Here is a 56,403-nt window from a genome sequence, read left to right on the forward strand (position 1 = left end):
ACAGAGACTAAAACAGCACTAGCCACCCCGCAACTGGAAGAGCAAATAACCTGCTCACAGACGGGATGAAACACCGACCAAGGGCGGAGAGAGGGTTGGCTAGGGCTGGTTGAACGGTGACTGGGGGGACGGGAGATAGGCCTCAGAAAGGGGAGAGCCTTTCGGGCCGACAGGCTTGGGCGGTGGGGTCGTCGCTAGTACAGCGCCGGTTTAATCGCGTCCCACGCCGGCTGCAATTGCTTGCCAAACATCACCCAGTCGTGCACCCCGGAGTCGAGGTAGTCGGTGGTGTGGGGGAGGGAGGCGTCGTCAAGCGCGGCGGAAAACTCCTCCGTACAACGTTTCGACCCGGCCTCCAGCAGGGTGCCGCCGATGCGATCATCGAGGGATTTGTTAGGGTAGGCCGCCATCTCTTCATCCGTCCATGCGCCAGTGGCAGCGGAAAGATAGAGCGTCGTCCCGCGCAGCCCCTCCGGGTGAGCCATCACGTCATTGCGCAGCCAGTCCGGCGAGCCGTGCGGGCCCCACATGTTCCGCGGGTTGCCACCGAGGCTGCCCACCGTCAGGTCAACCGTTCCTTGACCCACCGTGCTCGTCGTGGAATAGCAACCGGAAATTCCCGCCACCGCATCGAAGAACCCCGGGTGGTTGTTGGCCATCATGACCGCGCCGGACGCGCCCATCGACAAGCCGATGATCCCGCGCTTGCCGTTGTGGTTCAGCTCCGCCTCAACCACCGGCGCAAGCTCCTGCGTGACGAAGGTGTTCCATTTGTGGCGGCCCAACTTGGGGTCATCCTCGTTCCAGTCGGTCCACATGGAACCAGCGCCTTGGGAGGGGATGACGATGCTGGCGTCGGAGTCGCCGAAAACGCGCTTCAGATGCCCCTTGGTGATCCAGTTGGAGGTTTCCGGGGAGTCGACACCTTCCAGGAAGTACACCACCGGGCCGCCGCTGCCGAGGACGACGTCGACGGGAATCTCACGTCCCATGGACGGCGAGGCCACGAGCCACTTTTCCCGGCCAGGCTCATCGGTCGGGGCGCGGGAGACAACGGACGCCGTGCTTATCGACGCATCCACCGGGTACGGATACCCTTCCTGTTCCGATGTGAACAGATCAGTGAGAAGGTGCGAGGAGGAACCCATGGCGTTGAGGATACTGAACGTTGCGTCCACGCCCCATCGAGAGGATTGCTCATCGCGGCTGGATTCCTGGTAAGCAGGGGCAGAAGACATGAGAAGTGCGCTGCTCAAAAGCGCAGAGAGAAGCTTCATAGACCGTTACTTTAATACAGTTTCCGGTATGCTCGGCGCACATGCTCGGAAAGGATGACACCATGAAGATGGCCCCGCGCCACCGTCAGCAACTGCCACCGCTTCCGATGGTTTCCGCCAAGCTCGGAGAGCGGTTGGCCAGCCAGGTGTTCGTGGAGGAAGGCTGGGAGCTGCTTCCGGAGTTGCAGGCGTTCCGTCGCGATATGCATCAGAACCCGGAGGTGGGGCTGCACCTGCCGCGGACGCAGGAGAAGGTGCTCGAAGCTCTTAAAGGCTTGCCTTTGGAAATTCAGCTCGGGCGCGACTTAAGCTCCGTCGTCGCGGTGCTGCGCGGCGGCAAGCGCGGAGAGCGTCCCGTCTCGGTGCTGCTGCGCGCGGACATGGATGGTCTTCCGGTGCGCGAGCAGACGGGCAGCCCTTTCGCTTCGACGAATAACAACATGCACGCCTGCGGCCACGACCTGCACACGGCCGGGCTGATCGGCGCGGCCAAGATGCTCTGCCGCCACCGCGAGGAGCTGTTGGGCGATGTCATCTTCATGTTCCAGCCGGGCGAGGAAGGCCCGGGTGGTGCGCAGCCGATGATCGATGAGGGCGTGCTCGACGCTGCTGGCCGCCGCCCCATCGCCGCCTACGGTTTGCACGTCGGCCCGCAGGATCGGGGCACCTTCCACCACATCGCCGGCCCGATGATGGCCTCGTCGTCCAACCTAGGGATTACCGTCTACGGCAAAGGTGGGCATGGCTCGCGCCCACATGATGCTATCGATCCCGTCGCGGCCTTGGCGGAGATCCAGGTGGCGCTGCAGGTGGCGCTGACCCGGCGCTTCGACGCGAACTCGCCGATTGTCATCACGGTGACCAACTTGCGCGCGGGCGACGGCGCGGTCAACGTCATCCCGGACAAGGCGGAGCTGGGCGCGACGGTGCGCGTGCTTCGCGACGAACACATCGATGCCGTCCGCCAAATGATCATCGAGGTCTCAAGCTCCGTGGCGGCCTCGCACCGTTGTACCGCAAAGGTGGACTTTGAGGTTTTGTATTCGGCGACGAAGACCTCACAACGCGAGGACCAATTCGCGGCGTCGTTGTGGGCCGGGATGTTCGGGGCGGAAAACGTGCTGACCATGGATACGCCGATGATGGCCTCGGAGGACTTCGGCGCGGTGTTATCCCAGGTTCCGGGCACCTTCATGTGGTTCGGTACGGGAGATCCGCACACCCCGGAGCACATGCGCGAGTGGAACCACTCGCCGCTGGTGCGCTTCGATGATTCCGTTCTGGGGGATCAAGCTGCGGCCTTGGCGGCGGTGGCCTTTGAGCGCCTCGCCGCCGAGGACGCCCATCCCTCCCCGGCGACGAAGGCTATGCGCGCACCGGTGCAGGGGACAGGGCTGGATGCACAGCCGCCTTCTTCCGCAGCGCAATAACGCCCCAGATGGTGGCTATCCACACGGCTAGCACGACGACCATGCCGGCGAGGAGGGGCCAGATGGCGTCGTCGAACGCGGTGCTTAGCGACGGGAAGAGGTTGTTCGTCACGTGCACCGCGATGGCGGCAATGAGCCAGCGCACAGGCTGTTTCTGGGATAGGCCATAGGCGCTAAGCCCGGTGAATAGCGAGTGGGAGAGCGGGTTGGACACCAGGCGGATGACCACCGCTGAGAGCGCGCCGGCGGTATCCGAATCGAGGTTATCCACCGTCATGCGCGTAAAGGCGGTAGCGTCCTCACCCGCAGTGAAACCGATGCCCACGGCCACGCCCACGAAGACGTAGTCGAGCCAGTTGCGGGGCCGGATAACGCAGGTGCAGATGAGCACTACGCCGAGGAATTTCAGCACTTCTTCGTTGAGCGGCGCGTACCCGGCAGCGCCCAGCCAGTCCAGGCCCGCGCGGGCAAGGAGGTGCGTCATGTTCGTATTGAGCTCCACGGCGAGCCCGGAGACCGCGAAGCCCCACACCACGCCGTGCGCAATTCCTGGGCGGCGGCGCAGGAGGAACAGCGTGAGGGAGACGAGTACGGCGGCGAAGACCACAGCAGTCAGCGCGCTGGCGGGTAGGAAGGGTTCGCGGGTGCAGTGGAAGGCGGACACGGCCAGCGCGCCGAGGGCCAGCAGATAGTACAGGTACTTCATGCATCCTCCTTCTGAACGCGGTCGGCGAAGTCACGTGCCTTCGGTCCGTCGATGTGGAGGAAGGAGACGGTGTCGTTGTGCGGGTCAGCCAGCGTGATTCCGTCCTCGTCGGAAACGCGGTAAAGCTCGGCAGCCTGGGTGGTGATGGGGGCGTCGGTGAGCGCGCGCGTCCCGGTGAAAGAGCGGTGCTGGCGCGGCAGGTACGTGTCCACCTCGTGGGAGGAGCTGCCTTCCTCAGAAATGATGGTCGCGCTCCCGCAGTTCCAGGTCTGCGAGGAGGCGTACGGATCCTCCGGGCATTCAAGCCCCGGGATACCGCGCACGGGCGTGGTGTCGGGAGTGGGGTCGGGGAGGAGGGCGTCGGCAAGCGGTACTGCGGCGAGGACGCCGATGCAGGAATAAATCAGTGTGTTTTTCATGATTTCGACCCTACGAGCTGCGATTTTGCTCCGGTATCCTCCGCAGGGAGGATTTTCCGGATCTTGACAATGCTGACAATCGTGGCGCCCCACAGAGAAATGAGAATGATGAGGGCGGCAAAGACGGGCCACAGGGCGTTCTCAAGGGCGATAGTGACAGACGGGCCAAAGTTGGCAGCGAAGTGCACCGCCATGGCAAGGAGCAACCATCGCACCGGCTGCTTGCGGGCGAGGCCATAGGCGGCAATTCCGGTAAAGAAAGAATGCATGAGAGGGTTCGCGATGAAGCGGACAAGGACCGCCATCAAGGTGCCCTTGATATCGGAATCCAGGTTCTCCAGCGTCAAGTTGACGTAGTAGACGACATTCTCGCCCACACTAAAGCCCATGCCTACCGCCACCCCGACGAAGACGTAGTCCGCCCAATGACGGGGCCGGATGATGCACGAGCAGATGAAGAGGACGCCGAGGAATTTGAGTAGTTCTTCGGGGAGCGGGGCGATACCGGCCTCGACCAGCCACTCCGGGAAGAAGCGGATGAGGAGGTCGTTCATGCATTTGTTGAGCGAAGCTGCGACCCTGGTGACCGCGATGCCCCACACCACGCCATGCGCAATGCCCGGGTACTTGCGCAGAATCAGCAGCGTGAGACCAATTGCCACGGTCGCGTACAACACTGCGGCGAGCGCACTTGTAGTGACGAAAGCACCTTGGGAGAAACCATAAGCAGCGCTCACGAGCCCGGCGGCGGTGAGCAGTTCATATAAAGTCTGTGTTCTTCTCATGCGGTTTAGGCTATGAACCGTGCCCGGGGTGCCGGTATCCTCCGCAGGGAGGATTTTCCGGAACGCAGGGAGAACTATCGTGGCAACAATGACAAGCAAGACGCGACCACTGTGGATCACGGTGCTGCTCATTCTGCTCTGCGTGGTGGCGGATATGGCGGCATGGATCCCCCATATCGAAAACTTCGAGGGGACGGATCAGGAAGCCCTTGTTATGGGCTTGATGGGTCTATTTAGCTTCGCCACCTGGATTCTGCTGCCCTTCGCCCTGCACCACTCGCGGCGGGAGCGCAACATCCACGAGGAGTACCCCGGCCACCCGGTGGTGCTGGTTGCGGCTCTGTTCGTCCTGGTACTGGGCGGGTTTCGCCCACTGTCGCTGTCAGTGCTGGTGGTGTTGATTTCAATCATCTCGCGCGGCCGACTGCGGTGGTCCCTGGCGGGGACGGCGGTGTTCGTGGCCTCGTGTGTGACCGTTATCTCTGTGCCTTACATTCGGATGAACATCTTCGCGACCTTTGGTTACGTGTTCTATGGATGCATTTTTCTTATCGTTGCCTGGATTACGGGCTCGGTGCGCGCGCAGCGCCGCCAGCGCGAGGTCACGCTGGTCAGCCTGGCGGAGCTCAACGAGGACCAGCTGCGCTCCCGCGAAGAGCGGGCGCGCCTGGAGGAACGCAACCGCATTGCGCGCGATATCCACGATTCCCTCTCGCACAGGCTTAGCCTCATTTCCGTGTACGCGGGTGGCCTGAGCTACCGCAAGGATGCCGACCCAGAGCGCATCGCCGAGGCGGCAGACACCATCCAGTCGGAGGCCAAGGCCGCCGTGGAGGACCTGCGCGGGGTTATCAAGGCCCTCCGTGTGGACGACCGCGTGGATCCGCGTGCCACCATTGAAGAACACATCGAGCGCGCTCGTGCGGCGGGAACGAAGGTGCGCTATGAGAAAGGGGACGCGCATGAGAGCATCGATAGGCTTAGCACGATGGCAGCTCACACGCTGGGCCGCGCCGTGCAGGAGGGCCTGACCAACGCGCGCAAGTACGCGCCGGGGCAGAAGGTAAGGCTCACCGTGGAGAACGAGGAGGATAAGGTGCGGGTGACCATGCAGAATAAGAAGGTGACGCACCAGCCGAAGTCCGGCGGCGGCAATGGCCTGTTGGGGCTGGAGGAACGCGCCCGGCTGGCGGGAGGCACCTTCACAGTGCTTGACGACGCCTCCACCTTCACCTGGGTCCTCGAACTCCCTGAGGAGGCACACGCGTAATGATTTCAGTGGTATTAGTCGATGACGAGCAGGCGCTGCGCCGCGGCATTCGGTTCATCCTGGAGGGCGCCGCAGACATCGAGGTGGTGGCCGAGGCCAGCAATGGCCGCGACGGCGTGGCGCGCGTGACGGATCTGCGGCCCGATGTTGTCCTCATGGATATCCGCATGCCCGTCATGGACGGCATCGAGGCGGCAGGGCAGCTGCGCGCGAGCGCGCCGGATATACCGGTGGTCATGCTCACCGCTTTTGATACCGACGAGTTCATGGTGGATGCGCTGCATGCTGGGGCAATGGGCTTTTTGCTCAAGACCATCGAGCCGGAGGGCCTGGTCTCTGCGGTTCGGGCCGCTGCCACGGGGCAGCAGCTGCTGAGCCCGCAGGCTCTGAAGAACCTTCTGGCGCTCAAGCGTCCTGCGCCGGAGCCGGCAGAGGTGGAGGTGGTTGAGCCCTGCCCGCTAGAGGGCTTAAGCCAGCGCGAAAACGAGGTGGCGGAGCTGGTGGCCCAGGGCCTAGACAACCAAGAGATTGCCGGACAGCTCTACGTCTCCGTGACCACGGTGAAAACCCACATCAAGCACATCTTGGACAAACTGGGCGGTACCAATCGGGTGCACATTGCGATCGCGGTGTTGGAGTCGCGTTAGCGCCGGAAGAAAAACGCGGAGATCAGGCCGATTAACGCGATGCCGACCACGATGATGGATGCTACGGGCCAGTATTGGGGGTAGTACTTGAGCGTATAGCCGAAGACCTGGCCGTCGTCGAACTGGCGGGCAAGCGCGATGGGCATCCACCACAGCTTCGTGAGAGTCAGGACCGCGCCGAGGAGGCCGGTGATAAAGCGGCGGGTACTGCGCAGGAAGAAGCTGGCCGCCACGAGGAGAACACCAACAATCGTGAGTGCGAAAAGCAGAGGCGTATCCACGGCGAGCGGCGAGCCATTAATGAGGAACTCGTGGTCCACTTCGTGCTGTTCGATAAGGGTGTAGCCGTCGAGGACGACGTTTTCAGGCAACCCCATTTATTTTTCCTTCTGTTCGGTGTCTGGCTCGTAGCCATCGGCCCAGGTATCGGTGTCGAAGTCGTAGTCTACATTCTCGCCCTTTTCATCGGTGCGCTGGTACCAGTCCGTGTAGCGGTGCGCTGAGGAGTCGAAGTCGGAGCCGGCACCGCGGCCCTCGTCGGCGTGCTCGATGGATAGCTCGAAGTCATCGCCGTGCTCCTCGATGCCGCGCACAACGGCGTTTTCCACCGCGGCACGCGCGTAGGCGCGGCGGATGAATACCGGGTCGGAGCGCAGGTCCTTGATGAAGGCCACCATCATGACCAGCAGGACGATGCAGAAGGGCAGGGCAGACAGGATGGTCAGGTTCTGCAGGCCGGTGAGTACGTCTTCGCCGCCGGTCAGCAGCATGACTACGGCAATGCCCATCATGCACAGGCCCCAGAAAATGACGATGAACTTGTTGGGGGCAGGGTTTCCCTTGGAGGACATGGTTCCCATGATGACCGAAGCGGAATCGGCGGAGGTGATGAAGAAGACCGCCAGCACCAGGATCAAAATGAAGGGTGTGATGCTGCTCAGCGGCAGGTTGTCGAACATGGCGAAGAGCACCTGTTCGCCGGAGGCGGAGCCATCAAAGTTGGGCAGGTTCTCGCGCTTAAAGGTGATGGCTGTGCCGCCGAAGATGGTGAAGGCCAAAATGAGGATGAGGGAGGGAGCGAAGACGGTGACGGCCGTGAATTCGCGTAGCGTGCGGCCGCGGGAGATACGGGCCACGAACATGCCGACGAACGGCGTCCAGGCAATCCACCATGCCCAGTAGAAGGCGGTCCAGTAGGACTGGAACTCGACTGTTTCATCGCCCCAGGACAGGCCTTTGGCCATCATCGGCAAAAGCTGGTCGATGTAGGTCACGATGCCGGAGGGCACGAGGTTGAGCAGGAGCAAGGTCGGACCGGTGAAGAAGACAAAGATGACCAAGCCGAGTGTCACCGTGATGTTGAAATTGGAGAGATAGCGCACGCCGCGGGAGACACCCGAGACCGCCGAGATGATGAAGCCGCAGCCAAGGACCGCAATGATCACGATGAGCACGGAGTTGGTCAGCGGGCCGGCGCCGCGGATGATGGATACTCCTTGGCCGATCTGGATAGCGGAAAGACCCAGTGTGGCGGCGGTGCCGAAGAGCGTGGCGACGAGGGCGAGGACGTCGATAAGCTTGCCCAGCGGGCCGTCGGTATCGCGGGAGCCGAACAGCGGCTTGAAAATGGAGGACACCAGAGGCACGCGCCCGCGGCGGTAGGAGGAATAGGCGATGGCTCCGCCGACCAGGGCGTACGCCGCCCAGGGCGAGATTCCCCAGTGGTAGTGCGCCTGGGCCATGGCCTGGTGCAGGGCCTCGACGCTGTTGCCGTCGACTGTGTGGGGCGGCGGGGTGAGGTAGTGCGACAGCGGCTCCGAGGGGCCGTAGAAGAAGATGCCGACGCCGATGCCGGCGCCAAACATCATGGCAACCCAGCTGAACCAACCGAACTCGGGCTCTTCGTCATCAGTACCGAGCTTGATGCGGCCTAGGCGGGAGCAACCGATGTAGAGCATGGTGGCTACGGCCATCATCATGGTGATGTTGAGCAGCCAGCCGGCGTTGGTGATGGCCCAGGAAAAAGCGGTGGAGGATGCGGCCGAGACGGATTCTGGTGAGCTAATTCCCCACACGATGAAGGCTACGATGAAAGTAGCGGTGCTGAAAAAAGGGACCTTGTCAAGGGCGAAAGCGTTGCGTTGATCCTCCACACCGATACCCGGAACCAAGCCGGGGTGCATGTCGTGAGGATAGATGCCAACGGGTGGACCTGTAGATTTTCGAGTGTTCACCCTCACCATTATCGCAGGTGCGCACAATGACAGTGGTGTGAGCTAGGATGAAGGCACTTATTTCTGCGTCGATTGGAATGCCATGTCGCTGCCTAATTTTGATGAGAATGTCCGTGAGCTGGAGGAAGCCTTCGCTTGCTTCGAGCGCGTGGAGGAACACGTACTCGACCCGAACCTGTTGCTATCGGTGAAATAATTCGCGGGCAACCGGGGGTTGCCCGTGCTAGGAGGTCAGGACCGCATTTCCGCTGCGGTGATTTTCGCGATGAGCGTGTCCAGCTCCGCGCGGCTGGGCTGCGACAGCGGATTGACCACGCAGAAATCTAAGAGGAAGTAGCCGGCCGGTTGCAAGGCGGTGTGGCGCTCCCAGAATTCGCTGATATCGGAGTGATTGGTCGCCAGCGACTGGATGCTGCGCCGTTCCGAGAGCAACTCGTAGTGCAGGTCGCGCCGCTGTGCCAGCGCTTCCTCGGGGGTCTTGATGAGTAGTGCGCCGAGCAGGGCGGCCATCGCCTCGAAACAGCGCGTTTGCAGGCGGTAGTGGTTGGTCAGCTGGGCGCGCGGCTTCCACAGCCACAAGAAGAGCATCGCCACGACCACGGAGAGCCCAATCTCCGCCATACGCGAGCCGATGGTGTGGGCCATGTGCTCCGAAGAATTGCCCATCAGCAGTGCCAGGGGAGTGGAGAAGATGACGCATAGCGCGTAGTTCTTCACCACCAGAATCTCCGCGCAGAACTGGCAGAAGGCCAACGCGAGCACCAACCCCCAGCCGTGCGGGCTGAAAGAGGCAATGAGCGCAAAGACACACACGCCTAAGACGGAGCCCAGCATACGTTGCACACCGCGAATCGTTCCCGGAACCCGGTCCGGCCCCCACTGCAAGAGCAGGAGCACCGAGACCGCGCCCCAGTCCGGCCGGTTGAGCCCCAGCGCCATGCCAATGAACGCGGTGGCCAGGCCACCAAGCGCGATCTTTTCCGCTGTCACCACCGCGTGGGAATTGCCCACCGCGGCGCGGTAGAAGCGGTAGCGCATCGTCGGCTTGGTGTGTGGGATGCTGGTGCGGTCCGGGTCCACGTAGGTGGGGGAATCAGAGAGCTCATCCGAGTTGCCGCCGACCTGCTTGTGGTGAGCCACGATGCGCTGCTGCGCGGCTAGCGCGCGGTGCACCAGCTCCGCCTGGGCGGGGTGGCGGATGCGGCCGCCGCGGATGACGCCGGCGTCGGCAAGCGTTTGCCACGCCGTGGAAATGGCGGACTGCGCCTGGTGGTGGCGAGCCAGGAAATCGCTATCGGAGTTCACGAAGGCATCGGCGGCCTTCTCCAGCGCGGCCACCGCGCGGGTCTCCGGACCGTGCGGATCCCGGAAACGCGGCAGCATGCCCAGCACGTAGCTGGCCAACACGCCGGCCAGGCTCCACGCGGCCACCTCCCACGGCGAGACCCCACGCAGCATCGTGGAACCACCGGCCACCATCACGATGAAGAAGGAACCCGGCGGCGGCAGCCGCAGCGCATTCTGCACGAACGCGCCGATGGTTGCTAGAGCCACCGTAAACACCGCGGACAGCGCCAGCCCATGCACGCCGACGAGGGAACCGGCCGTGGCCGCCAGCGTGAGCAGTCCGCCAGCGGTGAGGATCACGCGGCGTCGCGTGCGGTAGGGGTGCCCCTCGCCGTAGATGACGGAGAAGGCGCCGGCGGAAATGAGCAGCACCGCATCCGGGTGGCCCGTCGCTACAGCGATCCCGCCGGGGATAATGATCGCCAACGCCGCGCGCAGGGCACCGGGCCAGCGGCGCGCGGAGGTGTTAAAGGCGGTAAAGAGCTGAAGTGCATTAGGACGTTGCGGCAGTGGGTGTTCCATATCGGGAGAACACCTTACTCGTTTCGCCGCGATCCACGAGCCGGCCGTCCTGCAGGACCGCCACCGTGGGGCATAAGTGGCGCACGACGTCGATGTCGTGGGAGACGAAAACCAGCGTCATATCCTTCGTTACGCGCTGTAGAAGCTCGAGGACCTGGGCCCGCGAGGTGGCGTCCAACGCTGACACGGCCTCGTCCGCCAGCAGAATCTCCGGTTTGCCCACTACGGCGCGCGCCAGCGAAATGCGTTGGCGCTGCCCGCCGGAGAAGTCCCGGGGATAGCGCTCGAAGCCCTCGATGCCGACCTCCCGCAGCACCGCCTCGGCTTCTTCGCGCGTCCCGCCGCCCTCGGCCACGATCTTCCAGATAGGCATGCGCGGGTTGAGCGAGCCCTTAGGGTCTTGGAAGACCATGTGCACACGCTTCTTCACCGCCACCGTCCCCGAGGTCGGCTCCGCTAGCCCCGTGAGCAGCTTGAGCAGCGTGGATTTGCCGGAGCCGGAACCGCCGACGATGCCGAGGCGCTCGCCCTCGCGGACGGTGAGGGAGACGTCGTCCAGCGCGGTCACCCCGCGGTAGGTCTTGGTCACGTTCTTGAGCTCGATGACGGGCTCGCCCAGGGTGGGCATGGGCGGCGGGGTGAGGTCGGGAGCGGTGAGCTCACCGATGCGCACGACGCGGTCGCACACGCGCTTGACGACGTCCCGGTCATGACTAATAAACAGCAGCGCTGTGTCTTCGCTGTCCGCGGCATCCACGATGGTGGAGAGGATTTCCTCCTGGGTGAAGGGATCCAGGGCGGTGGTTGGCTCATCGCAGATGAGGAGCTTGGGATGGCGGGCCATGGCCATCTCAATGAGCGCGCGCTGGCGTTGCCCGCCGGAGAGCTGGTGCGGGAAGCGGTTGAAGCCGGGGACCTTCATCAACGGGTCGAGCGCGGTCATGGGTTCTTGGAAGACCATGGCCAGCGGCAGCTTGCGCAGGTCACGGTCGCGCATGCTCAGCAGCTCCTGGCCGTTGAAGCGGATGGATCCGGTGGCCTGCAGGTGGTCGGGCAACAGCCCCATGATGGCTAGGGCGGTGAGGGACTTGCCGCTGCCGGAATCGCCGATGAGGCCGACGCGTTCGCCGGGTGCAATGGATAAGGAGATGGGGCCGACAGGGCCCACGCGCAGATCAGTGACGGTCAGCATGGCTTCCTAGCAGGTTGAATCCGAGGACGGTGCCGGCGATGGCCAGCCCTGGCCACAGCGCCTGGAGGGGGTGGGTGGCCAGGAGGGGCTGGGCGTCGTGCAGCATGCGTCCCCACGAGGCGGTCGGCGGGGCGGTGCCCAGGCCGAGGTAGGACAGGCCAGCCTCGGCGAGGACGGCCAGCGCAAAGTAGACGGAGGCCTGGATAGCCACGATGCCGCCGAGGTTGGGTAGGACGTGGCGCCACGCGATGAGCGCCGGCGGCACGCGTGAGATGCGGGCGGCCGCGATATAGTCCTGCGTCATAATCTGCAGCGTGCCGGAGCGCGTGACCCGGATGAAGGAAGGGATGCCGGCGATGCCGATGGCGATGGTCGCCGTGAGCGTCGACGAGCCCCACACCGCGCCGGCGACGATGGCCAGCAGCAGCGCCGGGAAGGCGAGTAGCAGGTCGGTGGCCGCCATGATGAAGCCACCACCGCGCATCCCGGCGATGATGCCGAGTGGCACCCCGATGAGCGCAGCGATGGCCACCGCTACCACTCCCACCAGCACGGTGATCTGGGCACCGGCGAGGATGCGGGAGAAGGTATCGCGCCCGAAGCGGTCGGTGCCCATGAGGTGCTCCAGGCTGGGGCCGGCCAGGCGGTCGGGGGAGATGAGGTTCGGGTCATAGGGCGTCCACACCAGAGAGACCAGGGCGAATAGGACAGTCAGGCCCACCAGAATATAGCCGGGCTTCATCGCGCCTCCTTCAGCCGCGGATCGATGACCCGGTAGGCCAGGTCCGTGAGCAGGTTGACGGTCAGCGTGAAAGTCACGAAAACCATGATGAGGGTCTGGACGGTGGTGAGGTCGCGGGTGGAGACGGCGTCGAGAAGCAGCGAGCCCAGACCCGGGATGACGAAGACATTCTCGATGACCACCGCGCCCACCACCAAGGTGCTTAACTGCACGCCGGTGACAGTGAGCACCGGCAAAGCGGCATTGCGCAGGCCGTGGCGGACCAGCGCCCCGGTGCGGGATTCACCCAGGGAGCGGGCGGTGCGGATATAGTCCTTGTCCATCTCCTCGCGGAGGGTGGCGCGCACGTAGCGCGTGAGCATGGCGCCTTGCACCAGTGCTAACGAGATGACCGGCAGGACGAGGTGGCTTAAACCCTCGCGCGGCAGCTGCCAGCCATTCGCCGGCAGCCAACCCAGGTGCACGGAGAAGACCGCGACCAGCAGGATACCGACTAAGAAGCTGGGCACCGCGATGCCCAGCTGCGTGGCCGCATTGAGCACAGGGAGGCGAAAGCGGGCGAGCAGGATGCCCATGGGAATAGCCCCGGCTAGGGCGAGGACAATGGCCAGCCCGATGAGCAACAGCGTAACCTGCGCGCGGTCAATCACCAGCGGAGTGATGTCCTGCTGCGAGGACAGGGAGATGCCGAAGTTGCCGGTCAACAGCCCTTTCATCCACTCTAGGTATTGGACGAGAAGCGGGCGGTCCAAGCCCATGGAGTGCGTTAGCTTTTCCACGGCCTCATCGGTGGCGTTGACGCCCAAAGCCACGCGCGCCGGGTTGCCGGGCACGGCCCGCATGAGCAGGAAAATGATGATGGAGGCAGCCCACATGGTGCCGAGGAAGCGCAGTATTCTCATCGCACGCCTCGCAGCTCAATGGCATCGGTGATTTGGTTCGGCTGCAGGCCGGTCAGGCCTTCGCGGTAGAGCACGATATTGGGCATGTTCATCAGCGTCAGGGCAGGCATGTCCTCCATGATCTGGTCCACGGCCCCTGTCATGTCATCCTGCTCCAACAGCGTGCGGGCCTGCGGCGAATCATAGCCGAGGTAATAGTCCGGGTTGCCAAAGATGGTGGGGATATCGCGCGGCTCGACGTGCGCGACGAGCGACATCTGATAGTCTTTCGCGCCCATAACTTGGCTCAGCCACACGGCGGGGAACTCTGCGGTTTCCAGCGTGACCTCAAAGCCCATCTCCTCCAGCTGGGAGTAGAGGAACTCGGAGAGTGTTTGCGCATAGGGCAGGCTCGGTACCGTGAGTGTGAGCGGCGTGCCTACTGCTCCGGCCTCCTCCATCAGCGCGCGGGCGCGCGCAGGCTCATAGGGGTAGTAGTCCTTCCCGCTAAACCAGGGGTCAGTCGGCGGGACGGGTGCTCCGCCAGTGTCCTGCGCGCGGCCTTCCCAGAGGATCTCGTTGGCCGCGTGACGGTCGATGCCATAGGCCACGGCGCGGCGCACGCGGGGGTCGTCGAAAGGTGCTGCTTGGTTATTCATGGACAGCAACACCTCGCCGTTCGTGGTGCCCACGGCGGTCTCGATGGAGTCATCGAGCGTGTCGAGCAGCTCCGGGTTCTGTACGCCCCACACCGCATCAACCCCGCCGGAGCGCAGGGCGTTAACCGCGGTCAGCGAATCCGGGAAGTAGCGGATGGTGATGTCTTCTTCCGCTGGGGTGCCCCAGTAGTCTGGGCGGGCGCGCAGCGCGATGTATTCGTTGGGGGAGAAGCCCGCGACGGCAAAGGGGCCGGTGCCCACCGCTTCGGTGGGAGTGCGCATAGCACCGATGGCGGTGCCCATGGACCATAACCACCCGGCGGAGGGCCGTTTAAGGGTGACGAGGAGCGTGTGATCGTCGACAGCCGTGGCGGATTCCACCACGTCCATCTGGGCGCTAATGCCGTTCGTCCACTCCGTTTTCACCGCGTTGATGGACCACGCGGCGGTGTGCGCGGTGAAAGCCTCGCCGTTGGAGAAGGAAGCCTCACGCAGGTGGAAGGTATAGCGTGTGGCCTCGACCTCCCAGGATTCGGCGAGCCCGGGGACAATCTCTCCCTCCGGGGAGATGCGCACCAGGGTCTCGTAGACGTTGCTCATGAGTGCTGCCGGGATGGCGGCGCCGCCGACGGTGGTGAAATCCAGGGAGGTCGCCGGCGTCGTGGTGGCCAGCGTCAGCGCAGAGGAGTCAGAATCAACCACTGCCGTGGAGCCGGCAGAACACGCGCTTAGCGACGCCCCCACGACCAGCCCCAGCGCACCAAGCCAGGCTCTCATCATCCTTCCGACAACTTGACCTCGAGCGGGGAGGTGCTTCCGCGCACGCTCGTCATGCCCAGCGTCAGGCGGTCCCCGAGGTACAGGATTTCGGTGCACTCGACGGGATGACCAGAGTGATCTGAGATGTCCAAGTGCAGGCGCCACAGCGGGGTGCCGGGCTCGACATTAAGGGAGCGCGCATCCTCCTCGCTGGCGGACGCGAGGGAGAGCTCGCGATTGACGTTGTCGAAGTCTACGCCCTGCTTACGTAGGTGATCGTGGATGGACTCGTTGTCGGCATCGAAGTTGAGGATGTGGCTGCCCACGTCCAGTGGGAAGAACATGCGCTCGATGGCGATGGGCATGCCGTTGGCGCTGCGCACGCGGTGCACAAAGATTACGGGGGAACCTGTCTCTACCCGCAAGAACTCGGCTTCCTGCTCGGAAGCAGGGCAGCGCCCCAGCCACAAGGTGGACGCGCCGGGCTCGAAGCCGCGCTCGCGCAGCCAGTGCGTCACGGAATAAATGGAGTCGAAGGACTCCGAGGTAAAACGGCCGAGGACGACAGAGCGGCGGCCGCGGCCGGAGGAGATGAGGCCTTCCGAGCGCAGTGCCGCGACGGCTTGGCGCACGGGGCCGCGGGAGGAGGAGAATTGCTCGCAGAGCTCGGCCTCGCTGGGCAGGAAATCACCAGGAGAAAGTTTCTTGCTGCGAATGAGGTTGCGCAGGTAATCAGCGATCATGCTGTGTTGTTGTGTACGGCGAAGGGCCACCGAAATTCTCCTCTATGTAGAACAACGCTGTGACGGGCAAAGATGTGCGTACGCGCGCCTGCGCGTACGCCTACATCTGCCACGCTTGTGCCAGGTTTGCCATATTACCCAACGCTGCCTTGTGGCTTGTGGATTGCAGGGAGATCATGAGCTCATCCGCCTGAGCCAACTTCTGGAAGTCGGTGAGGTACTCGCGCACGTGCTCTACATTTCCAACGGCGGAGTACTGCAGCATGCTGATGATCTGCTGGCCCTGAGGGGAGTCGATGATGCGGGCGACGTCGTCGTCGCTGAGCTGCCTGCCGCGGCTGACGAAAGCCTTCACGCGGCGGAAGCAGACCTTTTCGAATTCCTCCTCGGCGTCATCCCCCGCGGTGACGTTGACGCCGGCGATGACATAGGGCTCGGGGTGGGCCTCGGAAGGCTGGTAATTCTCGCGGTAATAGGCCGTGGCGGCTTCCAAGTGCTGCGGGGCGAAGTGCGAGGCGAAGGCATAAGGCAGACCGAGCTTGGCGGCCAGCGAGGCGCCGAAGAGCGAGGAACCCAGGATGTAGATCGGCACGTTGGTGCCGTGGCCGGGGATGGCCTGCACGCCGGGGACGAGGGATTTTCCAGAAAGGTAGCCTTGCAGCTCCTTGACATCCTCAGGGAAGCGCTCGGCGGCATTTCTATCGCGGCGCAGGGCGCGGCCCAGAGTCTTCATATCGGTGCCGGGTGCGCGGCCCAGGCCCAAGTCGATGCGGCCGGGGTAGAGCTCGGCGAGGGTGCCGAATTGTTCGGCGATAACATAAGGCGCGTGGTTCGGCAGCATGATGCCGCCGGAGCCCAATCGGATGCGCTCGGTCTTCGCGCCAATGTGGGCGATGAGAACCGCCGGGGCGGAGGAGGAAATAGAGGGCATGTTGTGGTGCTCGGTGTACCACATGCGCTCAAAGCCCAAGGCCTCCGCTTGTTGCGCCAGCTCGACCGACCTGGCCATGGACTGGGAAGGAGATTCCCCCGGGTAGATGGTGCAGAAATCGAGGATGGATAGGGCGGCGCGGGGCGTCATGAACTACTCACTTTTCTTCGACGAGGATGTAGATACAACGTCGATGATAACGCCGATGACGAATGCGAGGAGCGTGGGAACCACCCAGCCCAGGCCAACGTCTTGGCCAGGGGAGAAGCCAAGCGGGGCACCGAAGGAGGTGGCGGCGGACCACAGGACGGAAACCCACAGCGCCAGGCGGAAGCCCCAGTAGAAGGTGACCCACTTCTTAACTGCTGGTTGCAGAAGCGTCAGCGCGATCAGGGAGATAGCCGGCGGGTACAAGAACACGATGAAGGGAACCGCGATGGCGAGCACCGTATCCAGGCCTTGGAAGGCGAAGGCGATGGACAGCGCGGTAAATAGGCAAGCCCAGAAGTGGTAGGTGGTCTTCGGCACGAGCAGGGCGAAGAACTCCGAGGTGGCGGAAATCAGGCCCACGGCGGTGGTCATGCATGCCAGGATGACGATGGCGGAGAAGACGGCCTGGCCGACGTTGCCCATGGTGAGATTGGAGGCGTCGGCAAGCAAGGCGGCGCCGGAATCATAGGAGGAACCATTCGGCATGGTTTGTCCGATCCACGCCAGGCCCAGGTAGATAGCGGCAAGCAGCGCGCCGGCGATGACGGCGGAAGTGATGGTTCCGCGCAGCAGCGCACGGTCAGTAGAGAAACCTTTGGAGCGCAGCGAAGTCACGATGACGATGGAGAATGCCAGGCCCGCGATGGCATCCATGGTGTTGTAGCCCTCGAAGAGGCCTGTGACGAAGGGCGCGGAGGCGTACTCCTCAGTCGGGGTGCCGGGAACGCGGGGGTTGGCCAGTGTGGCCAACGTAATGAGGGCGGCGAGCAGGATGACCAGCGCCGGGGTGAGGAACTTGCCCAAGGTGTCAATGATGTTGTTGGGGCGCCAGGCCAGGGCTAAAGCGATGAGGAAGAAGACGACGTTGAAGGCGCCGTTGGCAAAGGTTCCCTCCCAGCCAAGCAGCGGGGTAATCGCGGTTTCCATGGATACCGCGCCGGTACGCGGCAGGGCGTAAAACGCGCCGATGGCCAGGTAGGCGATGACGGAGAAGGCCACGCCGAAGATCTTGCCGCCGTGGTTTCCGATATCCCGCACGGACTGGCCGGAAATGGCCACCGCGATCACCGCCAAGACCGGCAGGGCTACGCCAGCGGCGAGGAAGCCCATGGTGGCCGGCCAGAAGTTGGTGCCGGAGGAGACACCGACCTCCGGCGGGAAGATGAGGTTGCCCGCTCCGAAGAACATGGAGAAGAGCATGAGGGAGGCAACGATGACGATGCCGATGGGGGAGCTCGTCTTCGAAGCGGACTGGGCGGGGGCCTGAACGTCATTAATGGACATTTTTCTAAGGATAATGCCCATGACATGAGATGTAAATTTTAGCTAAATGCTTTCTCCAGCCGGTCGAGTGCCTCTTCGAGCAGCTCACGGGAGGTTGCAAAATTAAGACGGGCATGATGCTCACCGCCCGTGCCGAAGGTGACACCCTCGTTGAGGGCTACCTTGGCGTGCTCGCGCACCCAGGCCGCAGGCTTCGGGTTATCCCCAATGGCAGTCTCGCTAAAGTCCAACCACAGCAGGTAGGTGGCCTGCGGGTGGGAAGTCTTGAGGCCTGGAACGCGCTTGGGTAACTCCTCCACCAGCCAATCGCGGGTCTTCTTCAGGTACTCAATCTCCTCGTCAAGGAACTCCCCACCGTGGCGGTAGGCAGCCTCCGCAGCCAAGACACCGAGCGTGCCGGTGCCGTCCTTAGCCACGCCGGTCAGCGAGTTCCAGCGCTCGACATCCGCAGTATTGGAGAAGATCACCTGCGCGCACTTCAAGCCCGCGGTGTTCCACGCCTTGGACGTGGCGGTGACGGTAATAACGCGGTCGGACAAGGCGCCGAGCGGGATGTGGCGGCCTTCGTAGACGAGCGGGGCGTGGATCTCATCGGAGAGGATGCGGGCATCGTATTTATCTGCCAGCTCCACGAGCCCCCGCAGCCAGTCTTCATCAAAGACGATGCCCAGCGGGTTATAGGGGTGGGAGAGCAGGATGGAGCCGGCGCCGGCCTTAAAGGCGCGCTCGATATCGTCGAGCTCCAGCGAGGTCTCAATCTTCTCGCGCCCAGCGGTCCCCGGCAGCTCCAGCAGCGGCGGGTAAGAGGGGACCGGCACGGCCACCGCGCCCTCGGTGAAGTACTGCACGCCGAGCAGCAGGCCGCGGACAACGTCCCCGATCCAGAAGACGTGTTCTGGGCGCCAGCCATAGCGCGCTTCATAGAAATCCGCCAGTGCCGCGTTGAGCTCAGAGGCCTTGGGCGCCGGGGTGTAGCCGAAGGACTCGGCGTCGACAGCCTCTTGGATGGCCTCCTTGACCGCCGGTGCGGTGAGGAAGTCTGATTCAGCGATCCACAGCGGAAGGATGTCCTCGTCATAGACGGTCCACTTGCGGGTGCCGCGGGCAGAGAGTTCTTTCAGGCTAGGGAAATGCATGCGCCCCACCTTACTCGTCGGTGGCTTGGACGAATCCGTATTTTTTCAACCGTTGGCGGTCAGCGGCGGAGGCGGATTGGGTCAGCCGCAGCAGCTCGGCGTAGATGCCGCCCGATTGCGCCAGCTCGGCCGGCGAACCAATCTCGGAGATGCGGCCGCGGTCTAGGGTGATGATGGTGTCCACGTCCGCGATGGTGGACAGGCGGTGCGCGATGATGAGCGTGGTGCGGTTCTTCATCAGCTCATCCAAGCCTGCCTGCACGGCGCGCTCAGCCTTGGTGTCCAGCGCCGAGGTGGCCTCGTCGAGGACGAGGATGGGGGCGTCCTTCAGCATGGCGCGCGCCACGGCCACGCGCTGTTTCTGCCCGCCGGAGAGCTTGAGGCCGCGCTCGCCGATGACGGTATCGTAACCATCGGGGAATTCTTCGATGAAGCCGTGTGCATTGGCGCGCTTGGCGACGTCCACGATCTCCTCCATCGTGGCGCCCGGCTTGCCATAAGCGATGTTTTCCCGAATGGTGCCGGAGAAAAGATAGGACTCCTGGAAGACCACGCCGACCGAAGCGCGCAGGCGCTCCGCGGTAAGCTCCGCAGCGTCGTGGCCCAGTACCGTTAGTTTTCCCTCCGTGGGCTGGTAGAGGCCCAACAGTAGGTTGACCAGGGTGGACTTGCCGCCGCCGGACTCGCCGACGAGCGCTACCTTGTGGCCTTCCTGGGCGGCGAAGGTGATGTCGGCGACGACCGGCTTATCCGATTCATAGGAGAAGGACACGTCCTCGAAGGCGAAGACCGGGCCTTCGGTGGGGTGCAGCGGTTTAGCCGGGGTGAGGTCGAGCTCCGGCACGTCGGAGGTTTCAGCGGCGGCGACCAGCTGCGGGTTGACGGTGGGCTCCGGGATTTCCTCCATGACCTTGAAGTAGTCCTTGGAGCCGGCGATGGCGCGCTGGCTAACATCCACGATCCAGCTCATCATGAACACCGGCTGCTTGGCCATGTTCACCAGCTGCAGGAGCATGACCATGTCACCGATGGAGAAGTGGCCCTCCAAGGTGCGCCAGAAAATCAGGCCATAGATGCCTAAGAAGATCAGCGCCATGGCCGCGCCGCGCGCGGTGTCCATGGAATGCCACCAGCGCGACTGCGGCTTCGTCGTATCCACTACCGTGCGGTAGTGCGAACCGAAGGAAGCTAGCTCGCGGGCCTCGGCGACGAAGGACTTGGTCACCTTCACCTGTCCGATGACCTCCGCGAAGCGCCCATTGGCCACGTCGATGTTCTCGTTCTTAATGGCCTCAAACTTTTGCCAGCGCTCCGAGGTCAGCGCGGTGAGCCACATATAGATGGGGAAGAGCGCAGCCAGCAGGATGGCCAGCGGCCAGTAGTACACCGCGGTGATGACTAGCACCGCCGCGGCCTGGATGAGCATGACGAAGAAGTTATTGGAGAAGGACTGCAGGAATTGCGTGATATTCGCAATCGAGCGGTCCAAGCGCGCAATGATGGTGCCGGTAACCTGGTTGTCGTAATAACCTTGCGGCACGGAGAGCAGCTTGGCAAAGTAGCGCGTCGAAAGAATCTGGCGCAGGCGTGCGACCATCACATCGCCGATATAGCCGCCGATATTCTTCACCACGTTGCCCAGCGCGTCCGCCACAAAGAGTGCTACGACCCACCACAGAATGGTGCGCAGTGGTCCGCCTGCGACGACGGTATCGGTGGCTTCGCGGAGGATGAAAGGTGTCAGCAGCGACAGAATCGCGGTGACTGACGCGGTGATAAGGACGCCAAGATAGAAAGGCCACAGAGCGGAGGCGCTGCGGACGATGCGGAGAATAGAGTTCATCGCCGGCCGATGTTACGCCCTTAATAGGAATATCCAACCCGTCGACTAAGGTAGGGGAGAAACCGAAATCGTGATGGAAAAGGATCCGCGGTGAAGAAATACCTCCCCCTAGCGTGCGCCCCGCTGTGCCTGGCTGCCTTGTCAGGCTGCAGTATCCTCCAGCCGCCGGACGTGGGTCCGCAGGACAACATCGTGGTCTCCAGTTCGGAGCCGCCGACCTTTGAGGCCAAGGACGTGGACGCTCACGAGGTCACCTCCGACTTGGCAGCCCCCGTTAAGGACGAGGGCCTCAACGTGGAATTTGAGCTGCAGGGCCTGTACTCCGGCGGTGGCGGAACGGTGCTGACTGTGAAGATTCACAACCTCAACGAGGTGCCGATGCCTGTCGACGCCCTCCCGGAACCCACCCTCGAGCGTGCCGACGGCAACGGCGGCTGGGCCACCGTGGATTCGATTGATGTTGACCCCGCTGTCCACCCGGATGTGGCCGCGCCGGGCCTGGATCACCCGCTGGGCGCCGGTGCGTCCACCAACCTTCAATATGTCTATAACGTTGCCCCAGGCAACCTCTGGAACGCGCGCTTTAGCATTGGCAACGTGCGCTATGTAGGAGACCTCAATCTATGACGGAACTCGTCGTTCTCGCTTCGCCGGAGGGCACACCCGCCGGCACCGCTGACAAGGCCGCCGTACATACCGCGGATACCCCGCTCCATTTCGCCTTTTCTGCGTGGGTGGTGCGCGATGGCCAGCTGCTGCTGACCCGCCGCGCCCTGTCCAAGCTGACCTGGCCTGGCGTGTGGACCAATTCCTTCTGCGGGCACCCGGGCCCGGATGAGGAGACTGCCGCCGCCGTCGTCCGCCGCGGCCGCTTCGAGCTTGGCCTGAGCGGCACGCCGCGTTTGGTGCTCCCGGACTTTGCTTACCGTGCCGTGGATTCTTCTGGCGTGGTGGAGAATGAAATCTGCCCGGTCTATCTCTTCGAAACTGAAGATGATCCGGCGCCCAACCCCGGCGAAGTCGATTCCTTCGCGTGGGCGCCAGTGCGCGATGTGCTCGCCGCGGTCGATGCCACGCCTTTCGCCTTTAGCCCGTGGATGGTGGAGGAGTTGACCCACGAGCCGCTGCGCGCGGCCCTTCTGGCTTAGAGCAGGCTGCCATCCTGGGCGAAGGCCGCCGAAATATAATCCAAGCTGGCGTAGGCCACCCGATGCTCGTCGTTGTCTAAGTTGTATTCCCAGATAGCGTGCTCGGGGCGGTAGGCCTCGAAGCCGGGCTCGCCGGTGCGCACAAAATCTTGTAGCCACTGGGCCAGAGGCGTTCTGCCGAAGAGCGGGCGCAGCTCCTCGCAGTGCAGGGCCGGGCTCGAGGAACGGATGAACTCCACCATCCAGGTCTTACCCGGTGCCTTCTCCGCTACCTCTGCAGCCCAGCGGCGGATGATGGCATCACCCACCATCCGGCCCATTGGGCGCTCCTTGTCCATGTGCTGCGCCACCTGATACCAAGGTTGGAAACCATTGCGGGGAAAGCCAAAGCGCGGCGCCGCATAGCGCAGGATGAGGCCGCGGAACGGGGAGCGGTCAATCTTCCGTGTGGCCGGGATGTTGTAGAACTCGTCGCGGGTACTGCCGAGGATGAGGGGGACGTCGGCAAGCTGCCCACACTCCAGTGGCGTGGGGCCCAGCGCCATATCGAGGCTGTACTTCTTGCGGAACTTGGCGTAGCCGGCGGCAAGCTCCTCTTGGCTCATCGCCGCAAGCGAGGAACGCGTGATGGGCTTCTTCATCACCTGACGCAGGGTGGCACTGCGCTCCTCGAAGGTCTCCCGCGGGAAGCCCGGGGAGAGCGCTAGTGCTCGGCGAAAGGCCCCGCGGTAGTGGTCCCGCCGACACAGCCACAGCACGGCGTTGGCGCCGGCGGACTGGCCCAAGATGGTGACGTTGGTGGGATCCCCGCCGAAGGCCTCGATATTGCGCTGGATCCATTCCAAGCCCAGCTGCAGGTCCTCGATGGCGCGGTAGCGGTCGGGCTCATCACCACGGAAACGGGCAAGCCCCGGCAGGCCCACGCGGTAGCCCAGCTGCACGTGGACGATGCCTGCCTGTGCGGTGGGCGTGCCCGCTGCCCGGGGATCCTCGTGGGAGCCGTGCTCGTAGCGGCCGCCGTGGATATAGACCAACGTGGGCGCCAGTGACGTGGTGCGGCTGCCGGGTGCGGGGGCGGTGATGGTGAGCGCGACCTTCTCCGGGTGCGGGGTGCGTGCATCCTGGTCACGGGGTGGGGCAGGTTCGGGGTTCTCGAAATCCCCCGGGATATGGGAGTACTCGATGGAGTGAAAGTGGGCCACGTCCTCATCGAGGTAGCCGGTGATGGTGCCCGCGGGGCAGGTGACGTCGAAAGGTGCACTGCTCATGGTGAACAGGCTACCCTGAGGGCATGGAATGGCTCGTGCAGGCGCCAGTGTGGGCGCAAATGGCGGTGCTTGCCGTCACCGCAGTGCCGGCCGCAACCGTGATGGGGTGGGGGTTGATGTGGGCCATCGACCGCGTGTACACACTCGTGGAGGGGCGGACTAGGATAAATGACCATGACTCCCGATGATCACCGCGAAGGCCTGTGGGACCCTGAGCGCTCACAGCCTTCTCACCGCAAGCGCGCACTACCCAAATCCCGAGTGAGCGTGACCCTTTGGTTGATGATCACGCTCATCGTCGTGGTGGCCATCGTCGGCGTCGTCCTTTAGAGGGACGACGCTTTAGCGTTGGGTGCCCGGACGTTGGGCGGCCTGGGCGAGGCGCTGGTAGAGCTCCTGCTTCGGTAGATCCTCCAAGAGCACCGGCTTGCCGGCGGTATCGCACAGCGGGATGCACCAGTTCGGGTATTGATCTTTCGTCGTGCCCGGCTGGTTCTGTGCGCGCACGTCACCAACCATGTCCACCACGTTGGTGACCGTCAGCGCCGAGGGAGTTCCCGCAACATAACGATGCAGGGCGACGAGCACGTCCTCTTCGCTCTCGCGGTTCTCCAACATGCCATAGGCCTGCAGATTATCCTTGACCTTTTCTTGCCAGGCGCGGTCCTCGGCTACTTCTTCCGCCACGGGGCGGGTCAAAAGGCCTAGGCGGGCACGCAGCTCGATGTGGTCGCCGCGCAGGTAGGCGAGCGTCGGCGGCAGATCGTGCGTGCCCACCGAGGACATCGCCATGTGGCGGTACTGATCCTGCGGGCGTGGGGTAGGGCCTTCGTTGGCGTGCTCAAACCAGATGATCGTGGTGCCCAGCACGCCCATATCGCGCAAGGCGTTTTGGACCCACGGTTCCAGGGTGCCCAGGTCCTCGCCCACGAGGACCGCACCGGCGCGCTCAGCCTCGAGTGCGAGGATGCCGAGCATGGCCTCCCAGTCATAGGTCACGTAGGTACCGTTGAGCGGGGTGGACTGGCGCGGGATCCAATACAGGCGGAACAGGCCCAGCACGTGGTCGACGCGCAGGCCACCAGCATTGCCCAGCATTGTGCGCAGCAAATCACGCCATGGCTCGTAGCCGGCTTCCGCCAGGCGGACCGGGTGCCACGGTGGCTGGGACCAGTCCTGGCCCTGCTGGTTATAGTCATCCGGCGGGGCGCCCACCGAGCATTGCGGGGCGAGGTATTCCGCCAGATTCACGGCATCGGCACCAGCGGGGTGGATACCTACGGCCATATCGGTGATGAGGCCGATGCTCATGCCGGCCTCGAGCGCGCGGCGCTGGGCGGCATCCAGCTGCTCATCGCAGAGGAATTGCAGCCACGAGTAGAACTCGGCTAAGTCGTTGACGTCGAGGCTCAGCGCGTGGCGGCGTCCACTGTGGCGCGAAAGCTCAGTCTCTGCACACCACAGCGCGAAGTTGCGCAGGCCGCGGCCCTCGCGGCGCTGGTACTCACTAAAAGCGGTGCGGCGCTCCGGGGTCATCCCCTTGCTGAAGAGCTCCTGCAGGACCTGCAGCTTGGCTTCGAAGATGGAATCACGATCAATCTCTTCTGCCGACCGGTTGCACTCGCGGAACTCGGCGGCGAGCTCGGCCACATCATCCTGAAGTTCTGGGCTGAGCAGCTTCAGCTCTGGGACATCTTCGATGCGAATATAGATCGGGTTGATGAAGCGCCGGGTGGTGGGCAGGTAGGGCGAATCCTCCACTGGCGGAATCGGCTCGCCCGCGTGCAGCGGGTTAATAAGGAGGAAGTCATAATCCGGTGCCAAGGTCTCCGCCAATTCGGCGAGGTCTCCGAAATCGCCCATGCCCCAAGACTTCTCGGAACGCACCGAATACAGCTGCGCCATCGCGCCTGCTGCGGGGCGGTCGAGGTAGCGATCTGCCGTGCTCAGATGGTTCGGCACCACGATGAGCGGGCACTCGTGCTCGCCGATGCCGGGCGAGGATAAGTGCAGCTTGTGGAAACCTAAGGGCAGGTCACCGGGGACGTGGAAGCTGGCCTCGCCCCACATGGTTCCGGCGACGTCGGCAGCCGGGGCGTCGTTCGGATCCTGGTAGGTCGGCCGAGTCTCGCCGTTCTCCAGCTCGATGGTCACGGTGACGGGGTCGCCGTCGTGGACGTGGACGGCAAAGGACTTTTCGGCGCCTTCGCGGGCCACCACGCAGGGCGGCAGCGGGCGGGAGGCGCGTTCGAGGTAGTCCTCGAACAAGGCCTGGGTTAGCTCTTCATCGTCCGGACGGTCGGAGATAGAGACGCCGAGTGCGCGCAGCGTATAGGTAATTGTCTCCTCGCTGACGTACACGGGCTGTCCGTTCTGGGCGGTGTACTCGCAGGCCACGCCGTGGCGTTGGGCAAGTTCTTGAAGCAGATCACGGGTAGTCACGTCCCCCAATTGTGCCACGCCCTTGCTGCGCGCGGGAGAAATCCGGTTGGTAGAGTGGGCTGGAATTTAATTTTTGTGGGAAAGGACACAACTGTGACTTTGAATGAAGCGCATACGAAGGCGGAGTTCGAGATCAAGGACGGCGAAACCTGCCTTACCGCGATGATGGCTACGGCGCACGCCCGCCCACATGGCGTGCTGTTTACCCGCCCTGCGAACTATGAGTGGGTCAACGTGACCGCCAAAGAGTTCGTGGAAGAGGTCTACGCGGTGGCCAAGGGGCTCATTGCTTTCGGCGTGGAGCAGGGCGACCGCGTAGCCCTTATCTCTACCACCCGCTATGAGTGGTCCCTGCTGGACTACGCCATCTGGGCGGCCGGTGCTATCTCCGTTCCGGTGTACCCCTCTTCGTCGATGTCCCAAGTCCAGTGGATTATCGAGGATTCCGGTGCCATCCTCGCCATCACGGAAACCCGCGAGCACTCCGAGCTGGTCAAGCACCTGAAGCTGCAAGAGGATGGCACCCCACAGTTGCACGGCTCTCCCTCCCAGCTGCGCCGCATCCTGGAGATCAACTCTTCCGCCATCGATACGCTGAAGTTTGAAGGTCGCGATGTCAGTGACGATACCGTCGACCAGCGCATCGAGGCCACGGCTACCGATGATGTTGCCTCGTTGGTCTACACCTCCGGCACTACCGGGCGCCCCAAGGGCTGCATGCTGACCCACCGCAACTGGCTCGCGGAAGCTCGCGGTCTGCTGACTAACCCCATTGGCGCCATCGCCGTGCCGGGTTCCCACGTTCTGACCTTCCTGCCCTTGGCACACGTTTTTAGCCGCGCGGTGTCGCTGGCGGTCACCATCGGCGGTGCCTCCCAGAACCACTGGTCCGACTTCAGCACCATCACCATCGAATTCGCGCGCTCCCGCCCGAACCTGATCCTGGGCGTGCCGCGCGTCTTTGAGAAGGTGCGCAACGGTGCCTCCGCCAAGGCCCACGGCTCCTCTGCGGTCAAGGGCGCCATTTTCGATCGCGCGGAGAAGGTCGCTATCGAGTACTCGAAGGCGCTGGATACTCCGGAGGGGCCTAACCGTGTCCTTAAGGCCAAGCACAAGGCTTTTGACAAGCTGGTCTACTCCGCTATTAGGCAGGCCATGGGCGGCGAAGTCAAGTACTGTATCTCCGGTGGTTCGGCCATCTCGCAGGATTTGCTGCACTGGTACCGCGGCATTGGCGTGACCATCTATGAGGGCTATGGCTTGACGGAGACCGCCGCGGCCGCCGCCGTCGACTTTGTCGATCAATCCATCGGTACCGTTGGTCCGCCACTGGGCGGAACGACGATGCGCATTAACGACGACGGCGAGATCATGATCAAGGGCGATATCGTCTTCAAGGGCTACTGGCAGAACGAGGAAGCCACCGAGAACGCCCTGCAGGACGGTTGGTACAACACCGGCGACCTGGGGGAGATTGATGAGGATGGCAAGCTCGTCATCACCGGCCGCAAGAAGGATCTCATCGTCACCGCTGGCGGCAAGAACGTCTCTCCTGGCCCGATGGAAGATATCCTGCGCTCCCACCCGCTGATTTCCCAAGCCATGGTGGTCGGTGACGGCAAGCCGTTCGTCGGCGTGTTGCTCACCCTGGATGAGGATGCGCTCAAGCGCTGGAAGGCTGATCACAACATCTCCGCGACCAAGGGTATGCGTGAGGTTGCTGCCGATCCGGCGCTGCGCGCGGATATTCAGGACGCCATTAACCAGGTCAACGCCACCGTTTCCCACGCGGAGGGTATTAAGAAGTTCGTCATCCTCGACCAGGACCTCACCGAGGAAAGTAACGAGCTCACCCCCACGATGAAGGTCAAGCGCTATGTCGTGGCGCAGCGCTACGCAGCGGATATCGAGCGCCTCTACGCCGGCAAGAAATAAGGCTGGATGGAGTCTGTGAATTCCTTCGGAGTGTCGCGCAGCCGAATGGGAGGATCTCTAATAGAGTCAGCGGGGTCAGAAAAACTCTAAACCTCAACTAGAGGTTCTCACGGAAAGGGCAGCCTATGCACAAGATCGCAGCCGAGCTGCGCCACCGTGAGCTGACCCAAGAAATCTATAACATCGGCGATGAAGTCGTTGACTACATCGAGCACCTCATCGAGGCCATCGAGGACTGGGACGATGAACTCGCCCTCGACTGTCTGGCCGAGCTGGGGGATATCGTCGAAGACGCCCGCGTGGATTCTGGGCGTTGTGTCGGCGAGCTCATCGGCTTGCGCCACGCGCTGGTCTCCGGCCTGAAGTCCGGCACCATCTCCGCTGCCTCCTCCGGCGACAATGATGTGGAGGAGCCGAAGCAGCTTACCGCCCGCGCACTCGCTGAAGGCCTGCCCATCTCCGGCCCGCCCGTTGTGGTCTCGGAGTTGGCAGAAACCCTGCGTGGCCGCACCGCCGCGGTGGCCGCCTACTTGCGCGAGCTGGTCGAGTACGTGCTGGCGCAAACCGACGCCGTGGCTCGCAACCTCGATGTGGTCTCCCTGCCGAACCTGTACAAGCGCGCGGGTGAATCCTCCCTCATCGCCGTGCAGGCTTGGCGCCACACTGTCGTGGAGGCGCACCCTGCTTATGTGCGCACCATGCGCGGGCATAACCCGCCGCCTTTCTTGGAGGAGCGCGCGCGTATTGACGCCGTCGTTGCCCGCGTGCGCGCCAAGCGTCAGAAGAAGGCCGCCACGACCGCATAGTCGCCGCATCACAGACTTCCTTGTTGCCAACACACAAGGATTACCTAAGAAGAGCGCCGCCGAGATTCCCTCTCTCGGCGGCGCTCTTCGCTGCTAGTGTGGCACGAATAACTTTGCGTGCCACCGTCTAGCTTCGTGTGCCAGGGGCTTAGCGCGTACGCGCTAAGCCCCTGGGTTCTTGGTGGCCGGCGCGGCCTGGTCCAACTGCTCCGTAATCTGCGGCCACAGCTGGCCCATGATGTCATCCCAGGTGAGGATCCACACGGTCTTGTCTTTGGTGGGTTTGCCCACCATGACGAGCTGCTCGTTGCGGGCGCGCATCTGGTCCAGCGTCTTCTGCACGGTGGAGGATGAGCCCACCGCCAGTGCGGGGCGGGAGAAATCCAGCACCGGAGTTTCCGGGTCCGCGAGCAAGGTATCGCGCACGTGAACGATGCGTGGGATGCGCGAGGTACGCGGGTAGACCAGCACACGCATGATGGACTTGCGCACCACGAGATCATGAAGCTCAGCCACCGTGGCATCGGAGGACAGCGGCAGGATTTCCGAGCCGTGCTCGCGGGCCAACTGGGCCGCAGTGGCGGCTTCCAGTTCGATGACGCCGGTGATCTGGTTGGCGGAGTCATCGTCAAGCGTGCCCGTCAGGCGCGAGTGCTCGACCAAGTGGCGAAGGGTCTCCGCGTCATAGCCGGCCGCACCAGCGCGGTCGACAGGTTCCTCGCCGGTCATCGTCACCAGCTTGTTGGCCATCTTGTTGATCCAGAGCAGCAGCGGACGGAAGAGCCAAATGAAGCCGCGGGCAGGCACCGCGATGAGCTGAAGGGCGGTCTCCGGGTGGGCGATGGCCCAGGACTTCGGCGCCATCTCACCAATGACCAGGTGCAGGAAGGTCACCACGAAAAGGGCCAGCAGGAAGGAAATGACGTCAGCAACGCCCAGCGGCAGGCCAAGGGCCTCCAGTGGGGTCATAAGCAGGTGATGGACCCAAGGTTTGGTCACCGCACCGAGGACGAAGGTCGCGGCGGTAATGCCCAGCTGGGCGCCGGCCAGCATGACGGTCAGCTCATTCAGCGAGCGTAGGCCCGCACGCGAAGCCGCCGAGGATTCCGCAGTCTCCTCCAAGCGGTTGCGGCGCGCACCCATGAGGGAAAACTCGATGACCACGAAGAACGCGGAAGCAGCGATGATGAGAATAGTGATAAGGAGGTTAAACCACCAGGTATCAGTCATTAGTCATCCTCTCCTTCCGGGAATTCCTCTACCAGCTCGAGTGCCAGGACGGAGGGCACGTGGCGGTCGATTTCCTCGACGCGCACGTTGAGCGTGCGGATGGGGGCTTCGTCACCATCGACCCAATCTTCCGGTTCGGCCTCGAGCTCGATGGAGAGCTTTTCACCCTCGTCCGGCAACGTGCCGGAATGCGCGATGAGCAGACCGGCGACGGTTTCGAAATCGCCCTCCGGCAGGTCGTGGCCAATGGCGCGCTCGACCTCGTCGATGGGGGTGTCACCGTCGACGATCCAGTGCGTCTCGTCCTGCTCGGTGATTTCCTCGGTCTCTTCGAGGTCGTGCTCGTCGGTGACATCGCCGAGGATTTCCTCGGCCAAGTCCTCCATGGTCACGATCCCGACGAAGCCGCCGTATTCGTCGATGACGCAGGCGAGTTTCTCGTCGGCATCGCGAAGCTCCGTGACGACGTCGGGAAGCGGCATGAGCTCCGGCACCACCACGGGTTCCTTCATGATTTCACGAGCCGGGGTAGCCAATGGCAGCTCACTGCCCAGCACGTCGTAGAGGTGCACCACGCCGATGGGATTGTGCTCATCGTCGATGATGGGGTAGCGGGTGTGGTTCTCCGACATCATCTCGCGCACCTCACCAATGGTGGTCTCCGGCTCGATGACATCCACGCGCGAGCGCGGGATCATGGCGTGTTCCACGTCGTGCTCGGGAAAGTCGAGGAGACGGTCGAGGACCAGGTAGGTGTCCTCATCCAAGTCGCCAGCCTCGTGGGAGGCATCCACGATGGACTCCAGGTCATCGGTGGTGGCCGAAGAATCGACATCCTCCACCGGCTCAATACCGAAGACCTTGAGCAGGGCATTGGAGGAATACTCAAAGAAGTGGATGAGCCAGCCGAAGATCTTGAGGTACCACATCGTGGATGCGGACAACCACAGCGCTGACTTCATGGGTGCGGCGATGGTGTAGTTCTTCGGGAAGAGCTCGGCGAAGAGCATCGTGAGAACCGTCGACACCGCCAGCGCTGTCACCGTGCCGATGGCGACAGACACGCCCGTGGGCACGCCCACGCCGCCGAGCAGCTGGCCCAAACCTTGGCCTACGAGGGGCTCGGCCACATAACCAATGAGCAGACCTGTAATCGTGATACCCAGCTGCGCGCCGGAAAGCATGAAGGAGGTCTTTTGGGTGATCTTTAAGGCGCGCTCCGCGGACTTATCCCCTGTCGCTGCGCGCTGGCGCAGCTGCGTGCGGTCCACCGACATGAAGGCGAATTCCTGCGCCACGAAATAGGCGTTGGCCACGATAATGAGAGCGATGACGGCGAAACCCGCCACAATCATCAGGATGGCAGATAACACGGTTTACCCCACCGCCTTACGTAGGCGGCGGGGACATCGACTCGGAGGTTCCACTTAAAAGAGGCCTTTCTTCACTAATCGGGGTGGCAAATCTGCACTATAGACTACCGCTTTAACGGTTCTGTCGGATATTTTGTTCCCCATGGATCCCTTTGGTCTCTACATTCACGTTCCCTTCTGTGCTTCGCGCTGCGGATACTGCGACTTCAACACCTACACCCCCGGCGAGCTGGGAGGGGACCTGACCAGCGATTATCTAAGTGCTTTGGAGAAAGAACTAGAGATGGCGGCGGCGCAGGTGGGCTGCGAAGCCGAGACCGTTTTTATCGGTGGCGGAACGCCGAGTCTGCTGGGTGCTGAGGGCCTGGGCCGTGTCTTGTCGAAGGTCCGCGATACCTTTGGCCTCGCCCCGGGCGCGGAGGTCACCACGGAATCCAACCCGGAATCCACTTCGCCGGAGTACTTCGCCGGGCTTCTCGACGCCGGCTTCACCCGCCTCTCCCTGGGCATGCAATCCGCCTCGCCGGGGGTGCTCGCCGTGTTGGAGCGAGCCCACACGCCGGGCCGCGCCTTCGATGCCGCGCGCGAAGCCATCGCTGCGGGCTTTGAGCACGTCAATCTGGACATGATTTATGGCACGCCGACTGAAGAAGATGCCGACGTTGCCCTGACCTTGGAGCGCGCCCTGGAGACCGGGGTGGACCACATAAGTGCGTATTCGCTCATCGTGGAGGATGGCACGCGTATGGCCCGCAAGGTGTCCAAGGGCCTCCTGCCCGCACCGGATGAGGACGTGCTGGCCCGGCGCTATGAGATGATCTCCTCCACGCTCGAGGCCGAAGGTTTTGAGTGGTATGAGGTGTCCAACTGGGCCAAGCCGGGCGGGGAGTGTCAGCACAACCGCATTTACTGGGTGGACGGCAACTGGTGGGGTGCGGGCCCGGGCGCGCATTCGCACTTAGGCAACGAGCGCTTCTATAACGTGAAGAACCCGCGGACCTACATCAAGGCGGTAGGCGAGGGCGAGTTGCCCATCAAGGAGCGCGAGCAGCTCACGGAGGTTGACCGTCATACCGAGCGCATCATGCTGGGACTGCGCCTGCGCGAGGGCATTCCTGCGTCCTGGCTCGCGCCGGCGGCGGAGCCCGTGGCCGCGCGGTTCATCGAGCGCGGCCTGCTTGAGCGCGCCGGTGACCGCCTTCGCGTGACCAAGGCAGGCCGCCTGCTCGCGGATGGCATTATTACGGACCTCCTCGTCGCTGAAGACACCGCCCAAAACACCGCCCGCTAGCGGCTTGCCCCGCCGGCGGGCCGACCTCCGAGTCCGCATCAGCTGGCTCATTAGCGGCCGTACCCTGATCGTGGCCTGCCCTGCCTTCTGCACATGGTTCCAGTGGAAAGGCTCCGGTCGGAAGGTTCGTTTGGGGGTAAGCAAACCTTCCTTAGGCTGCTAGAAGGTTCGTTTGGGGGCAGGTAAACCGTATGACCTGAGCCATCTGAGTAGAACCATCTGTGTGATGCAACCGCGAAGCCGCGAAGAAGTGGCCAAGCCTTGGCCTTTCGATACCGAGGAGACATAGTGACTTAAAGTTAGCCCCGCTGGGAATTTGTTAGTTTTTCTCCTTTCGTCGGAAAGTTTGATAGCGGTGTTAGTCGGTGTTAGTTTCTCTCTCCACGTCGAGAAACCTGTTAGTCGCTTTCGATACGGTTAGTCTTTTAAGTGGTCCTTTTAGTTTGGTCCCGTTAATTTGGTCCGTTTACGGCGAAAAGGGACCATCTATCGCAGGAAATGGGCCCGCAGATGGTCTCTTTGTCCTCAAAAGAGACCAGACTAAAGGGACCATCAGTTTTCGAGCCACCTGGAAGCGCATGATGGACGCTTCTAAGAACGCACTTTGGAACCTGCGGGAAGTGGTGGCGGGCTACCAGCGCACCGAGGCAGATTGGCACCAGCTTCCACACTTGCCCGCCAGGACGGATAGTCTTAAAGACATGTCTAGCTCCACCGATGCCCGCCGCCAAGAGGTCCTGCGCGCCATCGTCGCGGACTACATCGCCTCGCAATCGCCCGTCGGCTCCAAGGCCCTGCTCGAGCGCTACCAGCTGGGCGTGTCCTCGGCGACGATTCGCAATGACATGGCCGTGCTCGAAGCCGAAGGCCTCATCGCCCAAGAGCACGCCAGCTCCGGGCGCGTGCCCACGCAGAAGGGCTACCGCCAGTTCGTCGATACGCTGCACGATGTTAAGCCGCTTTCCAAGGCCGAGCGCCGCGCCATGCTCACCTTCCTCGAGGGCGGCGTGGATTTGGAAGACGTGCTGCGCCGCTCTGTCCAGCTGTTGGCCCAGGTAACTAAGCAAGCGGCCGTCGTACAGATGCCTAACCTCAAGGTCTCCCGCGTGAAGCACTGCGAGGTCGTGGCACTCTCACCGGTGCGTCTGCTCTTGGTGTTGATTACGGATAATGGGCGCGTCGATCAGCGCAATGTGGAGCTCGATGATGTCATCGACCCCGAGCAGACCCACCGCCTGCGCGATATCCTCAACACCGCCCTGGAGGGGAAAACGCTCACGGAAGCCTCGGTGGAGCTGGCCGCGCTTGTCGACGACTCCCCGGCCGATATCCGCCCCCACCTCCTCAAGGCGGCGACGACGCTGATTGAGACCCTCGTGGAGCAGCCCTCCGATCGCCTGATCATGGCGGGTACGTCCAATCTCACCCGCGTGGCCCTGACCGAGGGTTTGCCCTCTATCATCGAGGCTCTTGAAGAACAGGTCGTGGTGCTGAAATTGCTGGCCCGCGTGCCGGACCTGGGCAATGTTTCAGTCTCCATTGGCGAGGAAAACGAAGCCGATGAGCTGCGCCAAACCTCTGTCGTAGCTACGCGCTATGGATTCGGCACAGGCTCGGAGGCCGCAGCACTTGGCGGGTTAGGTGTGGTGGGTCCGACGTATATGGATTACTCGGGAACAATCTCCAAGGTCTCCGCCGTTGCACGCTATGTGAGTGAAATTTTGGCGGGCGAGTAAGCTGGCCCGTCGGATTAGATTTAGAATCAACGAGATATAGAAGGATGACAGTACGTGGCTCGTGACTACTACGGCATTCTTGGTGTAGAAAAGTCGGCGTCGGATGCCGAGATTAAGAAGGCCTACCGCAAGCTGGCGCGCAAGTACCACCCGGACGTCAACCCGGGCGATGAAGAAGCCGCGGAGAAGTTCCGCGAGGCTTCCCTTGCACAGGAGGTTCTGCTGGATCCGCAGAAGCGCCAGGTTGTGGACATGGGTGGTGACCCCATGGAGGAGCGCGCGGCCCAGGGCGGCGGCTTTGGTGGTTTCGGTGGCGGCGGCCTCGGGGATATCTTCGCCGAGTTCTTCGGTGGGGGAGCGGCCTCCCGCGGCCCGCGTTCCCGTGTGCAGCCCGGCGATGACGCGCTGCTGCGCACCACGATTACCCTCGAAGAGGCTTATAGCGGAGTGAAGCAGCAGGTCAAGGTCGATACCGCCGTGGTCTGTGACCGTTGTGAGGGCTCTGGTTCTGAGTCCAAGTCCAAGCCGGTGACCTGTGATCACTGTGGCGGTATGGGCCAGGTTCAGGAGGTCCAGCGCAGCATGCTGGGCAACATGATGACTACCCGCGATTGCCCGAAGTGCTATGGCTTCGGCGAAGTAGTCACCGATCCCTGCGGCCACTGCGGTGGCGATGGCCGCGTGCGCAAGCGCCGCGATATTACGGTGAACATCCCCGCCGGCATTGGTGATGGCATGCGCATCCGCATGGCTTCCCAGGGCGAGGTCGGCCACGGCGGCGGCCCCGCTGGTGACCTCTACGTCGAGGTACACACCGAGCCGCACCCCGTTTTCGAGCGCAATGCTGATGACCTGCACCTGACCGTGCGCGTGCCCATGGTGGATGCAGCTCTGGGCTCTTCCTGCACCGTCGAGCAGCTCGACGGCGAGGAGCTCACCATCGATATCGCGCCGGGCACCCAGCCGGGCGAATCCATCACCCTCCAGGGCAAGGGCATGCCGCGCCTGCGCACCGACGGATTCGGCAACCTCCACGCTCACGTGGATGTGGTGATCCCGACGGACCTGGATAAGAAGACCCGCGAGGCCCTCGAAAAGGTCCGCGCCGCCGGCCACGGAGGCACCGAGGTCCACCATGCCGGGGATGGCCAGGGCGAATCCCTTTTTAGCCGCTTCCGCGATAAGTTCCGCCGCTAATGTCTTTACCCGTCTTCCTCCACCCGGATCTTTCCCTCGCGGAGGTCAGCCAGCCGGTGGGCCTCGATGGTGCGGAGGGCCGCCACGCGGTCACCGTCAAGCGCATGGGCCCAGGGGAGCACTTGGTCCTGATCGATGGGTCCGGGCGCCGCGCTACCGCCACCATCACTGATACGCAGGGCAAGGACACGCTGGTCGCGCTTGTCGACGACCTCGCGATCCTCCCCGAACCCTCCCCGAGGGTGGTCGTGGTCCAGGCTATCCCCAAGTCTGAGCGCGCCGAACTCGCCGTCGACCTGGCTACCCAGGCCGGGGCGGATGAGATCATCGCCTGGCAGGCGGATCGCTGCGTGTCCAAATGGGATGCCAAGAAGGCCCCGAAGGCGCTAGCGAAGTGGGAATCTGCAGCCGTGGCGGCGGCGAAGCAATCGCGCCGAGTGCGCGTACCCGCGGTGCGCGGCCCGCTGACTACCCGCCAGCTATGCCAGGAGATTTCGGGTGCACGCGCCTTGGTTCTTCACGAGGAAGCTCAAGTGCGGCTCAAGGACCTGGAGGACCTCGACTCCGCCGGAACCATCTACCTACTGGTGGGGCCGGAGGGCGGCATCGGCGCGGAGGAACTGGCCCGCCTGCAGGACGCCGGTGCGACGGCGATCAAGTTGGGGCCGGAGGTGTTGCGGACGGCGTCGGCAAGCATGGTGGCCTTGGCCAGCATCGGCACCCTGACCGCGCGCTGGTAGCCTTTTGGGCGTGCCTATTATCACCACCAAGTTTGATCTCGATTCCGCCTACCTGGCCACGGTGCTCGGCCCGGCGGACGATAACCTGCGCGTTTTGGGCAACCTCGTGGGCGTGGACCTCTTTGCCCGCGGCACCACCATTACTGCCGCCGGCCCCGATTATGAGGTAGCCCGCGCGCGCAAGGTCCTGGAGGAACTCGAGGCGATTGCCCGCCGCGGTCACCCGGTGAGCACCGATACCGTGAAGCACACCCTGGACCTGGTCACGGTGGATGCCCCGGCCTCCGTGTCTGAGACGCTCGCGGCCGATATCGTCTCGCGCCGCGGCAAGGCCGTGCGTCCGAAGACGGTGGGGCAATCGCGCTATGTGCAGGCGATTGATGAGAACACGATTGTCTTCGGCATTGGTCCGGCCGGTACCGGTAAGACCTACCTGGCGGTGGCCAAGGCGGTGCAGGCCCTGCGCGCCAAGCAGGTCAGCCGCATTATCTTGACCCGCCCGGCCGTGGAAGCGGGGGAGAAGCTGGGCTTTCTGCCTGGCACGCTCAACGACAAGATTGACCCCTACCTGCGCCCGCTCTACGACGCTTTGCGGGACATGATCGACCCGGAGATGATTCCGAAGCTCATGGAAGCCGGCATCATTGAGGTCGCCCCCTTGGCCTATATGCGTGGCCGCACGCTCAACGATGCCTTCGTCATCCTCGATGAGGCCCAAAACACCACGCCGGCGCAGATGAAAATGTTCCTGACGCGTTTGGGCTTTGGCTCCACCATCGTGGTGACCGGTGATATCTCCCAGGTGGACTTGCCGGGTGGCCAGGTCTCCGGTCTGCGCCTGGTGCGCCGCATCCTGAAGGGCGTGCCGGATATCCACTTCGCGGAGCTGGGCTCTGCTGATGTGGTGCGCCACCAGCTGGTCGGGCGCATCGTGGAGGCCTACGACAATTTTGCTGAGCAGGAGGAGAAGAAATGAGCATCGAGTTTATTAACGAGTCCGGCTATGACGGCGTCAACGAGGAGATGCTGATCGACGTCTGCTCCTATGCCCTCGGCCGCCTCGACGTGAATCCGGATGCCGAGTGCACCATTACCGCGGTGGACCTAGACACCATCGCGGAGTTGCATGTGCGTTGGATGGACCTGGAAGGCCCGACCGACGTGATGAGCTTCCCCATGGATGAGCTCACCCCGGGTGCTACCGGCGGGCGCCCCGACGCAGCGGAGGCCGGACCGGCCATGCTGGGTGATATCGTGCTCTGCCCGGAGTTTGCCCAACGCCAGGCCACAGCCGCCGGCCACTCCCTGGGCCACGAGCTGGCTCTGCTCACCGTGCATGGTTGCCTGCACCTGCTGGGCTATGACCACACCACTGCGGCGGAAGAGAAGGAAATGTTCGGCCTGCAGAACGAGCTGCTGGCGGACTGGTATGAGGACTTGGCGGCCCGTGGTGTGAGCTACCAGCCCAAGCCTTCTGGCCCGAAGGCTTTCCCGGATGCCGCCGAGCGCGCGGAGCTGGATAAGGAAGTTCCCGGCGGCGGCCTGTAATCCGGATGTGAGTGGGCCCACCGCCTGTGTCTGTTGCGGACAAACACAGGCAGTGCGTTTGCTTAAATGGGGCTAATCGTTGAGGTGCGTGGTGGGGCGTAGCACAATGGAGAGTTATGAATATCCTCTCCATCCAGTCCCACGTCACCTTCGGCCACGTGGGCAATTCCGCAGCAGTCTTTCCTCTTCAGCGCGCTGGCCATGAGGTATGGCCTATCCACACGGTGAACTTCTCCAACCACACCGGTTACGGCGATTGGGGCGGGCCGATGATCCCGGCGGAAGAGGTCACGGCGATTGTGGATGGCATCGAAAAGCGCGGCGCCTTCCCGCGCATTGATGCGATCTTGTCTGGCTACCAGGGCGGTCCGGACATCGCCGGTGCCATCGTGGATGCTGTGAACCGCATCAAGGCGGTCAACCCCAAGGCCCTCTATGCTTGCGACCCGGTGATGGGCAACGCCAAGTCTGGCTGTTTCGTCTCCGATGAAATCCCGCCGCTGCTGCGCGATAAGGTCGTTCCGGTCGCGGACATCATCACCCCGAATCAGTTCGAGTTGGGCTACCTGACTGACTCCGAGGTGGGCACCTTGGAGCAAACGCTTGCCGCGGTGAAGCGCGCGCAGGAGATTGGTCCGAAGACTGTGCTGGTGACCTCGGTGCAGCGCCCAGAGACCAGCGAGGACGAGATTGAGATGCTCGCCGTTGATGGCGAGCGCGCCTTCCTGGTGAGCACCCCCAAGCTGCCGTTCAAGCGCAACGGTTCGGGTGACGTCACGGCCTCGCTTTTCACCGGCCACTACGTGGAAACCCACGATGCGAAGGAAGCGCTCAAGCGCACGGCTTCTTCGGTCTTCGACTTGCTGCAGAACACCTACGAGGCGGATTCGCAGGAGCTGCTCCTCATCGAATCGCAGGACACCTTCGCTCACCCGCAGCTGCAATTCCAGGTCGAGGAGCTCTAGCCGCCAATCCGTGACCGCTGCCCGCGCGCCTTTGCAGCTTGAGGCTTGGCGGTCTCGCGCACCAGTCTGAGTCTCGGCCTTACGTGGCCCTGCCGTCAGCCTTCGCTGTGGTCCCGCAAAAGGTGCCCGGCAAACGGCATCTCCCAAAAGGCGTCTCTGGTAGTAAAAACGCCATCTGGACGCCGCAAAAGGCGTTTTTAGGCGTGAAAACGCCTTTTAACAGATGCCTCCTGGAAGATGCCATGTGGCGCAAGCTTTTTCGCAGTCGCCATGCGGCGGATACGCTCGCGCCATCAACTCTCACCCTCGCGCACCGCTGCTTTCGTGGCCCACCTTCAACGATGTGGTTTCCAGCCATAAGGTTCTACTCACATGGTTCGGGTCAGAAGGTTCTCTTGGGGGCAAACAAACCTTCTGCAGGTCGCTAGATGGTTCGTTTGGGGGCAAGGAAACCTTATGACTAGAACCGTCTGACTGGAACCATCTGCGCAGCGCGAAGGAACCACCGGTGCGTGCGTTATGATATGAGGCAATATGAGCACTGATTTCGATGCCGCCTTCGCCGACCTACCAGCCGAGGGCGAAGCCAACCCAGCCGACTACTCGCAGTACACCGACACGCCCGAGGGCTTCCGCTCCGGCTTCGTGTCTTTCGTCGGCCGCCCCAACACCGGCAAGTCCACCCTGACCAACGCGCTGGTGGGGCAGAAGATCGCCATCACGGCGGACCAGCCCGAGACCACCCGCCACCCCATCCGCGGCCTGGTGCACCGCGAGGATGCGCAGATCGTCCTCGTCGACACACCTGGCCTGCACCGCCCGCGCACTCTGCTCGGCGAGCGCCTCAACGAGGTAGTCAAAGACACGTATGCAGACGTTGACGTCATCGGCCTGACCATCCCCGCGGACGAAAAGATTGGCCCCGGTGATCGTTGGATCTTGGAGAACGTCCGCAAGGTCGCGCCGAAGACCCCCATCATCGGCATCGTCACCAAGCTAGATAAAGCGTCCAAGGACCAAGTCGGCGCCCAGCTGCTTGCCCTGCACGAGCTGCTCGCGGAAGAGAACCCCGATGCCGTGGTCATCCCCGTTTCCGCCACCGAGCGCGTGCAGCTGGATGAGCTGACCCAGGTCATCGTGGACCACCTGCCCGAAGGCCCCAAGTTTTACCCCGATGACCACGTCACCGACGAAGACCAGTCCAAGCGCATCGCCGAGCTGATCCGCGAGTCTGCGCTCTCCGGCCTGAAATACGAGCTGCCGCACTCGGTTGCCGTCGAGGTCGATGAGATTCTGCCTAGCCAGGAGCGCCCGGACGTCCTCAACGTCCACGCCATCCTCTACCTGGAGCGCCCCGGCCAGAAGCGCATCATCGAAGGCAAGGACGGCCGCCGCTTCCGCCGCATCGTGGGTACCGCCCGCAAGGAAATCATTCAGCTCCTTGGCCAAAACGTCTACCTTGACCTGCGTATTAAGGTGCTCAAGAATTGGCAGTCGGACCCGAAGGCGCTGGGCCGCCTGGGCTTCTAAAAGCCGGAGAACTTCCACATGCGCGAAAACTTCCGCGACCGCGCCCTTGTCATCCGCTCCTATGATTTTGGCGAGGCGGACCGCATCATCGTGCTCTTGACCCGTCGTCACGGCCTCGTGCGCGGGGTGGCCAAGGGAGTGCGCCGCGCCAAGTCGCGCTTCGGCTCGCGCCTGCAGCTCTTCGTTAACCTCGACGTTCAGCTTTATCCCGGGCGTAACCTCTACACCATTTCCCAGGCCGATACCGTGGATTACTTCGGCGCGCGCATCATCGAGGACTACGAGCGCTATACCGCCGCGTGTGCTGCCCTTGAATCCGCCGAGCGCCTCGCCGCCGCTGATGCCCCCGGCGATCCCTACCTCTATGAGGCCTGCGTCGATGTCCTCGACAAGCTTCAGCACGGCGATCCGCTCATGCTTCTCGATGCCTTCCTTCTCAAAGCCATGTCCCACGCCGGCTGGGCTCCCAGCCTTTTCGATTGCGCCCAGTGCCAAAGACCCGGCCCGCACCACGCCTTCCACCCAGCCGTGGGCGGGGCCGCCTGCCACCAATGCCGCCCACCAGGCGCCGCCGAGGTAGACCCAGAAACCCTGCACCACATGTGGCTCATCGCCCATGACCACCCCAGCCAGCCGACGAACGCCCAAGCCCAAGAGGCCCATCGCCTCACCCGCGCGCACCTGCAATGGCATCTTGAGCGAAGCGTTGGCGCGTTGGGGATCATGGAACAGTAGACTGTAACCCGTGATTACGCCTGACCCGAACCGAGTTCTTCATCCGCCCGCTATCCCGCAGGAGTTCCTGCCGCGCCACATCGCGCTGGTCATGGACGGCAACGGCCGCTGGGCAGAGGAGCGCGGCATGAAGCGCACCGAGGGCCATCGTAGGGGAGAAGCTGTGCTTCTCGACGTCGTCGATGCCTGCCTCTCCCTCGGTGTTCCTTACCTTTCCGCCTATGCCTTCTCCACCGAGAATTGGCGCCGCAGCGCGGAGGAAGTCCGCTTCCTCATGGGCTTTAACCGCGATGTGCTGCGCCGCCAGCGACACTGGCTCAACGAGAGGGGAGTGCGCGTGGTCTGGGCCGGCCGCCGCCCGCGCCTGTGGCGCTCTGTGATCAAGGAGCTCGAGGCCGCAGAGGAGCTGACTAAGGACAACACCAAGATGACCTTGGTGATGTGCGTGAACTACGGTGGTCGCGCCGAGCTTGTCGACGGCATCCGGAAACTCGCCGAGCAAGTCTCCCGCGGCGAGCTGGACCCGCGCTCCATCAATGAGAAGACGGTCAGCTCGGTGATGTATGACCCCGATATGCCAGACGTGGATTTGTTCTTGCGCCCCTCCGGTGAGAAGCGCACCTCCAACTTCCTGCTGTGGCAGTCGGCTTACGCAGAGATGATTTACCAGGACAAGCTCTTCCCGGATTTCACTCCGGAAGACTTGTTCGCCGCGGTGGAGGAGTACGCGCGGCGTGACCGCCGCTTCGGCGGCGTCAAGTAGCGCGCGAGCTGTGTAGTGCTGTCGAGGGGGATGAAGATATCCTCGATGTGGCAGGAAAAGTGGCGTGTCTAAGACGCCGCGCGGCACTCGGCGCAGATGCCGAAGATTTCGGCATCGTGCCCGGTGAGCTCGAAGTCGTGCTCCTTGGCTACCGAGGAGGCCCACTCTTCAATCGGGCCGCCATCGATTTCTTCGGTGCGGCCGCATTTGGTGCACACCAAGTGGTGGTGGTGCGCATCGCTCTCGCAATGGCGGTAGAGGGTCTCGCCGGAGGGCATGTGGAGCGCGTCAACAGCTTCAATCTCCGAGAGTGATTGGAGCGTGCGATAGACGGTGGTGAGGCCGACTTTCTGGTTACCGTCGAGAAGCGCCTGGTGAATGTCCTTGGCAGAGACGAACTTGTCGAGACTGCGCAGGACCTCAACGACGGCGGTGCGCTGGCGGGTATTGCGAGCGCCGAGTTTGGGAATACTGTCGTGGATGGCCATGTGGCTTAGTTTATCAACACACTTCCATTAAGAGGTGGCCAGTGAGGCGTCGCGAAGCAAAGGCAGCACCTTAGGGGCCACCAAAGAGTAACGGACTTCGCGGCCGGTGCGCTCGCTGTCGACGATGTTCGCGCGTTTCAAAACCCGCAGGTGCTGACTAATAAGTGGCTGCGATTTGCCGGTCGCGGAGACCAGTTCGTGGACGTAGTGATCGCGCTCGGCCAGGCGCTGGATGATGTCGATGCGCAACGGTGAATCCAAAGCGCTAATGACGGAGGCAGCCGCCGCCAGATCGAGGGGAGGGGTGTCAGTCTGGGTGTTGGTCACGCCGTTCACCTTCAGTCATTTCTATCGGTGGAGAGTTAAAAAGAGAGCTATGGGCACTATAGCTGAAGAATGCGGAAATGTGTATAAAATGCACCACACTTCTGGGGTGAAGGCACGCGGTGCTAAGGGGCACGCTAGACTAGGCCGCACTGTATAAAGACTGTCCCCTACCAGAGGAGTCCCATTAGCTATGGCATCCGTCATTGATACCGTCGTCAGCCTGTGTAAGCGCCGCGGCTTGGTCTACCAGGCAGGTGAAATTTATGGCGGTTCCCGCTCTGCGTGGGACTATGGCCCGCTTGGCGTCGAGCTCAAAGAGAACATCAAGCGCCAGTGGTGGCGCCACATGGTGCAGTCCCGCGATGATGTCGTGGGTGTCGATACATCTGTGATCCAGCCGCGCCAGGTGTGGGTCTCCTCCGGCCACGTTGAGGTCTTCACCGACCCGCTGGTGGAGTCCAAGCACACCGGTAAGCGCTACCGCGCCGACCACCTGATTGAGGCTTATGAGGAAAAGCACGGCCATGAGCCGGCCAACGGCCTTGCGGATATTAATGATCCGGAGACCGGCCAGCCGGGTGACTGGACCGAGCCGAAGGCCTTCTCCGGTCTGCTCAAGACCTTCCTGGGCCCGGTCGATGATGAGCAGGGACTGCACTACCTGCGCCCGGAGACCGCGCAGGGCATCTTCGTGAACTTCAAGAACGTGATGACCTCGGCACGTATGAAGCCGCCGTTCGGCATCGCCAACATTGGTAAGTCCTTCCGTAACGAGATCACCCCGGGTAACTTCATTTTCCGCACCCGCGAGTTCGAGCAGATGGAGATGGAGTTCTTCGTCAAACCGGGCGAGGACGAAGAGTGGCACCAGTACTGGATTGATGACCGCTTCAACTGGTACATCGACCTCGGTATCAAGAAGGAGAACCTGCGCCTCTACGAGCACCCGCAGGAGAAGCTCTCCCACTACTCCAAGCGCACCGTGGACGTGGAATACGCCTACAACTTCAAGGGCTCCAAGTGGGGCGAGCTGGAAGGCGTGGCCAACCGTACGGACTACGACCTTTCCGTGCACACCAAGGGCTCGGGCGAGGACCTGTCCTACTTCGACCAGGAGGCTGGCGAGCGCTGGACCCCGTACGTCATTGAGCCGGCTGCCGGCCTGGGCCGCGCCATGATGGCCTTCCTCATCGATGCTTATGACGAGGAGGAGGCCCCGAACGCCAAGGGTGGTACCGATAAGCGCGTGGTGCTGCGCCTGGACCGCCGTCTGGCTCCGGTCAAGGTGGCCGTGCTGCCGCTGTCCAAGAAAGAAGAGCTGTCCACCCCGGCCCGCGAGCTGGCCAACAAGCTGCGCGCCAACTGGAACGTGGAGTTCGATGTCTCTGGTGCCATCGGCCGCCGCTACCGCCGCCAGGATGAGATCGGCACGCCTTTCTGCGTGACCTATGACTTCGACACCCTCGAGGACAACGCGGTCACCGTGCGTGAGCGTGACTCCATGGAGCAGGAGCGCGTCAAGCTCGACGAGCTTGAGGCTTACCTGGCCGCCCGCCTGGTTGGCTGCTAATGCACTACACCAGCTGGGACCGCAGTGACCGCCAGAACCCGGTCCTCCTCGTGGGGGAGGGGCCGGCGTCGTTGGGCATGTTCCAGGAACGCTCGGCGGATGTGGAAGGCGAGCACTGGCGCTTAGGCCTCGATGACTTGGGCGCGTCAGTGACCTTGGAGGATGACCGCGTCTACCGCCTGGCGGGCAACCCCAAGCGCGATAAGCGTTTGGAGGCCTCGCTGGACGGGCGCACCTTTGCCTTCATCAACGAGGCTGGTGGCGACTGGATTGTTGAAGACCACGACGGCCTTAAAATCGCGCAATTTTCCTCCAAGAACTCTGGCGTACGCAAGGCCATCCTCGAGTTCGAAGGCGAGGACAGCGATGATTCCGATGGCCTCAGCCACTCGGAGATTGCTGCCCTGAGCTGGTTTACGCGGGTCATTTTGGAGGCCCGGACGCAGAAAACCGCGATTCCGATCATCGCGACGCTGCTGCTCATGACCATCGTCGCCATTGTTGCGGTGCTTCTCTGATGCAGCGCTGGGTGTGGCGCGATGAGGCGCTGGTGGATGGCGCGGGCGAGGTCATCGCCCGCGTGACTCCGACGGGCCTGCTGCTGTCAGGCCCGGGCGAAACCATTGCCTTTGAGCACACCCCGGGCGCGCGCCGCTTCGCAGTGCGTGGGGCCGACTTTTCGGCGGAGCAGGCCAGCTTTACGGTGAATAAGCTGCGCGCGCTCTGTCAGGGCCGCGAGTACTTGCTTGAGCGCACGAATCCATTCCGCCGGCAGCGCCGTATTCTCGCTATCCCAGACTCCGCCACGTCGGGCACCGCCACCGAAGTCGCCCGCACCACTCCGCGGGGCCGCGGCCTCGAAGTCGCGGTGGGCGAGCTCCCCCTCACCGACGCCGTCTTCATCAGCTACTGTTGCCTGCTTCTCGACGGCTCCACCCGCCCCCTACGCACCTAACCCACCTTCCGCGATATAGTCAGAACTGGCGTGGAAACTTGGGTGATTTCATTAAAAGGGGAGCTCTTCTAGCTTCCTTGCTCGGCTTGGTATGCCGGTAGAGGGCTCGCGTCAGATGGTTGCAGTCATAAGGTTTGTTTGCCCCCAAACGAACCATCTAGCTCGGTGTAAAAGGTTTACTTGCCCCCAGGTAAACCGTTTGACTGCAGCCTTTTGCAAGGCGCCTTTTGCGAGATGCCTTATGGGGCCGCCCCGGTTATGAGATGCCGGGTGTGGGCCGCGGGCTTCGAGGCCTAGGCGCGGAAAGGGGAAGTAGGGGCGGCTAGAAGGAGCCGCCGCGGAAGCCGCCTCCACCACCGCCGCCGAAGCCACCGCCGCCGAAGCCCCCGCCGCCGGAGAAGCCTCCGCCGAAACCGCCACCGAAGCCACCACCGCGGTGGCCGCTGGAGCCTCCGCCGAGAATCTGGCCGATAACCATGCCAGTCAGAATGTTGCCCGCGGCATCAGTGGCCTGGCGGCGCTGCTCCTGGCGGCGGTAAGCCTCCAGGTCTTCCTTCGCGCGATTGAGCGAGGTCTGCGCGGCAGAAGCGGCATCGCGGGAGTAGTTGAGCGCCGCGCGTAAGTCCTTGGAGGCGGAGTTCTGGGCTTGGGCGAAGAGGCGGGTGGCATCGGCAAGCGCGACGCGCGCATCGGGGCCCACCACGCGACCCCGCGAGGACAGCAGGTCTTCAGCTGCCTGGATGGCGGACTCGGCAGCAGCAATCTGCTGGCGGTAAAGCGCGATTTGGCGCTCGCGGGTGGCGTTGGTCTCGCGCACGGTATCGAGCTGCTCATCCAGCTTGCTATCGAGAGCCGTCAGCGCTGTGTACTGACCCAGCGGGTCTGCCTGGCCATGCTGGCGAGCCGCACTGAGCGCCTCCCGCGCCTGAACGAGCAGCGACTCCAGCGCGGACCAATCGGCAGGGGAGCCCTGGGCCTTGCCGCGCTGCTCGAGGTGCTGTGCTTCAGCAATTTCTTCCTCAACCTCATCGATGAGCGCCGGCAGGTTATCGCGCGCCGCGGTGATCGAGTTCTCCGCATTCTCAACGGCATTGAGGAGGCGGTCGGAGACCTCCAAGGCGTGCTCGGCATCGCGGATATAGCCCACTAAAGGACCCTGTTGGCCAGCGGGCTGGGACTGCAGTTCCCGGCCGCGCGAAAGCAGCTCCTCGGCCTCGTCGAGCGAGACCTCCGCCATTTCTGGGTTATCCGCAATGGAGGACAACACCTCCTCGGAGTAGGAACCACTGAGCGTGGACAGAGTCGTGCGGGCCTGCGGCAGGCGCCCGCGCAGATCGACGGTGCGCTGAGTCAGCTCATCCAGCTTAGAGCCGGCGTTAATGAGCAAGTCACGCATCTTGGCAAAGTCCGCCGCCTGCTCATCCAACGCATCATCGGCCTGCCCGCAGGAGGAGATGATCTCCACCAGCATCTGGCGGCGCTCCGCCGTCGATTCCGGCAGGTTGTCCTGAAGCTTCTGCTGCAGCTGGAAAGCCTTCTGCAACGTCAGCGTGGAGTGGTTCATTGCGCGCGTGAACGGGCGGGTGCGCTCGGGGCCGAACTCGGCCACCGCAATATCCAGCTCCTCCTTGCCGCGGCGGATCGATTCATCCGTGGAGACCAGCTCTTCCTGTGCCAGCTTCTCCAAGGTGTCCACATCCAAGCGGTCCAGCTGTGCGGTATTACTCGGCTCAATCTGGCGCGCGGACTCCAGCGTAGCCGCCGAGTCCTTCTTGGTCTTGCGCCGGCTTGCCACCGCGATGCCACCGCCGGCCAACGCCAGGGCACCTGCGCCGCCAGCCAGCCATAGACCACCCGACCCATCGGAATCAGAAGAGCTGGATGAACCAGCTGAGCCAGAAGAGGAACCCGAAGAACCGGTCGCGGCAGCGTCGACAAGCGCGAGCGCGGAGGCACCGAACTGGTGACCGTCGGCAAGCTTGGCGTAGGCCGCCTCATACATCACATCCAGGCGCCCGCGCGGCCAGTCATTGCCCGTCTGCACGCCCACGGTGGAATCATCCACGCCCACCACATAGGCCGCAGAATTAGGGCCCTTAGACTTCACAATGCTGTCCGCATAGCTTTCCGCGCCCTCCGGCAGCGAGGAGGCAAAGACCACGAAAATGACCACGTGGTGCTCCTGCTGCAGTGCGCTAATCTTGTCCTCCAACTCGGCCTTTTCCGAATCCGAGAGCACCCCCGCCTCATCCGTTACCTTATCCGTGAGCGAGGCCGCCTCCGGCGCGGCAAGAACGAAATCCGCAGCCATAGCGGGGCTAGCAGTGGCCAACCCCAACACAAGAGCAGCAAGGGCGGCGCGACCAAAACGAGCAGCAGTAGTCATGCGCACCACGATACCTTCCCACCTAGCGCTAGAGTGGTCAGACAGTGAAGTACGTTATTGTCCTCGGCGCTGCGCAATACGACGGGCGCCCCTCCCGCATCCTGTCCGGCCGTGTGCGCTGTGCCGCCGAGTACGCCGCCGCGCACGACCTGCCCATCATCACAGTCGGCGGGAAGCTGCCCGGCGATAGGTTCACCGAAGCCGGGGTGGCGAAACGCCTGCTTGCCGACGGGCCCCTCAACGTCACCGCCCTCGAAGAAGGCCTCGACACCCGCAGCGAGCTGGCCGCTGCCCGCGACAAGCTGGGTGTGAGAGAGGCCGTCATCATCACCGATCCGCTCCACCGCCTGCGCACCTTCCTCATCGCCCGCCAAGAGGGGATTGCGGCCACGGTGCTGGGCACGCCCTATTATCCTTCCCCGCGCTTTTCCATCCCCTGGTGGCGCTACCTGGCCCACGAGAGCGGTGGCTTGGCCTACCTGGGCTTGCGCACCTTGCTGGGGGAGGAGCGCACCGAAGGCGTGCGCGCGGCCTTCTACCGCATCGAGCGCCTCATCCGCCCCAACCAGGCCCTGCGCCACCGCGTCATTGGCGCGAGGCAGCCCCAGGATGGCCAGGACTCCGCCTAAGCTGGAACACCGTGAGCTATTCCTATCGCGCAGAAGACGTCGCCCGCCTTGCCTCCGAGACTCCCAAGGGCTCGGCCCTGCTCAAATCTGAGGAACACCGCGGCGCCTTTTCCCGCGACCGCGCCCGCGTCCTGCATTCCGCGGCCCTGCGCCGCTTGGCGGATAAGACCCAAGTGGTGGGCCCGCGCGATGGCGATACCCCGCGCACCCGGCTGACACACTCTCTGGAGGTCAGCCAGATTGCCCGCAGCATCGGTGCCGGCTTAGGCCTGGACCCAGACCTGTGCGATATGGCGGGCCTGACCCATGACATCGGCCACCCGCCCTACGGCCACAACGGCGAGAATGCCCTCAACGAGGTGGCCCTTGGCGGCTTTGAGGGCAATGCCCAGACCTTGCGCATCCTGACCAAGCTGGAGCCCAAGGTAGTGCTGGATTCTCCGGCGGGCCCGCGCAGCTATGGCCTCAACCTCACCCGCGCCTCACTCGATGCCGCCTGCAAATACCCCTGGACCAAGACCAACCCGGATGGCACGACCAACCGCAAATACGGCGCCTACGACGAAGACGCGGACGTGCTGGAGTGGCTGCGCCAAGGCCACCCAGACCAGCGCAAGTCCATGGAAGCTCAGGTCATGGACTGGTCGGATGATATCGCTTATTCCGTCCATGACGTCGAAGACGGCATCATCTCCCGCCGCATCTCTTTGAACGTGCTCTGGGACCTGGTGGAGCTGGCCAACCTCGCGGACAAGGGCGCAAAAGCCTTCGGTGGTAATGCCGATGAGCTCCTCGAGGCCGCCGACCGCCTGCGCCAGCTGGACGTCATCAACGCCATCGGCAACTTCGACTACTCCCTGCGCTCTTATGCCAACTTAAAGAAGATGACCTCGGAGCTTGTCGGCCGCTATGTTGGCGCTACCGTTTCCGCCACGCTCGCGGCTAACGACGGCCTACTCGGCCGCATGCACGGCGGCCTCGCCGTCCCACCGGGTGCCGTGGCGGAGGTAACGCTGCTGAAAACCATCGCCGTGCTCTACGTCATGGATGAGCCCGCCCACTTAGCTCGCCAGGACCGCCAGCGCGAGCGCATCTACCGCGTCTACGACTACCTGGTGGCCGGCGCGCCGGGCTCGCTGGACGCCACCTTCGCTCTGTGGTGGAAGCAAGCCGATACCGATCTGGAGCGTGACCGCGCCATCATCGACCAGATTGCTTCCATGACCGAATCCCGCCTGGAGCGCCTGGCGCAGCGCAGCGCTGACCTTTTCGGCTTCCTCAGCTAGCCGGCAAACAGTCAGCAGCAGACCAGCATCAAGCCCAGCAGCGCCGTGCCTCACACAACGGCACGGCATCCCAAGAGACGCCTGTCACCCGATAGTTGAACACCGTTCACTTGGGCGTTACATAGCCGACAACTCTTCTTAAAACCGGCCACCTAACCTCAGGCAGGTCCGCGTGCCGCCAGGCCCCCTTTGAAGCCTGCCCGCAGCGGAAGTCTCTTCATTTGCATTAACTGTCAAGGAATTTTTGTGTCTCAGAAAAAGCTGCATAAAGCCGCGCTCATTGCCTCTATCAGCCTCGTTGGCTCCAGCCTCGTCTCTCCCGCACTCGCCTCTGCCCAGGACCTGCCCAAGGCAGACATCCTGGATCTCTCCCTTGAGAACGGGACCATCAGCAACTCCGCATCTGATGCCGAGCCGCTGAAGATCGGCGAGCCCACTGTGGAGCAAGACAGCGTGCTTGAGCGCCCCGTGGCTCACTTCGATGGCCGCAAGGATGCCGTCGGCTTCGACATCGGGGATAAGTTTGACCAGATCAAGGACGGCTTCACCGTCGAGTGCGTTTTCCGCTATGACGGGGACTTCGACGGCAACGAAAAGAGCCTCTGCGCCAACAAGGAAGCCGGCGGCTGGGCCATGGTCATCTACGGCGACCAGCTCACCTTCACCGTCAACGGCAGCGATGGCTACAAGAAGGCCCAGCAGCAGGTAGAACCCGGCCAGTGGTACCACGCGGTCGGCGTCTATGACGGAAACAAGAGCGAGCTCTACGTCAACGGCGCCAAGGTGGCTGAGAACACCGAGATCAACGGCGAGGTGACCAAGCCCAAGTCCAATTCCACCGCCGTGATGATCGGCGCGGATTCCGGCCGGGATAACGCCGCCCAGTTCTACTCCGATGCCGTGGTCAGCGAGGCCCGCATCTTCTCCGATCCGCTGGGCGAAGATGAGATTTCCGCCCTCTACGAGGGCTCCAACCTGAGCACCGATAAGAAGGCGGAGATCACCGGCTCCACCCCGAGCGCGGGTCAGCACCTGACGGGCCCGGTGACTTTCGACGTCCAGTTCAACAACGATGCCCTCATCTCCCGCGAGCTCACCTACACCCTGGACGGCGAGGACATCGAGCTGGGGCAAGAAATCGGAGCTGGCCTCAAGGAAGGAAACCACTCCATCCAGGCCGAGGGCCGCGATGTCTTTGGCAACCCCATCTCCCAAACCATCGATTTCACCTCCGGCAACCTCCCGGGGGCCGCTGGCACCGACTCCACGCCGAGCGGCGAGGGAGTGACCATCTCCGCCCGCGCGGATAACCCCAGCGGCGGGGAGGTGGAGACCACCTTCACCGAAGCCGATGTTGCTGTAGCGGAGAAGGGCTTCCAAGGCACCTTCACGGATATCCCGGAGATCCTGGACTTTAAGTACGAAGACGGCGAGGACTTTAACAAGGCCCTCAACCCTGACAACGAGGATGCCCAGGAGACTACCTCCACGGAGCACATGCCCTTCCAGCGCTTTGACCTCAAGGTCAAGGACGCAGAGAAGAAAGCACACGACATCGCTTGGTCCGGCACCGTGGACCCCAAGCGCTCGGTGCGGCTTATGGCCTGGAATACCAAGAGCAATAGCTGGGAGAAGCTTGCCGAAACCCGCGGCGCGGCCGACGCCCAAGTAAGCCTCAGCGCGGAAGTTAACCAGGACTTCGTCGACGGCGGAAGCATCCACACCATGCTGGTGGGCTATGACGTCTTTGCTGATGACCTCAACGAGCCCGTCAACGAGCAGTTCGCCGATAGCAGCGACTATGATTTTTCCATCGCCCACCACACCGATACCCAGTACCTCTCCGAAGGCGCGGTAGAAAAGGCCACCGCCGAGGAGCGCAAGAAGTGGGAAGAAAGCTACACCGCGGCCACCCAGTGGATTGCCGATAACGCCGACGAGCGCAAGATCGCCTACTCCGCGCATACCGGCGACATCATTGAGAACTGGATTGGCAAGGACAATGACCGCCCCAATGCCAAGAAGGAATTCGAGGTAGCCTCCAACGCCCAGAAGATTCTGGAGGACGCCGGCGTGGTCAACGGCGTGCTGCCCGGCAACCACGACAACCAAAGCGGCGCGGATGTCGGCGCCGGCAACCTCTACAACGAGTACTTCGGTCCGGAGCGCTACGAGGCCCAGCAGGGCAAGGGTAAGTGGGCTGAGCAGGATGCTTCCTACCACCCCTATGCTGAGGGCGATAACGACAACCACTATGACCTGTTCTCCACCAATGGCATGGATTTCATCGCCCTGCACCTGGGCTATGACGTCACTGAGGAGGAAGCAGCCTGGGCCGATAAGGTGCTCAAGCAGTACTCCGACCGCAACGCCATCCTGCTCACCCACGCCTACCTCAAGCCTTCCGCGAGCCCGGATGGCCGCGGCTCGGACTTCTCTCACGATGGCGTGATGGTCTATGAGAACGTCGTCCAGAAGAACCCCAACGTGGCGCTTGTGCTGGCCGGCCACGAGCACGGCGTATCCATTGTCACGCGCAAGGACGTTGGCCACACCAACAACCACGTGGTGGAGCTTCTCGCGGATTACCAGTTCTACGAGGTCGGTTCCGATGAGCTGGGCCTGACGGAGATCGGCGACTATGACGGCGACACCGGCCTGCGCTTTGGCTCCAGCTACCTGCGCCTCCTGCAATTCGATCTGAAGAATTCGGAGATGATCGTGGATACGTATTCGCCGCTTCTCGACGATCACAACGCCACCGAGTACGACGACCGCCAGCGCTACAACGGCCACGAGGACGAGTTCCGTGTTCCGATCCAGTTCCAGACCCGCAAGACCAGCTTTGCGACGAACTCCATGCTCGCCCTGACCGATACCGGCAAGGTGATTGGCAAAGACACCGCCAAGTCCGGCTGGCCTGCCAGCGTGACCTACAAGGACGTCAAGGCCGGCCAGGCCTATGGCTGGTACGCTACCTCCGCTGACGCCTCCTCCAAGGAGGACACCAAGCCTGGCATCGTGCGCCAGTTCGGCGTCTTCACCGCGCCGGAGCAGCAGGAGAAGGATAACAAGGCCCCTGAGCTCACCGTCCCCAGCGACAAACTCACCATCACCAAGGGCGAAAAGGCCAACCTCCTCGACGGTGTGACCGCCAAGGACGATAAGGACGGTGACCTCACCGACAAGGTGAAGGTAGTGGGCAACATCGACACCGCCAAGCCGGGCGTGTACTCCATCACCTACGCCGTCACCGACTCCGCCGGCAACCAGGCCCTGGCCTCCCGCGTCGTGGAAGTCACCGCCGGCAACCAAGGCAACAACACCGACAACGGCGACAGCAGCAGCGACAACTCGAGCAGCAACGGCAACAGCTCCAGCAGCGGCTCGAGCAATAACTCGAGCCGAGGTACGGGCAGCGTCCTCTCCGCCATCCTCGGCGCCCTCTTCGGTGCGGCAGGCGCCACCGCCGTCATCGCCGGCCTACTGAACTACCTCGCGCCTGAGGTACGCGACACCATCAAGCGCGCCCTCGGCCTCTAAGGTCTAAGGCCCCGGTGGGCCACCACCCGCCAGCCCATAACCGCAGCCGGGTCATAACCCGCCGGGCCATCACCTCACTAGCGCACTAGCGCGACACCCTGGTCCTCCAGCACCATGCTGATGGGGGCCAGGTCTTCTTCCACCATGTCGAAGTCCGCGGCGATAATTGCCACGATGTGTTGCTCGCGCAGGAAGTCCGCCAGGGCATCAAGGTTGCGCGGGGCGCCGGAGGTGCAGCCGCGCAGGCGGCCGAGCGCGCCATAGAAGTCCTCGCGCGTGCGGATGGGTTCAGTGATGAGAATGCGTTGCATGCCTTAGTCCTCCGCGTCCGGGATACTGCAGAAGCTTTCGTAGTGGTCATCGGTGTAGTACCAGACATCCGGGTCGGTCTCGCTGCCGCCGCCGGTAACAATGCGCTTGGCCCCGCGGTGCCCAATCCCCGGCGTTTCCACGGTGTATTCGCGGTAGTAGTTCTTCGCCTGCTGCGGCAGCACGCCCTCATAGTTCCCGAAACGCACGTTGTCATTATCCGGATAGTCATAGGGCCCGCCGGCCAGGATGGCCTCGGCGGTCTCGTGGGCCTCCTGCGGCAGGGAATCCATGGCGCAGGTCGGCAGGTCTGACTCGCCCTGATTTGCGACGTCCCCCTCATCCCCACCAGCTGGAGAGGATGCACCCGCCGCAGTGGAGGCGCCAGCAGCAGAGGAAGACGGCGCTGCCTTCTGGTCCGCACCATCGCTGGAGCTACCGAGGTCAATGCCAAAGTAGCCCGCGACGAGGACCAGAACCGCACCACCGATGATGGCCGGCAGCGATTTGTTGGAGGGGGAGGATTGGGACATGGCCCCCATCATTGCAGCTATCAGGCCTGAAACAGAAATCCATACCAGGCCTTTTTTCAATCCCCACCGCGAGGTGTTTGCGGATGTGGGACTAGGTGGCCTGGCCCCACCCAGCCGTGGGTACCTGTGTGTCCTATAGGCGGGGTAGTCTGTACGCATGGCACGAGGCAGAATTCCGGACAGCGATATCCAAGCTATCCGTGAACGCGCGCCTATTGATGAAATCGTGGGCGAGTACGTTCAGCTCAAACCCGCTGGTTATGACTCTTTGAAGGGCTTGAGCCCCTTCAAAGATGAGAAAACCCCGTCTTTCCACGTGCGCCCGCAGCGCGGCTATTATCACTGCTTCTCCACTGGCAAGGGTGGGGATGTTTTCAGCTTCCTCATGGAGATGGAGCAGGTCTCCTTCCCAGAGGCCGTCGAGGCCGTAGCCCAGAAGATTGGCTACCACATCAATTACCAAGGTGGTTCCACCGGTGCGCGCGATGAAAAGCCCGGCACCCGCCGCCGTCTCATCGCCGCCAACAAGGCCGCGCACGAGTTCTACCGCCAGCAGCTAGAAACCCCGCAGGCCGCCACTGCTCGTGAGTTCCTCCTGGACCGCGGCTTCTCCAAGGAAATCATCTACGAGTTTGAGTGCGGTTATGCCCCGGAGGGCTGGGATACCGCCACCAAGCACCTGCTGCGCATGGGCTTTTCTTTTGAGGAGCTCGAAGCCGCCGGCATTTCCAAGATGGGCAAGCGCGGCCCCATCGATCGCTTCCACCGGCGCTTGCTGTGGCCCATCAAGGACTTATCCGGCAACGTCATCGGCTTTGGCGCACGCAAGCTTTTCGACGATGACAAGCTGGGTAAGTACATGAACACGCCCGAAACCATGCTCTATCACAAGTCCAAGGTGCTCTTCGGCCTGGACTTGGCCAAGCGCAACATCGCCGAGCAGCACCAGGCCGTGGTGGTGGAGGGCTATACGGATGTCATGGCTATGTACGCCGCGGGCGTGAAGACGGCCGTGGCCTCCTGTGGCACCGCCTTCGGCGCGGACCACCTGCAGGTGCTGCGCCGCCTGATGTTGGATGATTCCTACTTCCACGGCGAGCTCATCTACACCTTCGACGGTGACGAGGCCGGCCAGAAGGCCGCCATGCGTGCCTTCGAGGGCGAGCAGAAGTTCACCGGCCAGTCCTTCGTCTCCGTGGCCCCGGACGGCATGGACCCCTGCGATCTGCGCCTTGAGCGTGGTGACGCCGCCGTGCGCGATTTGGTAGCGGACCGCATCCCCATGTTCGAGTTCGTCATCCGCTCCGTCATCTCGGACTTCAGCATTGACTCTGCCGAGGGCCGACTTCAAGCCCTGCGCCGTGCGGTGCCCGTGGTGGCCCAGATTCGCGATGAACCCCTGCAGCGCGAATACGCCCGCCGCCTTGCCGGTTGGGTGGGCTGGCCCGATCCGGAGGAAGTACTCCGGCAGGTACGCCAGGAGGCCCGCAAGCCGAAGAAGGAACAGCGCCCGCGCTTTGCCTCCCTGGAGGAGACTTCCTCTGCGCCCTCGCAGTCTAATGCCCCCGTTATGCACATCCCCGGCCCCCGCGAGCCGCACCTGTGGCCGCAACGTGAGGCCCTCAAGCTGGCCCTGCAGTACCCGCAGATCGCCGGCAGCTACTTCGACGGGATTACGGAGGATGCATACTCCAACGAGGCCTACCGCACCATCCGCCGCGCCATCTCGACCCTCGGCGGCGTGACCGCCGGTGCCGAACAACCCGGTGTGGAATGGCTGGCCGCCGTGGCGGGTGAGATGCCGGACCTCATGGCCCGCAACTTCGTTTCTGAGCTCGCCGTGGAACCCATCAAGCTAGGGGAGACCGGCAACCCCGATACCGACCTTGAGGCTTACGCCGATTCCGTTCTCTCCCGCCTCCAAGAAGCCCGCGTGGGCGACCAAGTAGCCCAACTCAAGGCCCAACTCGGCCGCATGCGCCCCTCCGACGACGAAGAGTCTTACAACTCTCTCTTCGCCGACCTCGTTGCCCTCGAGCAAGCCCGCCGCGAGCTCAATGACCGCGCCTTCCGCGGCGTGCGTTAGCGAGCACTACGCACTAATCCACACCCCCGCGCACGCGTTCGAGCGTGCGCGTTAATCTTCGTCCGGCTCGTAAATCCGATCCGGCTGCACTCCATCCGTGGCGCCGCGCTTGCCGCGGCGCCCCTTGTTGTAATCCTTGAGCTCGCGCATACGCGGTTCTGGGTCCAAGCGGTTGGCCACGGCCTTGCGCGCGGAGCGCACTGCTGCCTTGGTGGCGGGGGAGTTGATGGCCTTTTCGTAGGCGCCCTTAATTTGGTGATAGCGCTTGCGCCCAGCCTTGGTTCCAAAGACGTATCCGGCGGCAGCACCCACAACAAATTGGATCATTGGAAACTAGTCATCCCCTTACTTCAAGCTGGCGCAATAGCCAGCGTTTGCGTACAACGTACGGGCAACGTGCAATTCTCATGAACAGCCTACCTGCCTAAGCAATCTTGGGCAGGTGGCGGTGGGGCAGTGAATCCACCAGTAACGGGGAGTAGAGATAGGGAATAGATATGACGTGAACTCTTCCCATAATGCATTCGCTTCAGTTAACTTAATACCTGTGAAGACTTCTAAGCATAC

At 63.0% G+C, this 56,403-nt stretch carries 52 protein-coding genes (1 of these 52 only partly in view); 26 read left to right on the forward strand and 26 right to left on the reverse strand.

The window, feature by feature from the left end; translation table 11 throughout:
• Positions 1 to 194: 194 nt before the first annotated feature.
• Positions 195 to 1,277 (reverse strand): alpha/beta hydrolase, encoded by a 1,083-nt coding sequence (locus HMPREF2781_RS04545; RefSeq protein WP_070644556.1) that lies wholly within the window; start codon positions 1,275 to 1,277, stop codon positions 195 to 197.
• A gap of 62 nt (positions 1,278 to 1,339) precedes the next feature.
• On the opposite strand from HMPREF2781_RS04545, the gene HMPREF2781_RS04550 reads away from it, so the two are divergent.
• Entirely contained in the window at positions 1,340 to 2,707 is a 1,368-nt protein-coding gene (locus HMPREF2781_RS04550) for a M20 metallopeptidase family protein (protein WP_070644557.1), read from the forward strand.
• Here the strand turns inward: HMPREF2781_RS04550 and HMPREF2781_RS04555 are convergent.
• From HMPREF2781_RS04555 to HMPREF2781_RS04565, 3 genes are read right to left on the reverse strand one after another with little or no spacing between them, the layout of a single operon-like run.
• Positions 2,643 to 3,413: a PrsW family glutamic-type intramembrane protease gene (locus tag HMPREF2781_RS04555; RefSeq protein ID WP_070644558.1), complete on the reverse strand. Its 771-nt coding sequence runs from the start codon at positions 3,411 to 3,413 to the stop codon at positions 2,643 to 2,645. The genes HMPREF2781_RS04550 and HMPREF2781_RS04555 overlap by 65 nt on opposite strands.
• The gene (locus HMPREF2781_RS04560; RefSeq protein ID WP_070644559.1) at positions 3,410 to 3,832 is read right to left on the reverse strand and encodes a hypothetical protein; all 423 of its coding nucleotides are present in this window, start codon (positions 3,830 to 3,832) and stop codon (positions 3,410 to 3,412) included. The genes HMPREF2781_RS04555 and HMPREF2781_RS04560 overlap by 4 nt, the downstream gene beginning before the upstream one ends.
• A complete protein-coding gene (locus HMPREF2781_RS04565) occupies positions 3,829 to 4,617 on the reverse strand; it encodes a PrsW family glutamic-type intramembrane protease (RefSeq protein WP_168160908.1) in 789 nt (262 codons plus the stop codon). The genes HMPREF2781_RS04560 and HMPREF2781_RS04565 overlap by 4 nt, the downstream gene beginning before the upstream one ends.
• 88 nt (positions 4,618 to 4,705) lie before the next feature.
• Here HMPREF2781_RS04565 and HMPREF2781_RS04570 point away from each other — a divergent pair, with 88 nt between their 5' ends.
• Both HMPREF2781_RS04570 and HMPREF2781_RS04575 read left to right on the forward strand, forming a co-directional pair.
• Positions 4,706 to 5,887, forward strand: coding sequence for a sensor histidine kinase (locus tag HMPREF2781_RS04570; protein WP_246821772.1), 1,182 nt, complete (start codon positions 4,706 to 4,708; stop codon positions 5,885 to 5,887).
• Positions 5,887 to 6,534, forward strand: coding sequence for a response regulator (locus tag HMPREF2781_RS04575; protein WP_070644560.1), 648 nt, complete (start codon positions 5,887 to 5,889; stop codon positions 6,532 to 6,534). Before HMPREF2781_RS04570 ends, HMPREF2781_RS04575 begins: the two co-directional genes overlap by 1 nt.
• Here the strand turns inward: HMPREF2781_RS04575 and HMPREF2781_RS04580 are convergent.
• The 12 genes from HMPREF2781_RS04580 to HMPREF2781_RS04635 form a co-directional block, all read right to left on the reverse strand.
• Positions 6,531 to 6,911: a cell division FtsX domain-containing protein gene (locus HMPREF2781_RS04580; RefSeq protein ID WP_070644561.1), complete on the reverse strand. Its 381-nt coding sequence runs from the start codon at positions 6,909 to 6,911 to the stop codon at positions 6,531 to 6,533. The two genes, HMPREF2781_RS04575 and HMPREF2781_RS04580, sit on opposite strands and share 4 nt — an antisense overlap.
• Positions 6,912 to 8,717, reverse strand: a complete 1,806-nt coding sequence (locus HMPREF2781_RS04585; protein WP_246821773.1) for a BCCT family transporter — start codon at positions 8,715 to 8,717, stop codon at positions 6,912 to 6,914.
• 282 nt (positions 8,718 to 8,999) lie between these two features.
• A complete protein-coding gene (locus HMPREF2781_RS04590; protein WP_070644563.1) occupies positions 9,000 to 10,637 on the reverse strand; it encodes an FUSC family protein in 1,638 nt (545 codons plus the stop codon).
• Positions 10,609 to 11,829: an ABC transporter ATP-binding protein gene (locus HMPREF2781_RS04595; protein ID WP_070644564.1), complete on the reverse strand. Its 1,221-nt coding sequence runs from the start codon at positions 11,827 to 11,829 to the stop codon at positions 10,609 to 10,611. The genes HMPREF2781_RS04590 and HMPREF2781_RS04595 overlap by 29 nt, the downstream gene beginning before the upstream one ends.
• A complete protein-coding gene (locus tag HMPREF2781_RS04600) occupies positions 11,813 to 12,571 on the reverse strand; it encodes an ABC transporter permease (protein ID WP_070644565.1) in 759 nt (252 codons plus the stop codon). The genes HMPREF2781_RS04595 and HMPREF2781_RS04600 overlap by 17 nt, the downstream gene beginning before the upstream one ends.
• The gene (locus tag HMPREF2781_RS04605) at positions 12,568 to 13,473 is read right to left on the reverse strand and encodes an ABC transporter permease (protein WP_070446701.1); all 906 of its coding nucleotides are present in this window, start codon (positions 13,471 to 13,473) and stop codon (positions 12,568 to 12,570) included. The genes HMPREF2781_RS04600 and HMPREF2781_RS04605 overlap by 4 nt, the downstream gene beginning before the upstream one ends.
• Entirely contained in the window at positions 13,470 to 14,888 is a 1,419-nt protein-coding gene (locus HMPREF2781_RS04610) for an ABC transporter substrate-binding protein (protein WP_070644566.1), read from the reverse strand. The genes HMPREF2781_RS04605 and HMPREF2781_RS04610 overlap by 4 nt, the downstream gene beginning before the upstream one ends.
• Positions 14,888 to 15,643, reverse strand: a complete 756-nt coding sequence (locus HMPREF2781_RS04615) for a GntR family transcriptional regulator (protein ID WP_070446699.1) — start codon at positions 15,641 to 15,643, stop codon at positions 14,888 to 14,890. Before HMPREF2781_RS04615 ends, HMPREF2781_RS04610 begins: the two co-directional genes overlap by 1 nt.
• Positions 15,644 to 15,713: 70 nt before the next feature.
• Positions 15,714 to 16,694 carry an LLM class flavin-dependent oxidoreductase gene (locus tag HMPREF2781_RS04620; RefSeq protein WP_070644567.1) on the reverse strand — a complete coding sequence of 327 codons (981 nt, stop codon included), beginning with the start codon at positions 16,692 to 16,694 and terminating at the stop codon, positions 15,714 to 15,716.
• Between the two features lie 3 nt (positions 16,695 to 16,697).
• Positions 16,698 to 18,038, reverse strand: coding sequence for a branched-chain amino acid transport system II carrier protein (gene brnQ, locus HMPREF2781_RS04625; RefSeq protein WP_070644568.1), 1,341 nt, complete (start codon positions 18,036 to 18,038; stop codon positions 16,698 to 16,700).
• Between the two features lie 38 nt (positions 18,039 to 18,076).
• Complete coding sequence (locus HMPREF2781_RS04630; protein ID WP_070644569.1) at positions 18,077 to 19,174, reverse strand: MalY/PatB family protein; 1,098 nt, start codon at positions 19,172 to 19,174, stop codon at positions 18,077 to 18,079.
• Positions 19,175 to 19,184: 10 nt separating this feature from the next.
• On the reverse strand, positions 19,185 to 21,017 hold the full coding sequence (locus tag HMPREF2781_RS04635; protein WP_070644570.1) for an ABC transporter ATP-binding protein: 1,833 nt from the start codon (positions 21,015 to 21,017) through the stop codon (positions 19,185 to 19,187).
• 90 nt (positions 21,018 to 21,107) lie between these two features.
• On the opposite strand from HMPREF2781_RS04635, the gene HMPREF2781_RS04640 reads away from it, so the two are divergent.
• Positions 21,108 to 21,644: a hypothetical protein gene (locus tag HMPREF2781_RS04640; RefSeq protein WP_070644571.1), complete on the forward strand. Its 537-nt coding sequence runs from the start codon at positions 21,108 to 21,110 to the stop codon at positions 21,642 to 21,644.
• Positions 21,641 to 22,165 (forward strand): isopentenyl-diphosphate Delta-isomerase, encoded by a 525-nt coding sequence (gene idi, locus HMPREF2781_RS04645; RefSeq protein WP_070644572.1) that lies wholly within the window; start codon positions 21,641 to 21,643, stop codon positions 22,163 to 22,165. Before HMPREF2781_RS04640 ends, idi begins: the two co-directional genes overlap by 4 nt.
• On the opposite strand, the gene HMPREF2781_RS04650 is transcribed toward idi, so the two are convergent.
• Positions 22,162 to 23,433 (reverse strand): carboxylesterase family protein, encoded by a 1,272-nt coding sequence (locus tag HMPREF2781_RS04650; RefSeq protein WP_070644573.1) that lies wholly within the window; start codon positions 23,431 to 23,433, stop codon positions 22,162 to 22,164. The genes idi and HMPREF2781_RS04650 overlap by 4 nt on opposite strands.
• 174 nt (positions 23,434 to 23,607) lie before the next feature.
• Between HMPREF2781_RS04650 and HMPREF2781_RS12500 the strand changes: the two genes are divergently transcribed.
• A complete protein-coding gene (locus HMPREF2781_RS12500; protein WP_168163674.1) occupies positions 23,608 to 23,763 on the forward strand; it encodes a hypothetical protein in 156 nt (51 codons plus the stop codon).
• A gap of 12 nt (positions 23,764 to 23,775) precedes the next feature.
• On the opposite strand, the gene malQ is transcribed toward HMPREF2781_RS12500, so the two are convergent.
• Positions 23,776 to 25,875 (reverse strand): 4-alpha-glucanotransferase, encoded by a 2,100-nt coding sequence (gene malQ, locus HMPREF2781_RS04655; RefSeq protein ID WP_246821774.1) that lies wholly within the window; start codon positions 25,873 to 25,875, stop codon positions 23,776 to 23,778.
• Positions 25,876 to 25,968: 93 nt separating this feature from the next.
• Here malQ and HMPREF2781_RS04660 point away from each other — a divergent pair, with 93 nt between their 5' ends.
• Both HMPREF2781_RS04660 and HMPREF2781_RS04665 read left to right on the forward strand, forming a co-directional pair.
• Positions 25,969 to 27,810: an AMP-dependent synthetase/ligase gene (locus tag HMPREF2781_RS04660; protein ID WP_070644575.1), complete on the forward strand. Its 1,842-nt coding sequence runs from the start codon at positions 25,969 to 25,971 to the stop codon at positions 27,808 to 27,810.
• Between the two features lie 125 nt (positions 27,811 to 27,935).
• Positions 27,936 to 28,616 (forward strand): hypothetical protein, encoded by a 681-nt coding sequence (locus tag HMPREF2781_RS04665; RefSeq protein ID WP_070446689.1) that lies wholly within the window; start codon positions 27,936 to 27,938, stop codon positions 28,614 to 28,616.
• Between the two features lie 162 nt (positions 28,617 to 28,778).
• Here HMPREF2781_RS04665 and HMPREF2781_RS04670 read toward each other — a convergent pair whose 3' ends face one another.
• Together HMPREF2781_RS04670 and HMPREF2781_RS04675 are read right to left on the reverse strand one after the other, a co-directional pair.
• Positions 28,779 to 29,846, reverse strand: coding sequence for a CNNM domain-containing protein (locus tag HMPREF2781_RS04670; protein ID WP_070446688.1), 1,068 nt, complete (start codon positions 29,844 to 29,846; stop codon positions 28,779 to 28,781).
• Positions 29,846 to 31,219, reverse strand: coding sequence for a hemolysin family protein (locus HMPREF2781_RS04675; protein ID WP_070644576.1), 1,374 nt, complete (start codon positions 31,217 to 31,219; stop codon positions 29,846 to 29,848). The genes HMPREF2781_RS04670 and HMPREF2781_RS04675 overlap by 1 nt, the downstream gene beginning before the upstream one ends.
• A gap of 142 nt (positions 31,220 to 31,361) precedes the next feature.
• On the opposite strand from HMPREF2781_RS04675, the gene hemW reads away from it, so the two are divergent.
• From hemW to HMPREF2781_RS04725, 10 genes are all read left to right on the forward strand, one after another.
• Entirely contained in the window at positions 31,362 to 32,510 is a 1,149-nt protein-coding gene (hemW, locus tag HMPREF2781_RS04680) for a radical SAM family heme chaperone HemW (RefSeq protein WP_070644577.1), read from the forward strand.
• Positions 32,511 to 33,211: 701 nt separating this feature from the next.
• Positions 33,212 to 34,246 (forward strand): heat-inducible transcriptional repressor HrcA, encoded by a 1,035-nt coding sequence (hrcA, locus tag HMPREF2781_RS04685; protein WP_070525541.1) that lies wholly within the window; start codon positions 33,212 to 33,214, stop codon positions 34,244 to 34,246.
• A 54-nt stretch (positions 34,247 to 34,300) separates the two neighbouring features.
• Positions 34,301 to 35,443: a molecular chaperone DnaJ gene (dnaJ, locus tag HMPREF2781_RS04690; RefSeq protein WP_070644578.1), complete on the forward strand. Its 1,143-nt coding sequence runs from the start codon at positions 34,301 to 34,303 to the stop codon at positions 35,441 to 35,443.
• Positions 35,443 to 36,183 (forward strand): 16S rRNA (uracil(1498)-N(3))-methyltransferase, encoded by a 741-nt coding sequence (locus HMPREF2781_RS04695; protein WP_070644579.1) that lies wholly within the window; start codon positions 35,443 to 35,445, stop codon positions 36,181 to 36,183. Before dnaJ ends, HMPREF2781_RS04695 begins: the two co-directional genes overlap by 1 nt.
• Before the next feature lie 10 nt (positions 36,184 to 36,193).
• Positions 36,194 to 37,159, forward strand: coding sequence for a PhoH family protein (locus tag HMPREF2781_RS04700; protein ID WP_070644580.1), 966 nt, complete (start codon positions 36,194 to 36,196; stop codon positions 37,157 to 37,159).
• A complete protein-coding gene (ybeY, locus tag HMPREF2781_RS04705) occupies positions 37,156 to 37,731 on the forward strand; it encodes an rRNA maturation RNase YbeY (protein WP_070644581.1) in 576 nt (191 codons plus the stop codon). Before HMPREF2781_RS04700 ends, ybeY begins: the two co-directional genes overlap by 4 nt.
• Positions 37,732 to 37,847: 116 nt before the next feature.
• Complete coding sequence (gene pdxY / locus HMPREF2781_RS04710; RefSeq protein WP_070644582.1) at positions 37,848 to 38,696, forward strand: pyridoxal kinase PdxY; 849 nt, start codon at positions 37,848 to 37,850, stop codon at positions 38,694 to 38,696.
• 534 nt (positions 38,697 to 39,230) lie between these two features.
• Positions 39,231 to 40,226, forward strand: coding sequence for a GTPase Era (gene era / locus HMPREF2781_RS04715; RefSeq protein ID WP_049157277.1), 996 nt, complete (start codon positions 39,231 to 39,233; stop codon positions 40,224 to 40,226).
• 18 nt (positions 40,227 to 40,244) lie between these two features.
• The gene (gene recO / locus HMPREF2781_RS04720) at positions 40,245 to 40,961 is read left to right on the forward strand and encodes a DNA repair protein RecO (protein WP_070644583.1); all 717 of its coding nucleotides are present in this window, start codon (positions 40,245 to 40,247) and stop codon (positions 40,959 to 40,961) included.
• Between the two features lie 10 nt (positions 40,962 to 40,971).
• Positions 40,972 to 41,724, forward strand: coding sequence for an isoprenyl transferase (locus HMPREF2781_RS04725; protein WP_070446679.1), 753 nt, complete (start codon positions 40,972 to 40,974; stop codon positions 41,722 to 41,724).
• Between the two features lie 68 nt (positions 41,725 to 41,792).
• Here the strand turns inward: HMPREF2781_RS04725 and HMPREF2781_RS04730 are convergent, their stop codons facing one another.
• The gene (locus HMPREF2781_RS04730; RefSeq protein ID WP_070644584.1) at positions 41,793 to 42,212 is read right to left on the reverse strand and encodes a Fur family transcriptional regulator; all 420 of its coding nucleotides are present in this window, start codon (positions 42,210 to 42,212) and stop codon (positions 41,793 to 41,795) included.
• 27 nt (positions 42,213 to 42,239) lie between these two features.
• Entirely contained in the window at positions 42,240 to 42,539 is a 300-nt protein-coding gene (locus HMPREF2781_RS04735) for an ArsR/SmtB family transcription factor (RefSeq protein ID WP_070446677.1), read from the reverse strand.
• A gap of 190 nt (positions 42,540 to 42,729) precedes the next feature.
• Between HMPREF2781_RS04735 and HMPREF2781_RS04740 the strand changes: the two genes are divergently transcribed.
• From HMPREF2781_RS04740 to HMPREF2781_RS04750, 3 genes are read left to right on the forward strand one after another with little or no spacing between them, the layout of a single operon-like run.
• Positions 42,730 to 44,109 carry a glycine--tRNA ligase gene (locus HMPREF2781_RS04740; RefSeq protein ID WP_010190757.1) on the forward strand — a complete coding sequence of 460 codons (1,380 nt, stop codon included), beginning with the start codon at positions 42,730 to 42,732 and terminating at the stop codon, positions 44,107 to 44,109.
• Positions 44,109 to 44,627 carry a hypothetical protein gene (locus HMPREF2781_RS04745; protein ID WP_070644585.1) on the forward strand — a complete coding sequence of 173 codons (519 nt, stop codon included), beginning with the start codon at positions 44,109 to 44,111 and terminating at the stop codon, positions 44,625 to 44,627. Before HMPREF2781_RS04740 ends, HMPREF2781_RS04745 begins: the two co-directional genes overlap by 1 nt.
• Positions 44,627 to 45,064, forward strand: coding sequence for a hypothetical protein (locus HMPREF2781_RS04750; protein ID WP_070644586.1), 438 nt, complete (start codon positions 44,627 to 44,629; stop codon positions 45,062 to 45,064). The genes HMPREF2781_RS04745 and HMPREF2781_RS04750 overlap by 1 nt, the downstream gene beginning before the upstream one ends.
• A 322-nt stretch (positions 45,065 to 45,386) precedes the next feature.
• Here the strand turns inward: HMPREF2781_RS04750 and HMPREF2781_RS04755 are convergent, their stop codons facing one another.
• A complete protein-coding gene (locus HMPREF2781_RS04755; protein ID WP_070644587.1) occupies positions 45,387 to 47,450 on the reverse strand; it encodes a TPM domain-containing protein in 2,064 nt (687 codons plus the stop codon).
• A gap of 44 nt (positions 47,451 to 47,494) precedes the next feature.
• Between HMPREF2781_RS04755 and HMPREF2781_RS04760 the strand changes: the two genes are divergently transcribed.
• From HMPREF2781_RS04760 to HMPREF2781_RS04770, 3 genes are all read left to right on the forward strand, one after another.
• Complete coding sequence (locus tag HMPREF2781_RS04760; protein ID WP_070644588.1) at positions 47,495 to 48,079, forward strand: YdcF family protein; 585 nt, start codon at positions 47,495 to 47,497, stop codon at positions 48,077 to 48,079.
• Between the two features lie 11 nt (positions 48,080 to 48,090).
• Positions 48,091 to 49,365 carry a deoxyguanosinetriphosphate triphosphohydrolase gene (locus HMPREF2781_RS04765; RefSeq protein ID WP_070644589.1) on the forward strand — a complete coding sequence of 425 codons (1,275 nt, stop codon included), beginning with the start codon at positions 48,091 to 48,093 and terminating at the stop codon, positions 49,363 to 49,365.
• A gap of 246 nt (positions 49,366 to 49,611) precedes the next feature.
• A complete protein-coding gene (locus HMPREF2781_RS04770; protein WP_210386005.1) occupies positions 49,612 to 52,908 on the forward strand; it encodes an immunoglobulin-like domain-containing protein in 3,297 nt (1,098 codons plus the stop codon).
• Between the two features lie 77 nt (positions 52,909 to 52,985).
• Here HMPREF2781_RS04770 and HMPREF2781_RS04775 read toward each other — a convergent pair whose 3' ends face one another.
• Positions 52,986 to 53,219, reverse strand: a complete 234-nt coding sequence (locus tag HMPREF2781_RS04775) for a barstar family protein (protein WP_070525502.1) — start codon at positions 53,217 to 53,219, stop codon at positions 52,986 to 52,988.
• 3 nt (positions 53,220 to 53,222) lie between these two features.
• Entirely contained in the window at positions 53,223 to 53,750 is a 528-nt protein-coding gene (locus HMPREF2781_RS04780; protein WP_070644590.1) for a guanyl-specific ribonuclease, read from the reverse strand.
• A 157-nt stretch (positions 53,751 to 53,907) separates the two neighbouring features.
• Between HMPREF2781_RS04780 and dnaG the strand changes: the two genes are divergently transcribed.
• Positions 53,908 to 55,836, forward strand: coding sequence for a DNA primase (gene dnaG, locus HMPREF2781_RS04785; protein WP_070644591.1), 1,929 nt, complete (start codon positions 53,908 to 53,910; stop codon positions 55,834 to 55,836).
• Between the two features lie 51 nt (positions 55,837 to 55,887).
• On the opposite strand, the gene HMPREF2781_RS04790 is transcribed toward dnaG, so the two are convergent.
• The gene (locus tag HMPREF2781_RS04790; RefSeq protein ID WP_070644592.1) at positions 55,888 to 56,163 is read right to left on the reverse strand and encodes a hypothetical protein; all 276 of its coding nucleotides are present in this window, start codon (positions 56,161 to 56,163) and stop codon (positions 55,888 to 55,890) included.
• 220 nt (positions 56,164 to 56,383) lie between these two features.
• Between HMPREF2781_RS04790 and HMPREF2781_RS12505 the strand changes: the two genes are divergently transcribed.
• A protein-coding gene (locus HMPREF2781_RS12505; protein ID WP_168160907.1) for a hypothetical protein crosses the window boundary here: on the forward strand, positions 56,384 to 56,403 show its start. The gene runs 118 nt beyond the window's last position; only the first 20 of its 138 coding nucleotides appear in the window; it begins with the start codon at positions 56,384 to 56,386; its stop codon lies off the right edge, out of view.

Origin of the sequence: Corynebacterium sp. HMSC062A03 (assembly GCF_001811145.1) — a bacterium.
In the GTDB taxonomy this organism is placed as follows: Bacteria; Actinomycetota; Actinomycetes; order Mycobacteriales; family Mycobacteriaceae; genus Corynebacterium; species Corynebacterium aurimucosum.

Excerpts from the sequence above, each read along its gene's own strand:
- HMPREF2781_RS04755 (WP_070644587.1), bottom strand. The coding sequence starts at position 47,450 with ATGACTACTGCTGCTCGTTTTGGTCGCGCCGCCCTTGCTGCTCTTGTG.
- HMPREF2781_RS04740 (WP_010190757.1), top strand. The coding sequence starts at position 42,730 with ATGGCATCCGTCATTGATACCGTCGTCAGCCTGTGTAAGCGCCGCGGC.
- HMPREF2781_RS04600 (WP_070644565.1), bottom strand. The coding sequence starts at position 12,571 with ATGAAGCCCGGCTATATTCTGGTGGGCCTGACTGTCCTATTCGCCCTG.
- HMPREF2781_RS04635 (WP_070644570.1), bottom strand. The coding sequence starts at position 21,017 with ATGAACTCTATTCTCCGCATCGTCCGCAGCGCCTCCGCTCTGTGGCCT.
- HMPREF2781_RS04630 (WP_070644569.1), bottom strand. The coding sequence starts at position 19,174 with ATGCATTTCCCTAGCCTGAAAGAACTCTCTGCCCGCGGCACCCGCAAG.
- HMPREF2781_RS04650 (WP_070644573.1), bottom strand. The coding sequence starts at position 23,433 with ATGAGCAGTGCACCTTTCGACGTCACCTGCCCCGCGGGCACCATCACC.
- pdxY (WP_070644582.1), top strand. The coding sequence starts at position 37,848 with ATGAATATCCTCTCCATCCAGTCCCACGTCACCTTCGGCCACGTGGGC.
- HMPREF2781_RS04590 (WP_070644563.1), bottom strand. The coding sequence starts at position 10,637 with ATGGAACACCCACTGCCGCAACGTCCTAATGCACTTCAGCTCTTTACC.
- hrcA (WP_070525541.1), top strand. The coding sequence starts at position 33,212 with ATGTCTAGCTCCACCGATGCCCGCCGCCAAGAGGTCCTGCGCGCCATC.
- HMPREF2781_RS04780 (WP_070644590.1), bottom strand. The coding sequence starts at position 53,750 with ATGTCCCAATCCTCCCCCTCCAACAAATCGCTGCCGGCCATCATCGGT.
- HMPREF2781_RS04745 (WP_070644585.1), top strand. The coding sequence starts at position 44,109 with ATGCACTACACCAGCTGGGACCGCAGTGACCGCCAGAACCCGGTCCTC.
- HMPREF2781_RS04580 (WP_070644561.1), bottom strand. The coding sequence starts at position 6,911 with ATGGGGTTGCCTGAAAACGTCGTCCTCGACGGCTACACCCTTATCGAA.
- HMPREF2781_RS04565 (WP_168160908.1), bottom strand. The coding sequence starts at position 4,617 with ATGAGAAGAACACAGACTTTATATGAACTGCTCACCGCCGCCGGGCTC.
- HMPREF2781_RS04695 (WP_070644579.1), top strand. The coding sequence starts at position 35,443 with ATGTCTTTACCCGTCTTCCTCCACCCGGATCTTTCCCTCGCGGAGGTC.
- HMPREF2781_RS04545 (WP_070644556.1), bottom strand. The coding sequence starts at position 1,277 with ATGAAGCTTCTCTCTGCGCTTTTGAGCAGCGCACTTCTCATGTCTTCT.
- HMPREF2781_RS04550 (WP_070644557.1), top strand. The coding sequence starts at position 1,340 with ATGAAGATGGCCCCGCGCCACCGTCAGCAACTGCCACCGCTTCCGATG.
- HMPREF2781_RS04730 (WP_070644584.1), bottom strand. The coding sequence starts at position 42,212 with ATGGCCATCCACGACAGTATTCCCAAACTCGGCGCTCGCAATACCCGC.
- HMPREF2781_RS12500 (WP_168163674.1), top strand. The coding sequence starts at position 23,608 with ATGACTCCCGATGATCACCGCGAAGGCCTGTGGGACCCTGAGCGCTCA.
- HMPREF2781_RS04575 (WP_070644560.1), top strand. The coding sequence starts at position 5,887 with ATGATTTCAGTGGTATTAGTCGATGACGAGCAGGCGCTGCGCCGCGGC.
- dnaG (WP_070644591.1), top strand. The coding sequence starts at position 53,908 with ATGGCACGAGGCAGAATTCCGGACAGCGATATCCAAGCTATCCGTGAA.
- ybeY (WP_070644581.1), top strand. The coding sequence starts at position 37,156 with ATGAGCATCGAGTTTATTAACGAGTCCGGCTATGACGGCGTCAACGAG.
- HMPREF2781_RS04750 (WP_070644586.1), top strand. The coding sequence starts at position 44,627 with ATGCAGCGCTGGGTGTGGCGCGATGAGGCGCTGGTGGATGGCGCGGGC.
- hemW (WP_070644577.1), top strand. The coding sequence starts at position 31,362 with ATGGATCCCTTTGGTCTCTACATTCACGTTCCCTTCTGTGCTTCGCGC.
- HMPREF2781_RS04790 (WP_070644592.1), bottom strand. The coding sequence starts at position 56,163 with ATGATCCAATTTGTTGTGGGTGCTGCCGCCGGATACGTCTTTGGAACC.
- HMPREF2781_RS04555 (WP_070644558.1), bottom strand. The coding sequence starts at position 3,413 with ATGAAGTACCTGTACTATCTGCTGGCCCTCGGCGCGCTGGCCGTGTCC.
- HMPREF2781_RS04665 (WP_070446689.1), top strand. The coding sequence starts at position 27,936 with ATGCACAAGATCGCAGCCGAGCTGCGCCACCGTGAGCTGACCCAAGAA.
- era (WP_049157277.1), top strand. The coding sequence starts at position 39,231 with ATGAGCACTGATTTCGATGCCGCCTTCGCCGACCTACCAGCCGAGGGC.
- HMPREF2781_RS04620 (WP_070644567.1), bottom strand. The coding sequence starts at position 16,694 with ATGACGCCCCGCGCCGCCCTATCCATCCTCGATTTCTGCACCATCTAC.
- idi (WP_070644572.1), top strand. The coding sequence starts at position 21,641 with ATGACGGAACTCGTCGTTCTCGCTTCGCCGGAGGGCACACCCGCCGGC.
- brnQ (WP_070644568.1), bottom strand. The coding sequence starts at position 18,038 with ATGTCCATTAATGACGTTCAGGCCCCCGCCCAGTCCGCTTCGAAGACG.
- recO (WP_070644583.1), top strand. The coding sequence starts at position 40,245 with ATGCGCGAAAACTTCCGCGACCGCGCCCTTGTCATCCGCTCCTATGAT.
- HMPREF2781_RS04560 (WP_070644559.1), bottom strand. The coding sequence starts at position 3,832 with ATGAAAAACACACTGATTTATTCCTGCATCGGCGTCCTCGCCGCAGTA.
- HMPREF2781_RS04570 (WP_246821772.1), top strand. The coding sequence starts at position 4,706 with ATGACAAGCAAGACGCGACCACTGTGGATCACGGTGCTGCTCATTCTG.
- HMPREF2781_RS04585 (WP_246821773.1), bottom strand. The coding sequence starts at position 8,717 with ATGCACCCCGGCTTGGTTCCGGGTATCGGTGTGGAGGATCAACGCAAC.
- HMPREF2781_RS04595 (WP_070644564.1), bottom strand. The coding sequence starts at position 11,829 with ATGCTGACCGTCACTGATCTGCGCGTGGGCCCTGTCGGCCCCATCTCC.
- HMPREF2781_RS04670 (WP_070446688.1), bottom strand. The coding sequence starts at position 29,846 with ATGACTGATACCTGGTGGTTTAACCTCCTTATCACTATTCTCATCATC.
- HMPREF2781_RS04775 (WP_070525502.1), bottom strand. The coding sequence starts at position 53,219 with ATGCAACGCATTCTCATCACTGAACCCATCCGCACGCGCGAGGACTTC.
- HMPREF2781_RS04610 (WP_070644566.1), bottom strand. The coding sequence starts at position 14,888 with ATGAGAGCCTGGCTTGGTGCGCTGGGGCTGGTCGTGGGGGCGTCGCTA.
- HMPREF2781_RS04605 (WP_070446701.1), bottom strand. The coding sequence starts at position 13,473 with ATGAGAATACTGCGCTTCCTCGGCACCATGTGGGCTGCCTCCATCATC.